We start from the raw sequence: 57,671 nt of genomic DNA, 5'->3' as shown, positions 1-57,671 counted from the left end.
AAATGACAATACTAGAAGTTAAGATTAAGCCAAACATATAATGAGCACCAAACGCTGATTCAAATAAGCGTCCGCCTGATACCATACCTGATGAGGTGTAAAGCGTAAAGAAAATCATAATGATGACAGCTGAGACAGCTTTCAATAAAGTAGATGAGTCTTTAAACCGTTTGTCAAAAAAGTCTGGAATGGTAATCGCATCATCAGCAACTTCTGTATACGATCTCAATCGTGGTGCTAGGAATAGATAGTTTAAGTAAGCCCCACTAATTAAACCAACAGCAAGCCATCCAGATGAAAGACCAGTTGTGTACATAGCGCCTGGAAGCCCCATCAGCATCCACCCACTCATATCAGCTGCACCAGCAGATAGAGCCGTTACATAAGGACCTAACCCGCGTCCGCCTAACATATAATCATTCAAGTCGTTTGTTTTTCTGAATGCATACCAGCCAATGGCAAGCATTCCAATAAAATAAATAGATAGAGAAATTACAATCTCAATACTCATGTTTCCATATCACCTTTTTCGTATTAATTTGACATCACCTCAATCAAAATATACAAAGAACAGCCTATTGAACTGTCTGCTCACTGCTATGGTTACTTAACCTATCAGAGTATTCCCAAGTGATCAACCTTCTTAAACATCCTCATCAGACAAAAAAATACGTGTATGCGTGATAAGCGTCTATATGTAAGCGCTTACTCAATTAAATAAAAGAAAAAATTTTCTGAAAAATAAAAAGTCACCTTGATGAATATTTTAGACAATGACTGCACCACAATGGCATATTAGTGGACAAAGCCTTTCTGGGCGACCTCGTAAAGTTGCTTTAGAACAGTAAAATTTGATATGATAAAGTGTATATGACTTATGATCATGACCACGAACACGAACACGTATCATTTTTGGAGGTGAACCTGCATGTCAAGAATTTCAATAGAAGAAGTAAAGCATGTTGCGCATTTGGCACGGCTTGCGATTACAGAAGAAGAAGCTGAGATGTTTACAGAACAGCTTGATAGCATCATTTCATTTGCAGAGCAGTTAAACGAGGTAGATACGGAAAACGTTGAACCAACAACACACGTATTAAAAATGAAAAACGTCATGAGAGAAGATGTTCCGAATAAAGGTCTTTCCATTGAGGCAGTCATCAAAAACGCGCCTGATCATAAAGACGGCTATATTCGTGTGCCATCAATTTTGGACTAAAGGAGGCCTGAGGCATGTCACTGTTTGACCACAAAATTTCTGAATTAAAAGAGCTTTTACATAAAAAGGAATTGTCTGTTTCTGATTTAGTGGACGAGTCTTATAAACGAATCCATGAAGTAGACGGGAAAGTACAAGCATTCCTAGCGCTGGACGAAGAGAAAGCACGTGCGTACGCAAAGGAATTGGACGAGGCCGTTGGTGAAAAGGACGAGCTTGGTCTATTGTTCGGTATGCCGATCGGTGTCAAAGATAACATCGTGACGAAAGATTTACGTACAACGGCATCAAGTAAAATCTTGCAAAACTTCGATCCTATTTACGATGCAACCGTTGTGAACCGCTTAAGAGAAGCGGAAGCTGTCACAATCGGTAAATTAAACATGGACGAATTTGCGATGGGATCTTCTACGGAGAACTCAGGCTTCAAAGCAACGAAGAACCCGTGGAATTTAAATACAGTTCCAGGTGGGTCAAGTGGTGGCTCAGCAGCATCTGTTGCAGCTGGAGAAGTACCATTCTCTCTTGGATCAGATACAGGCGGCTCCATTCGCCAGCCGGCATCATTCTGTGGTGTTGTTGGTCTTAAACCAACGTATGGCCGTGTATCTAGATACGGTTTAATCGCATTTGCTTCATCATTAGATCAAATTGGGCCGATTACGCGTAATGTTGAGGACAACGCATATGTTCTTCAAGCGATTTCTGGTGTTGATCAAATGGACGCAACGAGTGCAAATGTCGATGTCCCAGATTTTCTTTCTTCATTAACTGGCGACATCAAAGGCTTGAAAATCGCTGTGCCAAAAGAATATCTTGGCGAAGGTGTTGGCGAAGAAGCAAAAGAGTCTGTTCTTCAAGCGTTGAAAGTATTAGAAGGACTTGGTGCCACATGGGAAGAAGTATCTCTTCCGCATTCTAAATATGCGCTTGCGACTTACTACTTGCTTTCATCTTCAGAAGCATCTGCAAACCTTGCTCGTTTTGACGGTATTCGCTATGGCTACCGTACAGACAATGCAGACAACCTGATTGATTTATATAAAAATACCCGTTCTGAAGGCTTTGGAGACGAAGTCAAACGCCGCATCATGCTTGGCACATTCGCTCTAAGCTCAGGATATTACGATGCATACTATAAAAAAGCGCAAAAAGTCCGTACACTGATCAAAAAAGACTTTGAAGATGTTTTTGAAAAGTATGATGTCATTGTAGGACCAACAACACCAACTCCGGCATTTAACATTGGTGAAAAGACAAGCGATCCACTGACGATGTATGCAAACGACATTTTAACGATCCCTGTTAACCTTGCAGGCGTCCCAGGAATCAGTGTGCCTTGTGGATTTGCAAATGGTCTTCCGTTAGGACTGCAAATCATCGGTAAACACTTTGATGAAGGAACCGTTTACCGCGTGGCTCACGCTTTCGAACAAGCAACAGATCATCATAAAGCAAAACCTGAACTGTAAGGGGTGAATCAGAATGAACTTTGAAACGGTAATTGGACTTGAAGTCCACGTAGAGCTCAAAACACAATCAAAAATTTTCTCAAGCTCACCGACGCCTTTTGGTGCGGCTGCCAATACGCAAACAAGTGTCATCGATCTTGGTTATCCTGGCGTACTGCCTGTGCTGAACAAAGAAGCGGTGAACTTTGCGATGAAAGCAGCAATGGCACTGAACTGTGAGATTGCAACTGATACAAAATTTGACCGTAAAAACTATTTCTATCCTGATAACCCAAAGGCGTATCAAATTTCTCAATTTGATAAACCGATCGGTGAAAACGGCTGGATTGAAATTGAAGTAGACGGCAAAACAAAACGAATTGGTATTACACGTCTTCATTTGGAAGAGGATGCAGGAAAACTGACGCACACAGGCGACGGTTATTCACTCGTCGATTTCAACCGTCAAGGCACACCGCTTGTTGAAATCGTATCTGAGCCAGACATTCGTACGCCAGAAGAAGCGTATGCTTACTTAGAAAAATTAAAATCTATTATTCAATATACAGGCGTCTCTGACTGTAAGATGGAAGAAGGCTCACTGCGCTGTGATGCCAACATTTCTCTTCGTCCGATCGGCCGTGAAGAGTTTGGAACGAAAACAGAGCTGAAGAACTTAAACTCATTTGCTTTCGTCCAAAAAGGTCTTGAGTTCGAAGAAAAACGCCAAGAGCAAGTATTGCTTTCTGGCGGCTTGATCGAACAAGAAACTCGCCGCTATGACGAAGCGTCTAAAAAGACGATCCTCATGCGTGTCAAAGAAGGTTCTGATGATTACCGTTACTTCCCAGAACCAGATTTAGTGGAGCTGTATATTGATGACGAGTGGAAAGAACGCGTAAGAGCATCGATTCCAGAGCTTCCAGACGAGCGCCGCAAACGCTACATTGATGAACTTGGACTTCCTGCATATGACGCAATGGTACTGACGCTGACAAAAGAAATGTCTGATTTCTTTGAAGCGACCATTTCAGAAGGTGCTGAAGCGAAGCAAGCATCAAACTGGCTCATGGGTGAAGTATCTGCCTACTTGAACTCGGCTCAAAAAGAGCTGGAAGATACGAAGCTAACGCCTCAAGGACTGGCTGGCATGATCAAGCTTATCGAAAAAGGAACGATTTCTTCTAAGATTGCCAAAAAGGTATTCAAAGAACTTATCGAAAATGGGGGCGACGCAGAAACAATCGTCAAAGAAAAAGGACTTGTCCAAATTTCTGACGAAGGTGCACTGCTCAAACTTGTCACAGAAGCTCTTGATAACAATCCGCAATCCATTGAAGACTTCAAAAATGGAAAAGACCGCGCAATTGGTTTCTTAGTCGGACAAATCATGAAAGCATCGAAGGGACAAGCAAACCCACCGATGGTCAACAAGATTCTTCTCGAAGAAATCAAAAAACGATAAATCGCAAAAACCGCCTCATGGAAGAGGCGGTTTTTTTGTTGATGGATAATGACAGGGTCTTATCACAGATTCAGACCACCGCCGTATATCAATTCATTGGTTCTTTTTTTATAATGAAGCATAAGCTTTAGCACATATTCGAAGGGGATAAAGGTGAACTAAAGTGAACATCGCCACGTATTGTCATTGGAGGAATAGCTTCAATTGTTCCACAGCTCTTTGGACAGCGGAGTCCTCACACGTTTCTAAATTTGTCAGCATCCCTTGAATGACCGGCTTGCGCGGCTCATCTTTGGCCAATTCTTCTTCAATAACTTCAATGGATACAAGGGTATCATCCGAAAGCAGATGCTCAGATTTTAACAATCGAAGCTCTTCTTGAAGAGTAGCGGCATTTGGCGCTTCATCATCCCAAATGTTTTGCTTTAGAATCGGCTTCGCATGAGAACGGAGAAGCCCATGCACCAAATCATCAAATCGGTCGAGAATAAAGGATGAGAGCTCATCACATGATAATTGCATCTGATCTTGCAAAAGCAGTACTTGCACATAAGATTGGATGATTCCTTGAATCATGACTGACAGGTCAGTTATATATGGTTCGATCTCCTGTCCATACGTGGTCAAAATAGAAATTTGGATTTCATCATTCATCTGCTTTTTAACCGTTTTGGAATACTTTTTAATTTGCTGATTTTCCGGAATAATGTTCTCGCTGAGGATCAAAATGATAAAATCCTTGTTCTCAGCAAAGTGCTGGAACTGTTCAGCGATTTGTTTCTGAAAGATATCTCTAGGCGCAAGATGTTGATTTTCTTTTCGAATCTTTTCAATACTTTGCATAGACGTGTCGATATAATATTCAAACGCTCTGTTGAAAAGCTGTTCTTTTGATTTGAAATGCAAATAAAATGCACCTTTAGAAATTCCGCATTCATCTGCAATTTCCTGAATGGTCGTAGAAGAAAAACCTTTTTTCGCAAACAACTGAATGCTTGCTTTAATGATTTTTTCTTTTTTTTCGTTCATGAAATAAGGCCCCTTCAGCTTTAGAATGTTACGTCAAACGCAAGTGAAATGGTTGACGGCATTGTATATCACCGTTTATTATGATATAGAATGACCAGTCAGTCAATACATAAAGGAAAATGGAGGACATAATGAATTCGATCATCAATTTTGTATTAAAGAACAAGTTCGCTGTATGGCTCATGACGATTATCGTAACAGTTGCTGGTCTATATGCCGGATTGAATATGAAACAAGAATCAATCCCGAATATCAACACTCCAGTCATTACGGTTTCTACAACGTATCCTGGCGCAACGCCGGACGAAGTATCAGATAAGGTGACAGATCCAATTGAGAAGTCGATACAAAATCTCAATGGGGTGAATGTGGTCACTTCTAATTCTTTTGAAAATGCCTCATCGATTCAAATCGAGTACGATTACAATAAAGACATGGATGAAGCAAAGAAGGAAATTGAAGATGCCATTAGCAATATCAATTTTCCAGAAAATGCAGAAAAACCAAAAATCGCACGTTTTAGCATCAATGCGATTCCAATTTTAGCTCTTAGTGTCTCCGGTGATAAAGAGTCATTACAAGACCTGACACAAAAAGTGGAAAATGACCTTATTCCTTCTCTTCAAGGCTTAGATGGTGTCTCTTCTGTCGAAGCTTCTGGACAACAAATCAAAGAAGTAGAATTTTCTTTTAAACAAAAGAAATTGAAGGAATATGGTTTAGATGAAGAAACTGTCCAAAACATGATCAAAGGCTCTGATGTCAATGTACCTTTAGGGTTATACACATTTGGCAACAAGCAAAAATCAGTCGTAGTGGATGGCAATATTTTAAGTGTTAAAGATTTGAAAAACATGCGAATTCCTGTCACACCAAGTGCAAGCGGCGGTGCGGGAAGCGCAGGAGCTGGAGCGCCTTCTAGCGGCTCAGGAAATGCAGGAGCTCAAGGTGCTGATCAACAGGCTGGAAGTGCAAGTCAGCAGCAAGCAGCAGCAGCTCAGCAACAACCTGGTGCAGCAAGCGGTCAATCTGTAGAGCTGCCGACGATCAAACTTTCTGAGATTGCAGATATTAAAGTCGTGAAAGATGCAGAATCGATTTCTAGAACGAACGGAAAAGACAGTATCGGTTTGCAAATTGTTAAAGGCTCTGATGCCAACACAGTGAGTGTAGCAGAAGCAGTCACAAAAGAACTTGATACATTCAAAAAAGACAATAAAGGAATCAAAGTCAGCACGACATATGATCAAGCAGAGCCGATTAAAGAATCTGTCAGCACAATGCTGAACAAGGCGATCATCGGAGCAATCTTTGCGATCATTATCATTATGTTGTTCCTTCGAGATATCAAATCAACATTAATCTCGGTGATTTCCATACCGTTATCCCTGTTGATTGCTGTTTTATTATTAAATCAGCTCGATATCACATTAAATATCATGACACTTGGTGCCATGACAGTCGCCATTGGACGTGTTGTCGATGACTCGATTGTCGTCATAGAAAACATCTATCGACGAATGGCGTTAAAAGATGAACCGTTAAAAGGAAAAGCACTCGTTAGAGAAGCCACAAAAGAAATGTTTATTCCGATTATGTCTTCGACGATTGTCACAATTGCGGTATTCTTGCCATTAGCTCTAGTGGGTGGAATGATTGGTGAACTATTCATCCCATTTGCATTAACCATTGTGTTTGCTCTAATGGCTTCACTACTTGTCGCCATTACAATCGTTCCAATGATGGCTCACAGCCTATTTAAAAAGAACCTGTACGGCAAAGCGAAAAAGGTAAAAGAACACAAACCAAGCAAACTTGCTGGTGGTTATAGACGTGTACTCAATTGGACATTGAACCATAAATGGATCACGTCAGGAATTGCGATTTTGATGCTGATCGGTAGCTTATTCCTCGCACCACTTGTCGGTGTCAGCTTCTTACCGCAGGAAGCAGAAAAAACGGCAATGGTGACATACACGCCAGAGCCTGGACAAACGAGAGAACAAGCCATTGCTGAAACGAAAAAGGCAGAAGATTACTTAATGAAACGTGATCATGTCAATACGGTTCAATATTCATTAGGCTCTTCAAATGCACTGACAGCAAGTGTTGGTGGAAACTCTAACGGTGCATTATTCTTCGTACAATACGACGAGGACACACCGAACTTTGATAAAGAAAAAGATCGTGTGGTTAAAGCCCTTCAAGACAAAACGTCTAAAGGGGAATGGAAATCACAAGACTTCTCATCTGCTGGCGCAAGCAATACAGTGACGTACTATGTGTACGGTGACAAAGCAAGTGATATTGAAGGCACAGTCAAAGATGTCGAGAACATTTTAAAAGATGAGAAGAACTTGAAAAACGTCAGCACAAGCTTATCTGAGAAGTATGACGAATATACGTTTAATGCAGATCAAGAAAAACTGGCGAAACTAGGCTTGACCGCTTCACAAATCGCACAGGCGATCGCTCCTCAAAGTAATGAAACAACGTTGACGAAAGTAACAGAGGACGGCAAAGAACTAGATGTGAAGCTTCAAACAGAAAAAGATGAATACAAGAGTAAAAAAGATCTAGAGAATAAAAAGATCACAACACCAACAGGACAACAAGTCCGAATTGGCGATGTGGTGAAAGTGAAAGATGGCACAACAGCAAACACTGTAACAAAGCGTGATGGGAAGATTTACGCTGAAGTATCTGGTGACATGACAACAGACGACGTATCAAGTGTGACACAAGATGTTCAGAAGAAAGTTGACAAGCTTGATTTAAAATCTGGCGTTACGATTGATACAGGCGGTGTAAGTGCGGATATTGAGGAATCCTTTACACAGCTAGGACTCGCAATGCTTGCAGCGATTGCGATTGTATACCTCGTTCTCGTCATTACATTTGGCGGAGGTCTCGCACCATTTGCGATTCTGTTCTCACTTCCATTTACGGTTATTGGGGCACTCGTTGGATTGTTTGTAGCGAAAGAAACCATCAGCTTAAATGCCATGATTGGATTGCTGATGCTAATCGGAATCGTTGTAACAAATGCCATTGTCTTGATTGACCGAGTGATTCATAAAGAAAAAGAAGGTCTTTCAACAAGAGAAGCTTTACTTGAAGCAGGTACAACAAGATTACGCCCAATCTTAATGACGGCACTTGCGACAATTGGTGCATTGCTGCCACTCGCATTAGGTTTTGAAGGCGGAAGTCAGATCGTATCAAAAGGACTTGGCGTCACCGTTATTGGCGGTTTAACAAGTTCTACACTTCTCACATTGGTCATCGTGCCAATCGTGTATGAAATCTTAAGCAAGTTTAGACGTAAGAAAAAGTACGCTGAAGAAGAGTAAGAGGAAGCCCCGCTAATGAGCGGGGCTTCAGCGTGTAGACAAACCCTCGCATTCTTTGTCAATCCTGCGTGCTGGTGCTCACGAATGTCAAATTCGCTCCGCGCCGGTACTCGTTCTTCCTAGAATGCAAAGGTTTTCTATCACGCTGAAAAGAAGACACAGGGCTAAAAAAGTACATTTTAGTCCTTTGTCAACAATCTGAGCCCCGCTAATAAGCGGGGCTTTTTTATGATGAAATCTGACAAACCGCTTTTCTCATCAGCTCTTCAAAGGCCTCGAAAAAGGCATCCCGATCGACGTGGTCAATGACTTGAATCAATTTTCCATCTGGATGTTCTTCGGTACGTCCTTGTCTTGGTGTTTCGGTATAAACAATTGCATTCATTTCTTTTGAACGGGTAAATGAGGTGGATGCAAGAGTGATCGTTGTCAGCACATCCCATAAGTAGTAAGTCGAGTTCGTTTCGTGATGAATGAGAGGCGGACAAAAGGCATAACATTGTCCAATAAAGTCAATCCCAATGTGAGAGCGAAGGGAAGCCCAGCGTTGACGGACATCGAGTGTGAGCGGGACTTGATTCGTGCTTTCCAGTGCGACCATTTCAATTGGAAAACGCTCTTGAAATACGGTGCTCACAGCATAAGGGTCCCAAAAAGCATTCCATTCTGCTGTTCCATCATGCTCGGGTTCTTCGACATTGCCTTTTTCAAGGAATGTGCCGCCCATCCACACCAGTTTCTCAATTTTATTTGAGATGGAAGGATCTTCTTCTAAGGCGCGTGCAAGGTCTGTGAGCGGTCCTGTAAAGAGCAGCGTAACAGGTTCTGTTGACTTTTTCACCGTTTCAATCAGGTGAAGATGTGCAGGAAGCTTAGATACTTTTGTATCAACAGCGCCTTTTTCATTTAAAATCGGCAGGGCATCTACATAAAAAGCATGCATGCGCCATTCCTTTGGAAAAGGATTCACATCTCTAGAATTGGAAGCGGCGACTTCAATCTCATATGGGCTAAAACGATCAATAATTTTCTGAGAAGCGCTCAGCGCAGGCTCTAAATAACAATCAGCAGGAATCACAGACATTCCGATCACTTTCAGGTGTTCCATTTGAAGAAGTAGAAATAAGGACACAAGATCATCAACACCGCCGTCATGGTTGAAATAGACAGGCTTTTTCATGGCATACCATCCTTTTCATCGTTTTCTTTTATCTTATCAGAATGTTGATCTGCTGAGGGAAACGTACCGTGAGATTTCAAATATTAGGGGGTTGTTCTGTTGCCATTTTCAAATCTCATAGTATAATTAAAGGTTGTTAGTGGTGAAAATAGATTGCATAATGATAATAGGATGATGATGAATGAAACGTGCTCGAATTATATACAATCCGACATCTGGACGTGAACTCTTTAAGAAGAATTTACCGCAGGTTTTGCAAAAATTTGAACAGGCTGGCTATGAAACATCTTGTCATGCGACGACATGTGCAGGAGATGCAACACAAGCAGCCGAAAAAGCCGCACAGAGAGATTTTGATTTAATTGTAGCAGCTGGTGGAGACGGCACGATTAATGAAGTCGTCAATGGATTAGCACCGCTTGAAAAAAGACCAAAATTAGGAATCATTCCAGTTGGAACGACCAATGACTTCGCAAGAGCACTTGGCATTCCAAGAGAAGATATTTTAAAAGCGACAGATGCCATCATTGATGGTGTAGCAAAGCCGCTTGATATTGGTAAAGTGAATGGACAGTATTTCATTAATATTGCGGGAGGCGGCCGATTAACAGAGCTGACCTATGAAGTGCCTAGTAAGCTGAAAACCATGCTAGGACAACTTGCGTATTATTTGAAAGGCATGGAGATGCTTCCTTCCATTCGCCCGACAGAAGTCGAAATTGAATATGACGGCAAATTGTTTCATGGCGAAATCATGCTGTTTCTTGTTTCACTAACAAACTCAGTAGGCGGCTTTGAAAAGCTCGCACCAGATTCCATTCTAGATGATGGGATGTTTGACCTGATCATTCTAAAGAAGGTCAATCTAGCAGAAGCCATTCGAGTGGTCAGCCTTGCACTTCGAGGCGAGCATATTCATGATAACAATGTCATCTACGCAAAAGCGAATCGCGTGAAGGTAGATGTAAAAGATAAAATGCAATTGAATTTAGATGGTGAATACGGCGGCATGCTGCCAGGTGAATTTGAAAATCTGTATCGCCATATTGAATTTATTGTGCCAAAAGCAACAGCTGAAAAAATAGGGTGAAGACTAAACTTGGTTCCTTATGGCGACCAAGTTTTTCTTTGCAAATGAGGTGATAAAATTGGTGAAAATGAAACCGCCTGTTGAAAAAAATGAATACTACAATGTAACCTTCGAAGATTTAACGCACGAAGGTGCAGGTGTAGCGAAAATTGAGGGTTTCCCTGTGTTTGTACCGAATGCCCTTCCTGAGGAACAAGGGAAAATCAAAGTCACACGTGTCAAAAAAGGATTTGCTTTTGGACGACTCATGGAGCTGACAAAGGAAAGTCAGCACAGGCAAGATGCGCCATGTCCTATCTATAAGCAGTGCGGAGGCTGTCAAATTCAGCACATGAGCTATGAAGGCCAGCTGCTTTTTAAACAGAAACAAGTAAAGGACGTATTGGAGCGGATCGGCAAGCTTGATATGAGCCGTGTAAAAGTTCATCCTGTACTCGGCATGGAAGACCCTTGGAATTACCGAAACAAAGCACAAGTACCAGTTGGCGAACGGGAAGGCGGACTTGTTGCTGGATTTTATCAGCAGCGTACCCATGAAATCATTGATATGGAAAAATGCTTGATCCAGCAATCAGAAAATGACGAAGTGGTACAGGCAGTAAAAGACATCTGCAATGCGTTTGGCATCAAAGCATATAACGAAGAGCGGCATAAAGGCTGGTTGCGTCATGTCATGGTTCGCTATGGCATGGCAACAGGTGAAATGATGGTTGTGTTTGTCACAAGAACGGCTGATTTTCCGCAAAAGCAGCAAGTGATTGAACAGATTATAGCACGCTTCCCACACGTTCGGTCAATTGTACAAAACGTGAATTCAAAGAAAACAAATGTCATTTTCGGAGACGAAACGACCGTTTTATGGGGAGAAGAATACATTTATGACACGATTGGCGACATCAAATTTGCTATTTCAGCCCGCTCGTTTTATCAAGTGAATCCAGCTCAAACAAAGGTGCTTTACGACAAAGCCCTTGAATATGCCGAGCTGCAAGGAGAAGAAACCGTTATTGATGCATACTGCGGAATCGGTACGATTTCCTTATTTCTCGCACAAAAAGCAGGTAGAGTATACGGTGTAGAAATTGTGCCAGAAGCGATTGAAGATGCAAAACGCAATGCTGCATTGAACGGAATCAACAACGTCGAATTCGCAGTTGGCGAAGCAGAAACTGTTATCCCAAACTGGTACAAAGAAGGCATCAAAGCAGATACGTTAGTTGTTGATCCGCCAAGAAAAGGCTGTGATGAAGCACTGCTTGATACGATTTTAAAGATGAAACCGAACCGTGTTGTGTATGTGTCCTGTAACCCAGGAACGCTAGCTCGTGATTTGCGTATTCTTGAAGATGGTGGGTATGTGACGGAGGAAGTGCAGCCTGTGGATATGTTTCCGCATACGAGTCACGTTGAGTGCGTTGCTAGTCTTGTGATTCAACAGTCATAATGTATTGAAGCATCCCGATTTCGTGATATAACACCGATATCGGGATATTTTTATTTTGGCTTCCCTTCACTTGAATATAAAACGGTAATTATAGGTCGAAAATTAATATTTACTCCGTATTTGGTTTTGAAATGTCCTTTTTTGCAATTTTGCCTAGTTCATATTAAAGTATATAATGATAAAAATTGCTGAAAGAATTTACAGAAGGACATGCCCTTAGGCGCTATGTCATGAGAGGAATTGGATGAAAGATGAGTGAAAATTTCTGGCGTGATTTACCACGACCATTTTTTATATTAGCACCAATGGAAGAAGTGACAGATGTTGTGTTTCGTCATGTTGTGAGTGAGGCGGCGAGACCGGATGTGTTTTTTACAGAGTTTACAAACAGTGAGAGCTACTGCCACCCTGATGGCATTCAAAGTGTGAAAGGCCGTTTAACATTTACAGAGGATGAGCAGCCGATTGTTGCTCATATTTGGGGAGACAAGCCTGAGAACTTTAGACAGATGAGTATTGGAATGGCGGAATTAGGGTTTCAGGGGCTTGATATTAATATGGGCTGCCCTGTCCCAAATGTCACACAAAACGGGAAGGGCAGTGGGTTGATTCTTCGCCCAGACGTTGCGGCAGAGCTGATTCAAGCGGCAAAAGCAGGGGGATTACCTGTTAGTGTGAAAACAAGACTAGGGTTTACAGAGGTCGATGAATGGCGTGGTTGGCTCAGACACATTTTGGAGCAAGACATTGTGAATTTATCGATTCATCTTCGTACTAGAAAGGAAATGAGCCAGGTAGATGCACATTGGGAGCTCATTCCTGAAATTAAAAAACTTCGTGATGAAGTAGCACCTGATACGCTTTTGACGATCAATGGTGATATTCCTGACCGTCAAACTGGCTTAAAGCTTGCTGAACAGTATGGAGTGGACGGAGTGATGATTGGACGCGGGATTTTCCATAACCCATTTGCTTTTGAAAAAGAGCCGAAGGAGCATACGAGTGATGAGCTGCTAGGTCTTTTAAGATTACATCTTGATCTTCATGATCAATATTCCTCATTAGGCTTGCGTCCATTCAAGGCGTTGCATCGTTTCTTTAAGATTTATGTAAAAGGATTCAGAGGAGCGAGCTTCCTAAGAAACCAATTAATGAACACATCATCAACAGATGAAGTGCGTGCAATGCTAGATGAATTTGAGGCGAGAAATCAGGAACAATCATAATGAAAAAGAGGAGGGGAAGCAAGCCCTTCTCTTTTTTCTGTATTAATATAATTTAAATAGTGATGAAAATCCTTAATTTGTATTTAAAACCATTAATGTCCAAAGCGAGCCTCCGATATAATTATTGGAGGTGTTAGTATGTTCAAGTTTAAAAGAGGTGTTAAGCTTCCATGGAGAAGAGTAAAACAAATGTTAATTCCGTCTAAAAATTTATCTATTTTCCATGGACAACTGTGTATCTATTTGTTCTTGATAACTATAGTTGGGCTTATGATTAATCAGTCTCTATATGAATACAGTCTGTTTTTCTTTAGTAGTATTTTATCTATATCTTTTGCACATTGGAGTTTTTCTTATTTAAGTTTTCTAAAATTCAAAAAAGATCCTTTGTACTTTAAAGTGGTTAAACAAAAGGACTATCCCCACCAATATTCTGAGATTAATGATGTGTTGGATAGAATTGATGAAATTGAAGTTTCTGTTTTGAAATGGGCTAAAGAAAATGATGATCAGAACACTTTAGCAAAATTAAAAACACTCAATCTATATCACAGAGTGAGTTCGGGAAGAAAGGACTTAGATTTTTTATATCATTCACTAATAGTAGTTATTTTAGGAGTAATAACGTCAGTAATTTTTAATTCTAATATTATGACTAATTATAAAGAACACATAATTGAGCGATACTCCTTAGTCAACGAGTATGTGATTTACTATACGAATGCTGGGATTATATTTTATTTTGTAGTAACTGTAGCCCTCTTTTTCTTGAAAGAAAAACATCTGATGAACAGGAAGACTGAATTATATGAAAATATATTAGATAAAGTAATTAGTAAACTTGAGGATAAACAAAGTAAATGAAATTCTGTGAAATCTCATATTGATGTTTATATTAATGTGAATTTAACCCCCCTGTTGTTAGCAGGGGGGCAAACTATTACTCCGCACTCTCCTCAACATCACGGCTATCTTCTGTTTCACCAATATAAATAGGACCGTTTGCATGGTCGATTCGGATGGGCCATTCGTATGGGACTTGCAGGCGTCGTGCGATGGCTCGCCAAAACTTTGCAGAATCAAATTCTAGTTCTTGAAAGTCTTTAAGCAATTCTTTATAAGAAGATCCATCAAATTGAATGTACGAGTCTTGCAGACGCATAAAGGCGTAATGTCTCACTTCTAATGCTGCCGCAGCTTCCATTTCTTCTTCTGTTGCTTCGCCAATGATTGTTCCTGCGGGTGGAAGCATGTCATATACGTTAAATTCCTCTTCTTCTTCGTGTGCTGCATTGTGCTGTTGATCTGACATTTTGTTCACTCCTTCTAGTCTTCATCAAGCTTTTATTCGTGCTTACTTCTATTATCGGAAGGAAATGCGAAATGTGGAATGAAAAAAGAAGCAGATCCACAATACTTGCTTTTTCTTCTTGAATCTTTTATGATCAATTACAGATATAAAAGGTCTACAATAGATAGAAAGGAATGTTTCTATGAAATATTCTAAAGCGACCAACTATGCGCTGCATACGATGGTCTTTTTAACCCTTGCACCAAAGGGGAAAGCAATAGGCGTTGAGCCTCTCGCCAAGATGCAAGATCTTTCACCTACCTATTTATCTAAAATTTTAACAAAGCTTGTGAAGGCGGGATTGATTGAATCAACACCTGGCGCAAAAGGTGGTTACACCATTCTGAAAAAGAAGGAGGACATTTCGTTTCTAGACGTCATTCAGGCGGTAGAAGGACAAACCAATTTATTTCGTTGTTCCTTAGCACATGATTCTTTCATGCCTCACGATGGCTGTTTGATTGAACAAGTCATGCAAGATGTTGAAACGAAAATGCAGGAGACGTTAAGTCAAAAGCGGTTAGTTGATATTGCAAGCCAAATAGAGCAGACAGAAAAAAATCCATTTTTCAATATGTGATTTTTTTGAGCAAATTATAGATATTAAGAGTCTTTAAAGTCTTTGATAAAAAGGGGAGATTTATATGTTATTAGATTGTGCCATTATTGGAGGCGGGCCATCCGGATTAAATGCAGCTCTTGTTGTGGGGCGGGGCAGAAAACAGGTAATAGTATTCGATGACGAGATGCCAAGAAATCGGGTGACTCAGGAATCACATGGATTTATTACAAACGATGGAATGACACCGTTTGAGATCAGACAAGCGGGAGAAGCGGATCTTCAAAACTACCCCAATATCCAAATCAAACGAAGCAGAATGGTGGAGATACAAAATCATGAGGATAACTTCGCGTTACTGACACAAGAAGGAGAAAGATTCGAAGCGAAAAAAATCATTTTGGCCACAGGACTTCAGGACATATTACCAAAGATCAACGGGATTCATGATGTGTATGGAAAGACGTTGTTTAGCTGTCCTTTCTGCGATGGCTGGGAGCTGAAAGACAAGCCACTTGCCCTGATTGCAGAGAACCAGCGCGCTTTGCATATGGCGAAACTTCTTTCCAATTGGACAAAGGATTTGATTGTGTTTACAAATGGACAGCAAGTGTTAGCTGAAGAGGAGAAAGCACTGTTATCAACACATTCTATTCAAGTTATTGATGTGCCAATTGTAGCGATCCATCATGACAATGGACAGCTGCATTCAATTCACCTTGCGAATGGGGAAACAGTGAAACGAGAAGGCGGATTTGTAGCAAGTGATTTCAAGCAGTCAGCTCCATTTGCTGAAAAACTAGGCTGTCAAATGACGAAAAATGGGGGCATTGAAACAGATATTCTTGGGCGTACAACCGTCAGCGGTATTTTTGCATGTGGTGATAATTTAGGCGGGCCTGCTCAGCTTGTTCTTGCAGCAGCAGCCGGAAGTCAGGCAGGAATGGGCGTGATTCATGAACTTGTGCAGGAAGAGTTTCAACAAAAAACATCTCTGTAAAAAGAGATGTTCAGCGATGAGCGATTTTCCGTTTTGCTAAGACGTGAGCAGTCCATTCAAAAAGTGCGTAGATGACAAAGAAGATTAGGATCCAGCTGCTGACATCGACCCATACATTGTTGATTTGAATGATGTTCGCCTGATCAAGTCCAGCCTGTATCCACATCGTGATCAATGCGGTGAGGAACACCTGTAAAAACCATTTTTTCAATTGGTCACACCTCCCTCTCTTTCTATCATATAAAAAATGACAGTTTATTTCCAATTGAATTTCCATCAGTTTCAACGGTAAAATAAGAAATAAAACCAATGGAAGGATATGAGATGAGCGATCAAACCAATCGTTTTTTAAAAAGTCATTTTCCTGAACTTGTCCTCGCGCCGCCTCTTTTTTATAAGTGGCCTTTTGGTCTTCGCTTTGAAGTGGCAGATTGGTCATTAGGAGAAGAATCGGTTGTATTAGAAAAAGCAGGCGATCGGGCTTTAAAAATTGTCAGATATGCTTTTGATCCAGAAGACGATATTCTACTTGTCACGGATGTCTACACGCAGCATGAACATGAACTAACGAAGCAAAAGCTCCTTGTTTATCAGAAATATGCCGACCGACAAGTGCTTCACCGATTGCGTCACGAGCGTTTGACCTATATACAACCAAAACAAGAAGAAACAATGAAAATAGAGAGATTTACACTCAAGTGTCAGTTGCAAGATATTCGATTGCGCCCGCTATTACAAGCCATATGCCAAGAGGATTTCTACAAGCCGAATCAAATCTTGAAAGGAAAGCTTGGTTATGACATTTATCTCATCAATCTCTCAAAACAGATGATTTTCCACTTATATGATGATCGAGGCTGTGATCTCATTGCGGCAGATCCAGAACATCTGCGTCCAGTTTATGAAGGTTTACAGCACTGGCTCTTAGACTATGACCGTGCTCAGATGGATCAGTTGTTTGCCGGGAAATAAGAAAAACCGCACTTTTGACAAGTGCGGCTTCTTTTTATGCTTCGACTTTATTGAAAAACTGTGGTAGATATTCTTTATGTGCTTCTAGCATTTCATCTAGGATGCTTTTTGCAATGGCATCTGATGGGACGAGCGGATTGATGGTCATGGCGACAAGTGCTGTGTTGTAGTCGCCTGTCACGGCTGCTTCAGCCGCTACACGTTCAAAGGATTTAATTTGAGAAATAAGTCCTTTGACAGCGACCGGCATTTCCCCAAAAGCGATTGGTTTTGGGCCGTCTTTTGTGATGACACAGTTCAGTTCAACGGCAGAATCATTTGGAATGTCACTGATGGCGCCATTGTTGATTGTGTTTACAGGCTGAATGTCATGCTTGTCGTTATAAATGGATGCGATCAAGTTACATGCTGCATCACTGTAGTAAGCACCGCCTCGTTTTTCAAGCTGTGGCGGCTTAATATCAAGATCAGGATCTTTGTAAAGCTCGAACAGGTCATTTTCTAGTGCACGGACGACTTCTGCACGAGTTCCTTCATTCTCTGCTGCTTTCTTTTCTTCAGCCAACATATCACTTGTTTTGTAATAGTAGCGGTGGTACGGACAAGGAATCACACCAAGCCCTTTTAAGAAATCTGCATCCCACGGAATCGCTTGAATGTTGTTCATCGACATGGTCGAGTTTGGATCTGCCATGTCTTCGATCACTTGATCCATGATGCTTTTGCCATCTAAGAACACGTTCAGTCCAAAGACCATATGGTTTAATCCAGCAAAGCTGACTTCGACTCTGCTTGCGTCGACATCAAGTCCTTTGGCGATGCCCATGCGAATGCCGATTGGTACGTTACATAAGCCAACGACTTTGCGGTGGTTTGAATAGCGAAGTACGGCTTCTGTGACCATACCAGCTGGATTTGTGAAATTCACAAGCCAAGCATCCGGGCATAATTCTTCAATATCTTTCACAATCTCAAGAATGACAGGGATGGTGCGCAGGCCCTTGAATAGACCGCCTGGACCGTTTGTTTCTTGACCAATGACATCATATTTTAAAGGAATACGTTCATCCTTCATACGTGCTTCCAGTAATCCGACGCGGAATTGTGTTGTGACGAAATCAGCGTCTACCAGTGCTTTCCGGCGATCTAAAGTTAAATGAACCTCGATTGGAAGTCCCGCTTTTTTCACCATGCGTTTTGCAAGATTTCCGACGATCTCAAGCTTTTCTTTACCTGCTTCGATATCGACGAGCCAAAGTTCACTAATTGGAAATTCCTCGTACCGTTTAATGAATCCTTCGACAAGTTCTGGTGTATAGCTTGATCCTCCGCCGATTGTGACAACCTTTAATCCTTTTGCCATGTTCTGCACCTCCGAATAATGTAACGCACAATGTTATAATAGAGTGAATCAATCTTTTATCATTTGTTTGTACATCTATAGCTTATCGTGAGAGTACCTTGTGCGTAAACGGTTTCAGCGTCTTTAGGCAAGGGTGCCCTATTTAGAGATTTGTTACATAAAAGAAACGTGTTGTGTCATGTTGTTGGAGAAAGGGGAAGTCAGATGTTTTCAAGTGAGGTCATTTCCAGCTTTAATGAACTAGAAAGCGCTTTATACCGATACATTATGGAAAACAGTGAAAAAGTCGTCTATATGAGAATCCGTGACTTGGCAGATGCCGCACATATATCGACCTCATCTGTCCTTCGCTTTTGTCGAAAAGTGAATTGTGAAGGCTTTTCAGAGTTTAAGGTGAAGCTCAAAATGTATTTAGAAGCAGAACAAACACCTTCTTTGAAAAGCACGCAGCATTTCCTGTATGAATTTATCGAACGGACACTTAAAGGAGATTTTGAGGAGAAAATTAAAGAGGCAGCGAAGCTCATTGCGGATGCAAAGAATGTGCTGTTTATTGGGACGGGCAGTTCTGGTATTTTGGCGCAGTATGGGGCAAGGTACTTTTCAAGTCTGGAGAAATTTTCGTTTTACATCAACGATCCGTTTTTCCCGATGAATATGCAGTATTTAGACAATAGTGTCACCATTGTGCTGTCGGTATCAGGAGAGAACAGTATTACGATTGATCATATTTCGAAACTAAAAAGAGAAGGCAGCACGATCATTAGTATTACAAACAATCAGCACTGTACAATTTCTCGTATTTCTGACTTGAATATTGCTTATTACGTCACAGACGAACGAGTCCATAGAGCCAACATTACTACACAGACACCCGTTGTCTATATCCTAGAAGCAATGGCGCGTGACATGTTTGTGATGTTAAAAGAAAAGTAAAAGAGCCGCTGCCTTAAACAGCCGCTCTTTTTTTCTGCATCATGAAAGTGGTGATGGCAATGCTTGAGCAGATGAGTACAAACAGTCCGCCTAACAAATACACAAATCTCGCTCCGAATGTATCCGCAATTAATCCAACAAAGAAAATAGATAAACTGACAGACATAGAAGAGAGAACGTATTGAGCCGAATACACCTTTGATAACTCATGGACTGGCGTTTCCGTTTGGAGGATGGTTTGCTGCGAAACATCCCGAATTTGATAGGCAGGCCCCATTAAAATACAGAGCAGCAATGCAAGCCATGGCAGGCTGTTTAGCGAAAATAGGATCGTCAGCACTGCATAAATAAAAGAGCCCGCTGCCATAAAGAGGAGAAGTTGTTTTTGAATAAACTGACTTAGCCATGCGGCCATGAGTCCGCCTATAATGGCACCTATATAATATGCGGCATTGATATATCCCCACCATTCCGCACCTTCATTTAAAACAAGTGTGACAAAGGCAAGCGTAACCGGTCCGACCCACAAAGCACCTGCAATATTTTCACTAACATCCATGAAAGTCAGGATGCGAACCGTTTTGTTTGTCCAAATGATCTTCCAGCCATCCTTGAACCCGTTCATCTTATTTTCTTTTTGAACCGTGTCTTCTTGCTTGAGTAGAGAAAAAACAGGGAGGATCAATAGATAAGACAACACAATCATGAAACAGGAAGCCCACATTAAATAAGATGGACCAATCAACAGGACGAGCATTCCAGTAAACGAATAGCCGGCGATTTGAACAGATTGATAAAAAACGGAGGCTGTACTGTTCGCTTTCACAAGCTGATTTGCTGGCACAAGCATCGGCATGATGGCCTGTAATAAAGGGCTGATGAACCCGCCTGTGATGGAAATCAAAACGAACGCACTAAACAGCCAGATCAGGTGCTGCTGAAAGAAATCAAATTGGGTCGTGAATACGACGAGCATTCCAATACGTAAAAGAGGGACCCATTTCAATAGACGCTTGGCTTGAAAGAGTTCTGTCAAAACAGGAGAGAGGAGCCCAGCCAATAGCTGACATAGTGTTCTTATGAGCGGAAATACAGCCGCATAGGCGACAGATTGTGTATCTTGATAAATAACCAATGTGACTGTCATCAAAAATAGAATATCACTTAGCATGAGAAGGCTTTTACTGCCTGTATAAAACCAAAACTTATTTCCCATATCCAACCGACTCCTTTTCAAAAACAAGTTCAGTATAGCATGTTGGCGAAGTGTGCAGAGGTTTTCCATTGAAAAATACATCTTAAGGATGAGAGGATTGTGATAAGCTAAATGAAAGAACATCGTAAGGAAAGGGGTTCAATCCATTGAAAAAATTACCAGCGCATGACTTTTTGGACAAGCATGGCATCCCGTATGACATCAAAACATTTTCTGCCGAAACAGAGAAGGGCGCAGCGAATGTAGCGGCTGCTCTTGGTTTTAGAGAAAGACAAATGATCAAAACATTGATCTTTGAAACAGGGGAAGGGGAGCAGCTGCTTGTAATGGTGGGTGCTGACCAGCACATCAAATCAGGGAAACTAAAGAAAGCCGCAGGCTCTCGCAATATCAAAATGGCTTCACCAGACACGGTGCTTGAAGTGACAGGCTATCGCATTGGCTCCATCCCGCCATTTTGCTGGCAGCCTGAAGGGTTCCGCACGATTATCGAAGCATCGCTATTAGAAGAAGAGATATTAGGCGTTGGAGCGGGAGAATGGGGAAATGAAATACTCATCACACCAGAACAATTAGTGAAAGCCTCAAAAGCGGTACCATTTGATCTTGTTCAACCATCCGAATAGAAAAAGTGCCTGTTGCTGAAGCAGGCACTTTTTTAATTGGAGTCAGGTGCTATAAAGGGTCCGATGTCTTTCATTTGCAGAAAAGCATTCACCGTCCTATTTTCCTCAAGGTCATTCGCCCGTTTGCAGACCACAACAGGTCTGATAATGTCTATTCCTTCGATATACACGCGCCCAATCTCTCCACGTTCTAAGCTTCGCTGAACAGCGTCACGAGGAACAAGGGTGATGCCATAGCCAGCTTTGATCATTTGAATGGCTTCGTGGACACCACTGAATTGTAAATCAACGGTCGGTTTTTTAATTCCTTTAGCGGTAAAAAGGGAAAAAAGCTTGTCTCTCGTCGAACTGCCTTCTTCTCGCATTAAAAAGGGTTCATGGCTTAGGCGTTCTAGGGGGACGGTTTGTCCATTTAACGGGTGATCCACAGGCACGATAAAGTCATAACTTAAATCAGTCAAGTGAGAGGTATGAAGATCTTCGTGGTGCAGATCCTCTATTACGGCGATCGCCACATCTGATTGATATTGAAGCAGGCTTTCGATCACTTGAGCGGAGTTTCCGCTTTTTAATTCAATATCTGTCTGTGGCGATGCTGTTTTAAAAGAGGCAAGCCAATCAGGCAGTAAAAAGTTAAGTGGTACGTAGGTAGAAGCAATTCTGAGTCTTCCTTTTTTTCCGTTTTGCAGAAGAGTGATCTGATATTCTACTTCTTTTTCCGCCTCGAATACTTGCCGGGCATATGGATACAGGATCTTTCCCATCTCCGTCAGTGTAATCCCCCGGCCGTTTCGTTTGAAAAGACGAAAGCCGATCTCTCGTTCAATGCTTCGTAATTGTGCCGTCACAGCCGGCTGCGTCAAAGACAGCACGTCTGCCGTTTGTGTGACACTTTTTGTTTCGGCTACCTTTGCAAAAATACGGAGGGCATGTAAATTCATCTTTGCACCGCCTATCAATTATTTTGATGATTCAATCAAAAACATTCATTAGATTTATTATAAGGTATCCCTTATCGTAAAGGTAGCGAAGGGGGAAGAAAAAATGGATCGTCGTCAAAAGCAAGTTGTGTCAATTGCGCTCATCACAGCATTTGCCCTTATTGGGGATTCAATGCTCTATATTGTTCTCCCGGTCTATTGGAAAGAGATTGGTTTATCATCCATTTGGGAGGTGGGGTTACTACTGTCTATTAACCGATTCATTCGTATCCCACTAGCACCTGTCGTATGGTGGCTTTATCGATATATTCCAATGAAGACCGGTGTACTGATCGCAATTTTGATCGCGTCAGTGACCACGATATTATATGGTATGAGTGGATTTTGGCTGCTCTTGATTTGCCGCTGTGCATGGGGTCTCGCTTGGACGTTACTCCGTATGAGTGGGATGAGGTTCTTGGCTGAAATGGACGAAGGCTCACAAGGACATTTGACGGGTCTTTATAATGGGCTTTACCGGCTTGGCAGTTTATTTGGCATGTTATTTGGTGGAATCCTTGCCAGCTTGATCGGTTTTCAGTCCATGACGCTTGTCTTTGGCTTACTCACATTAATGGGCTGCATTTTTTATGTATCGTTGAATGAAATTGAAAAAAGAGAAGGCACGCAGGTGTATCATGGCATCAAACAGAAGTGGTTTACACGAGATGTGGTAAAAGTACTGATAACAGGCATGCTGATCGCACTGATCATTCAAGGTTTATTCGCATCCACGCTGAGTCATGTCATTGAAGCAAAGATTGACCAAGATGAATTGACTCTGTTTGGCTTTGTCATCGGAGCTTCGGCTTTAAGCGGTGTTATTCAAACACTCAGGTGGGGATGGGAACCATTTCTAGCACCGAGAACGGGCAAATGGTTTGATCGTCTTGTGATGAAGGAACGAATGTTATGCTGGATGTTTCTTTCATTTGGAGGGCTCAGTTTTTTTGTGATCATGCTGAAGGTAAGCGGCTGGTTCCTATTGATGCTGCTTTTGATTCAACTGATGGCAACAATTGTCACAACGTTCACCGATACACTTGCCTTTCAAAAAGCTTCTGCTCAAACAGATAAGAACCGCTTTCTCGCCAGCTATTCTTTTGTTCAAGATATGGGGGCTGCTTTAGGACCTTTGTGTGGATATACGTTGATCCAGTTTTTCGGAACAAACAGCGTCTTTTGGCTGATGCTTATCATAAGTTTAATGCTCGTCAGCATGTGGATAAGAAGCGGGCAGCATGTTTCTTCTAGTGCAGTGTAAGAAATAAAGCGTTATATAAAAAACTGCCTCATGCAGCTGATCGCAGGAGGCAGTCATATTCTCTTATTCTAAGTCTGAATCATAGGCTTTTTGCGTGAGTTGGCTGACGACCTCTTTCAAGCCATTGGGTTTATGGAATTCAACAGGTGTGCTTCCTTTTTCAAATACAATTTGATCTGCTTCAACGAGCACGACATATCGATTGTTGACCTTTGCGATATGAATCGAGTGGCCGAAGTCGGCTAAAAGTCCTTTAATTTCTGTTTCGCCTAGACGCATCTTCATCGTGATATCAGGGGTTTGTTCAACAATATGTGAAGCCGCTAGTGTGACCTGTTCTGTATCGAGTGTTTCCCGAATCTCCCGTTTTTCACTTGCTTCCCATATTTCAAGGTCCTCCTCAAATTGTTTTAATTCTTCACTTTCATCCTGAAATGTTTCAAATACATGTTCCTGCACCATATTCATGACCTGTGATTTCATGATTTCAGGCATCGATTCCCCGTATTCGACGAATTTTAGAAAGTCTTCAAAATAACGAGCGTGTGAGGATTGGTGAATTTTCACTTCGGCTTCCTCTGTCATACCTTCTTCTGGCATAAACGGGTATTGAATCGATTTCATGTTTTTTGTTGTAATCGCCATTTCTACTTTTTTGATCAAGGTAGCTGTATCAGCAATAGAAGCGACTTTCTGTTCAAAATCGCATTTCATGATAAAGACAAAAGAGTCATCGAAATATTTTTTAGGAACCGCAGATGCAACCAAAAACACGCCGCCTCTGACAGCACTTGTATCTAAATAGGTGCGAACAAATTGTTCACTGCATTCGTTAAATACTTCTTTTGTATCTGCAAATCTCGTCTGATGAAATAAATTGTAGTTTGGATTTGAATCGAGTTCATGCCCGGGTTCTACAATAAATCGGCCAATTTTAGTCGGTACTTGCTCAGACTTAGGGTGTCTGTCTACTTTTCGTTTGACGATTTTTTTAAGCTCACCGTCTAGAAAGTCTTTCAGCTCACTTTGTTCAAATTCCTCTTGGTCTAATGTTTGGTAATGTTTAAACCGTTTATTTGCTTGTTCCTCTTTGCCTTCTATTTCAACGACATAGAATGATAGAAAACGTATCGTAAAATCCACTGATTGGTCACCACTTTTTCTTCTTTGGATATGTTGAGTATAGAAAAAGGAGTGAAAATCGTCAACGAATGGAGAAATATCGTGTCATTATTTCCCGAGAAATGTTTCGTGAAAAACGCTTGATAATAATTATCATTCTTGATAGAATGATAAAAGAAAAGAAGGAACCTGCCAGTTCCTTCATCTCAGAAAATCATATATTATTTTGTTTCAAATGTTTCGCAATCCGTTTCAGCATTGCGAGTCACGTCAGTCATTGTGCTTTTACCAATTTTAATGGTAGAGGCTGTACAGCTGTTGTCAGCCCAAAAACGGCAAGAGTTCACTTCACAAAGTACATTTTGTGCCATGGGGATTCACCTCCGTGATTCATATTAAGAATGAAGCAAGCTGCCACTTGAGTTCATTCAATCTAGTAGTCTCTTTATCGAAAGAGGCTGTTTGTGCTGTTTATGCACATGTTTATCATACCATCTACCCTGAAAATATACAATTTAAACTTTGAAAGAGCGAGAATGCAAATCTCGCTCTTTTTTGTTTGTAAAAATAGTTAAATGCTAGGTGGCACCCTCTCTTATTCCGACATATGAATAGAGTAGATTCAAAACCTGATGTCGGACAAAGTATAAGGGTACATGTACTGATTTTCCGCATGAAGATAGGGTTTTCAATCAAAAATTTTCATAGAGAGATGAGGGGAGAAGATGAAAGCAGTCATTCTCTGCGGAGGAAAGGGAACGAGAATGAGTGAGGTCACACAAGCGCTTCCTAAACCACTTGCTATGATCGGAGACCGGCCTATTCTATGGCATATTATGAAAATCTATCAGTATTACGGTGTAGACGAGTTTATCTTATTGCTTGGATATAAAGGAGAGAAAATCAAAGAGTATTTTCTCAACTACGACTGGCGGCATCACAGCATGCAGCTGGATATGTCGACAGGGGAAATGAAGCTTTTAGGGGAGTCGGAGAATTGGAAAATCACCTTTTTAGATACGGGTGAGGATACGATGACAGGCGGGCGGTTAAAGCAGGTACAGGATTATATTGGTGATGAGACTTTTATGATGACGTACGGGGACGGACTTGCCAATATCAATATGTTTCATTTGCTCAAGCGCCATCAAGAGCTTGGAGCAGCTGCCACTGTCACAGGAATTGAAAAGAAATCACAGTACGGCACGCTGAAGGTGTATAACGGGATGGCACAATCCTTCTCTGAGAAGACAGACAGTATCGGGATGATCAATGGAGGATTTTTTGTGTTGTCTCCAAAGGTTTTTGATTATTTAACAGATGATGATCAATGTGTGTTCGAAGCAGAGCCTCTTCAAAATCTGGCGAATGATGGAGAGCTTGCAGTCTATGAGCACCACGGATTTTGGACAGCAATTGATACGTTTAAAAACTTGAAAGAAATCAACGGCATGTGGACTGAAGGAAAACAACCATGGAAGGTTTGGTGACAGCATGAGCGGATTTTGGAATGGGAAAAACGTATTTGTGACTGGGTGTACGGGATTGTTAGGGAGTTACCTCGTCAAGGAATTGATAGATCAAGGAGCAAACGTAACAGGGCTTGTACGTGATCAGGTGCCAAGATCGAACTTATATCAAGGCAGTCAATTTGAAAAGATGAATGTCGTCCAAGGCGCACTTGAGGACATGCAAACGATAGAACGTGCGTTAGGAGAATATGAGATTGATACGGTCTTTCATTTGGCTGCCCAAGCGATTGTTGGGGTCGCAAATCGTCACCCGGTCTCTACATTTGAAGCCAATATTTTAGGAACATGGAATGTGCTGGAGGCATGCAGAAGGCAGCCGCTTATCAAACGAGTGATTGTGGCATCGAGTGATAAAGCATACGGGGATCAAGAACAGCTTCCTTATGATGAAGACATGTCGCTTAACGGTAAGCACCCATATGATGTGTCAAAAAGCTGTGCAGATTTAATTTCTCACACGTACTACAACACATATGGTCTTCCGGTTTGTATTACGCGCTGCGGTAATTTATATGGAGGCGGGGATTTGAATTTTAACCGAATCATTCCGCAAACCATCCAGCTTGTGTTAGAGGGAAAGGCGCCAGAAATTAGAAGTGACGGAACCTTTATCCGTGATTATTTCTATATTGAAGATGCGGTCAAGGCTTATTTACTGCTAGCTGAAAAAATGGAGGAAAAAGGGCTTGCAGGAGAAGCATTTAACTTTAGTAATGAAATTCAGCTGACCGTGCTTGAGCTCGTTGATAAAATCTTAAAGGCGATGGGCAGTGAACTAAAACCTCGTATTTTGAATCAAGGAACGCATGAGATTAAGCATCAATATTTATCAGCAGAAAAGGCGAGAAAGCTGCTTGATTGGAAGCCTGATTACTCCATTGATGAAGGGTTAGAAAAGACAATTGAATGGTACCGCGAATTCTTTCAAAAATAGAGGTGTATACAGATGAACAGCATATATTGTACGGTTCTATCAAGTGGAAGACTTTATCAAGCCATTGCGTTTTTCTTATCGTTGAAGCAAGTAGAAGATGATGCTGTCATCAAAACGTTATGTATGGATGATGCTGCATTTGATTTGCTTCATCAAATGAATTTCCCGCATGTCGATCTTGTTCATGTGCGTGAGCTTGAAACGCCGGAGCTTCTAGAGATCAAAAAGGAACGAAATGATTCGGAATATTGCTGGACATTAAAACCGATTTGGATTGAGTGGCTATTTAAGCAGGACCAGGCGGAGGAAGTGACGTATCTAGATGCGGATTTGTTCTTTTATGAGAGTCCACAAGTGATTTTTCAAAACCAGCCTGATGCCTCTGTGCTTCTATCAAGAGGGGATATTGTCATTCCAAGCTTTGATCCAGAGGAAGTGAAGATGCTTCAGAAACTTTTAGGGCGCTATAATTCAGGATTCCTGCATTTTAAAGGAGATGAAGCCGGCCGGAAGTGCCTGAGCTGGTGGAAAGAAGAATGTCTAAAAGAATGCAAAAATGCGCCTGGAGAAGGGAAATTTGGGGATCAAGGGTATTTGGACCATATGCCGGTGCTGTTTGAAAAAGTAGAAGATATTCAAACAAAGGGTGTGAATATTGGTCACTGGAATTATGGCCAGCATTCTTATCAGGAAGAGAATGGACGTATTTTGCTTGAGGATGGAAGCCCACTCATTTGCTATCATTTCAGTGGTTTTCGGATCTTAAGCAAAGATGATATGCAGCAAATCCATGAAAAAGGAAGAGATGATTTGCCATTTTTCCAAGAAGCCTATCGGGAAGTGCTGCGTCATGTGATTGAATCGGTAGAACAAGTCAATCCGATGTTTAACGGCTATGCCAAACTGGAGGAGGATGGCGCATGAATGAAAAGCCGAAGGTCAGCGTCATTATTCCGAGTTATAATGCGAAAGAGCGTTTAGAAGGGAGCCTTTTTTCCTTAACGCTTCAGGAAACCGATATTCCATTTGAGGTCATTGTCGCTGATAATGGGTCAACGGACGGCACGATGGAAATGCTCGAACACATTGAGGTGAACTTTCCATTCAAAAAGGTGCGTATTCCTGTCAATCAAGGAATTGCCAAGGGGCGCAATCATGCCATTCGTGAGGCAGAGGGAGACCTCTTAATATTCCATGACAGCGATATGTTGGCAGAGCCCCAATTTATTCAAAAGCACGCAGAGGCACATGCTGATCATGAGGACCGTGTCATTTGCGGTGTATGCTGGAAGCGAATCTACCGTTACTTTTACACCGGTTTTGATAAAGATCATGTGAAACGATTAAAAAAACAAGGGCTGTATCAGCGGAAAATGAAAGACAAAACGTCTCTTGTGTCGATGGAGGAAGTGAAAAGCGGCGCATTTCTAGAGAGAAGCTTCGACTTGCAGTCCGAATTTATTGATATCCTGAAAGACATTTTAAACACGTACGACTATGATTTAAGTTCTTATCAATTGCCGTGGCGATTTTTTATCACAAATAACTCTTCCGTCAAGCGAAAGCATGTCATGGAACTAGGGATGTTTGATGAAAAAATCGTTCGATACGGGTTTGAGGATTATGATTTAGGCATTCGTCTGCATCAGCTTGGCCTCTCATTTGAGCTGCGTGAGGATATTTTAAGTGTGCATCAGGAACATCCAAGTAATTTAACATCATTCGATGACATCAAATATAACATTTTGTATATGTGCGAGAAGTACAACAATATTGATTCGATTGATGTTCATCTGGCTTTCTCTGGACCATTTTCTCATACCGTGACAAATGATATCGTGAAAGACATTCGCCAGCTGCGTAAGAATGCAGCATATGATGATCTGCTCGCTTATTTTTTGGAGCTGCTTCATATGATCACAGAGCGGAATGTGGGCATTAAACGTGATCAAAAGGACGTGCTGACGGCAAAGCATTTCCCTTTGAAAAAGCTGTCAGAGGCGGCCCAGCTTGCCAAGCAGGAACATGGATGCACGGTGCTGGCAGAGGCCATTCAAGGGCTCACAAAAGAGCTGCTGCATGTTGACTTGTTCCAAGTGGATGTGTTGTAGATGGCATCCTATCATTTCACAACCATTGTGTCGAATACCCATGTATTTAAGCTACTGGCGCTGATTCATTCACTTGAGCAGACGGCTCAATCATACAAACTTTCTGTCTTATGTGCTGATCCTTTGGCTTACAAGGTGTTAAGTCAGTTTCCTCACCCACATGTCCAATATGAACAGCTTGAAGATGTGGAAGATGATTCGCTGCGAAAAGCAAAGGCGGATCGTACGTTCCACGAGTATTGCTGGACGCTTAAGCCTGCGTTTCTACTCAAAATTCTTGAGTCCTCTGATGCAGATTATCTCGCTCATTTGGATACAGATTTGTTTTTTTATCATGATCCAGAGGCGATATTTGCAGAAAATCCACTCGCTCATGTATTTTTGACAGATCATATGAATTCCAAGCGATTCTATCACTTTTATGAATTATCCGGCCGTTTTAATACTGGGTTTGTAGGCTGTCGAAACACAGATGTGGCCAAACGGGCTGTGACGCAGTGGAAAGAGAACTGCATTGCGCACTGTACAGTAGAAATGGATACGGAAAAAAAGACATATGGTGATCAGCGGTATGTTGAAAGATGGGTCGATGATTTTGAGGGTGTCCATGTGGTGGCATCTAAAGGTGCCAATGCAGCGATTTGGAATATTGAAAACTATAAGCTCTCCGTTGTGAAAGGAGATATGTATCTCGACGAATGTCCACTGCTGTTCTATCATTTCTCTGCCTTTACGATCATTGATGAAAATACCTTTAATCTGAATTGGTATTACTATATGACAGAACACACTCTTGTGGATCATTTGTATATTCCGTATGCGGATTTGATTCATCTGAAAATTAAACAGGTGCAAAAGGTCTTTCCAGACTTTCAGCAGGGGTTTATTGCAAAGAAGCATGTTCCTGACACACATTTTTATGAGAGATGAAAAAACCGCTCATTTATTGAGCGGTTTTTACCTTTTATGATTCATTCCATTTCGCTATGGTCTGATCGCTTGGCAGTAAGAAGGCTAGGATGCCTAATATCGGTAAAAAGGCGACACCGATCATGGTAGGCGTTAAACCGACTGCATCAATTAATGAGCCGAGGGCAACGGATCCAATCGCTCCCATACCAAACGCAAGCCCAACAGTTAAACCAGACATTGTGCCAATTTTCCCGGGAAATAGTTCTTGGGCATAGACCACGGTGACAGAGAAGCTTGAGGTCAGAATGATCCCAATGAGTCCAAGTAAAACATAAGCAACAACCGGTCCGGCAAATGGGAGAAGCAGGGCAAGCGGAAAGGATGCTAATAAGGAAATTAAAATGACGGTTTTCTTGCCGAAGTGGTCTGCAAGCGGCCCGCCTAAAAATGTCCCAATCGCACCCAATATAAGAAATAAGAAAATATAAGTTTGTGATTCTTTAATCGTCAAACCATATTGCTCAATCGCATAAAACGCATAGAAATTCGAGATCGCATTTCCATACCAAGAACGTGCGAAAATAAGAAAGACGATAATGCCAAGAGCTGTGAGCGCTGATTTGCGGTGAAGTTCAGATCTTGCTGCTTTTGCAGGCGCTTTTTTCGCTTGTGCTCGAATGGTTTGAAGCTTTCTTGCGTACCATCTCGAAATATAGAGAAGGAAACCGACAGCAATCATTCCAACAATCGTAAACCAAGCCACACCTGGCTGACCGAGAGGGACGAGCATTAATGCGGCGATTAGCGGAGCAAAGGCTTGACCTGTATTTCCACCGACTTGATAGATAGATTGAGCAAGACCACGTCTAGGACCAGCTGCCATGTTGGCAACCCGTGAGCCCTCTGGATGGAAAATCGCAGAGCCAAGTCCAATAAAGACGACGCACAGTAGGATGGTCGCAAATGATGGCGCAAACGCAAGGCCGAAAATGCCGACAGCACTTGAAAATAATGCGATAGGCAGTGCATAGGGCATCGGCCGTTTATCTGTGTACCACCCGATCGCAGGCTGCATGACAGAGGAGACCATATTTAATGTAAAGGCGATTAGCCCTAATTGAGTAAAGGTCAGCCCCATTGAGCGTTCTAAAATAGGGAACATGGCAGGAATCACGGCTTGCAATGTGTCGTTGAGCATATGGCAAATACCAATAATCAATAAAATAGGATAAACCGTTGAACCGGTGACCGCTTTTTGAGGTTTATCCTTTGTTTGAGCAGCAATAGCCAATGAGACTTCCTCCTTTCATTCAACTTGTTTCTTTTTTTCATTCTCCTCATTTTATTCATAAGGTGAACTATAAAACAATAGCAAATTGTCATGATTTAGAAAAAAAGAGACACATGCGCTTGATGGAGCGTGTGTCTCTAAAGGGTTATTTATAGAAAGAAGCGATGACAGGCTTCATTTTTTGAATGACAAGTCCACTGCCTCCACGGTTTTTTACACCTTCAATCATGCCGACGAGGACGTAATCTTCTTTTTTAGGATTAAACGCAAGTAAAAATCCATTTTCAGTACCGTCTGTCGCACCTTGTTTGCTCTTTAGTTCCGCTGTTCCCGTTTTAGCGGCTATATCAGCCCCTTTTATTTGCAACGAGTGAGCGGTTCCGTTTGAATTGGTGACGACTTGAGTTAGTGCGTCTTTCACCGTATTTGCTGTATCTTCTTTGATGATCTGTTTTGGTGATGCTGTTTTTTCATCCTGAATGACTCGAGGGTACACAAGCTTTCCTCCTGTTGCAAATGGAGAATAGGCATGTACTTGTTCAATTGGAGACATGAGTAATTCTCCTTGGCCATATGCTGAGTCGGCGAGTAAGATGTCTGATTGGATCCCGTCGTTAGACACTTGTGCCGGCTTCATTGTGAACGGCATGTTTAAATCATCACCAAACCCAAATGTTTTCACTTTTTTCTCGTAAGTATCTTTGCCGATTTCAAGGGCTTCCTGTCCAAAATAAATATTATCTGAGTACACGAGGGCATCGACCATATTGACTTGTTCTTTGTCATGAACCCGTGTAATGCGATAATTTCCCCATGATTGATCCTTTTGCCATTTCAGTCCATGAATGGTGCGCACTTTATTAGGTTTTGTGACACCTGTTTCCAGTCCAATCGCTGCTGTAATGGTTTTGAATGTAGATCCTGGTGCATATCTGCTCGCATATCGAGCTTGGAATGGGAGATCAGGATTTTCACTGTATGCTTGATATTGTTTAGGCGTGATCCCGTTGGTCATTAAATTGACATCGTAAGAAGGGGTGCTAACAAGCGCTAATAAATCACCTGATGATGGATTCATAATGGTGACAGCCCCTTTTTCACCTTTCAGCTGTTGATAGGCTTTTTTCTGTAAAGATGCATCAATGGTCAGTTTGACTGCTTTTCCGTCTTTTCGGTCTGTTTTTTGTAATGTTTCTTCAATACCTGTTTCATCATGGATAATGAGGATGCTTCCGCCATCTTGTCCTCTTAAGTTCTTGTCAAATGTGAATTCAAGGCCGGTCTTGCCGATGATTTGATCCGCCTTTAAAGCTGGATTTCTTTTGATATCATCCGCATTTGCTTTTCCCACATAGCCTGTCAGATGAGCAGCGGCTTCGTTATAAGGATAGTAGCGCATTTCCTTCGTTTGATAGGTGACGCCATTTATGTCTTTTGGAATCGGCTTTTGCTCTAACATAGACTTTAGCGGGACAAATGTATCATCTGTGACCCATGCTTGTTTCAGCTGATTTTGAATCAGCTCTTCATCTATATCAAAAGCGCTGCTGATTTTTTTGATGTTGCTTTCTTTTTCCGTGCCTGTCCCGAGCTTTCCAGGGATGATGCCAAGTGCGTGTCCACCAGTTGTTTCTGCTAACGTGCGCCCTTTTCGATCTACAATATTTCCGCGTACCGCAGGATCCGTTGTCACTTTGATGGTGTCACCCTTTTCCATTTGCGGGAAAATGAGATTTGGTTTCCAGTCTACTTTCCACTCGTTATCCTCTTCGGAGAGAACGCCTTTGTAAGAGAGTTTGTTCAGTTTTCCAAGTGACGTTTTCATCGTGACTTCATAGGTGAATTGATACCCATTTCCTTTGTCCTGTTTTTCTACGTTAACGTTTGAGACGTTTAGATCATTCGCACCGATGCCGCTAAAGATATGATCGTATTTTTCGGCAAGTTGTTTTTTAGAAAAGTCATTGGCTTTAAGAGAGCCGCTTGTGACCTCATCTGCCAATTTTGTGAATTCTTTTTTCTCCAGATGTTTCGTAAAGGATTCAGCGGCTTTCAGCGCCTCTTTTTCTTTTGAGAAAAGCGTATCTTTTAAGAAAAAGAGAGCAGCAGCAATCGCGATGATGCTAAGAAGGGGAATGATGACTTTTTTCTGTTTCCAAAATGATTTTCGTTGATCTGTATACAATGAAAACACCTCAATTTTTGATTAGATCCTCTATAGTTTACAGTTACTGTGTAGGATTTGTATAGTTTCTCCTATGAAAATAGACCAAGTTATGAAGTGGAAATATGAAGCAAGACACAGTTGCTGCTTAAGGATCTCTTCATTTTTTCTTATGATTTAAAGGATTTTTTATGTGATCATCGAATGTGAAAAATTAGAAAAAATAAAAGCGTTTTCATGAAGGAGGAATTGTGATCGTTTATAAAAAAGTGAATCTGACTGGACTTGTTCTTGGACCGATCTTCTTTTTTCTTATTTTTTTGCTCATTCCAGAAAGTGAATTGACCTATGCACCAAGAGTGGTACTGGGCGTTACGGCTTGGACTGCGACATGGTGGGTCACAGAAGCTTTGCCTATACCGGCTACCTCTTTATTGCCCATCATCCTTTTGCCAACACTTGGCGGGCTATCGATGGAGCAAACATCAAGAGCTTATGGAGACCCGATTGTTTTTATGTACATGGGCGGATTTATGATTGCCATTGCTATTGAAAAATGGAATTTACATAGAAGAATGGCCTTACATATTTTAAACATCATTGGCACAAGAAGTGACCGCATTGTATTAGGGATTATGATGGCAACGGCCTTTTTATCTATGTGGATTTCAAATGCAGCCACAGCACTGATGATGCTGCCTGTGGCACTGGCTGTGATTAAAGAGGTGAAGGCGAACGATATTTTGTCTGGTGCATCTCTTGACCGATTCAGTAAAAGCATTCTATTATCAGTCGCTTATTCAGCCTCTATTGGCGGACTGGCGACACTCGTTGGGTCTGTGCCAAATGCTGTTTTTGCAGCGATGTCAAAAAAGCTGTTAGATCGAGAAATTATGTTTTTTGAATGGTTTTTGTTTGGTTTTCCGGTGGCGGCTGTTCTGCTTATTCTCTTATTTCTGTATTTGACCAAGATACAGTTCAAGGTAGAGCACACAGGTGAAATGGGAGCGGCGTTTATACGGAAGGGTTTAGAGGATTTAGGCAAAATGAAACAAGAAGAAAAATGGGTTTTTGCTATTTTTCTTATGACGGCTTTTTTATGGATCTTTAAAATCTTTTTGTTTGGCGGGCTTCCTGTCTCGGATACGTCGATCGCAATCTTTGGGGCGATGCTGTTATTTCTCATTCCAGCGACAAATGGAGAGAGAATACTAGAATGGCAGGATATGAAGCAGTTGCCGTGGGGGCTTTTGCTTTTGTTTGGAGGCGGGCTTTCGCTCGCTACAGGATTTGCGGAAACGAATCTAACAGGATGGATCGGGGAAAATTTACAGCATTTAAATGGGCTGTCGTATCTCATGCTGCTGATTATTTTAACGGCTTCTATTTTATTTATGACCGAAATTATGTCCAATACAGCAGTTGCGAACATGATCATTCCGATTACAGTAGGGCTTGGACTTGCAATTGGCATGGAGCCGTACGGCTTAATGGCTGCGGCTGCGTTAGCTTCCTCATGTGCGTTTATGTTGCCAATTTCCACACCGCCAAATGCGGCTGTCTTTAGTGCGGACGTGCTGAAAATATCTGATATGGTCAAGGCTGGCTTTTGGCTAAATGTGATCAGTATTGTAGCGATTGTGCTTGCGGTTTATTTCTGGCTTCCGGTCGTGCTGAGATGAAGACTTTGATCGAATGGAGACTTTTGGTGTTTTTGTTTCTTTTGGCTTCGGTACTGAAGCTGCCTTTTTGAGGTGCGGGTCCTTTGGCGTGTAATAGGTGGCTCCAATGTTGAGTCTGCCTTGAAGCTGGTCAATGGAAAGCTCACCAAACTCTAAATGGTAGTCAATTTTGTCCACATGCAGTGATTCAATGTGAATGTGCGTATCCTCCGAGACAGGCGGAGCAGGTGCAGACATTTTCTGCTCAAGAGCGGTGAGTCTTTTTTCCAGCTCGACGACAGATGGGGATGGACTGGCTTCGGTTTTTTTTAAGAGTGATTGAATGAAATGTTTCAAGTGGACCACAACCTTTTCTTTCGCCTTGCTCTAGTCTATGGAAAAGCTGCCCGGTATATACTTATAGAGATACATGAAAGGGGAGAAGTGCATGCTGCCTACACGCATTCAGATTACCCATATGAAGACGAATACGATTGGTACAGGGTCCTCGATGACATTCGGTTCGACGATCGTACGAAATCACTGCTCGACGATCAAAAGAAACAATGGTTTTGGTGAACAAAATGCCGATGGCGTGATCACGATCTTGCCGATTGAAACGATTGATGATCGTGATCTAATAGACGCAGTCAGTATCAATATTCGTCATCTATGATGATCGCAGTTGCTTTTCCTTCATCCTTTTGCAGGCGAATGTATAGCACGCCGTCTTTAAAGGCCGCATTCATTTGACCAAGAATCATATCTGGGAGCCGAATTTTTCTTTCAAACGGACCATACTCTCCTTGTTTTTGGCGAAAATCTTGTTCGTTAAAAAAGGAAAAACGCTGTCCTTTTACAACTAAATATTCACCATATGACAGCACCTGAACATCTTCCTTCCGGTAGCCAGGCAGATAAATTAAGTACTGAAATTCAGTAGGGGTTTCCACAATGTCGACTGGTGGAAACGATGCATCTGTTCCTCGCTGATCTTGCTGCGAGAATGTAAATGGAGACGGACCATTTGCCATAAAGGGAGATCTTTGCTCATCATCGAATATCATTTTCCAAAAATCATCTCCATGCATTTGCTGGGCAATGTCCATCCACTGCTTCATTTTTTCGAAGTCCATGTGAAGACCTCCTGTTAACATACTTGATGGGTGCTCGCATATACCTATAAAAAGGAGGTTTATCTGTGGTTCAACCAACTCCGTATATCAATATTAATATTTTCATGTTAAAAATTAATTCCTTTGAAAATGCGTCGGCGGTGAATGTCGGACAAAATTTGTTAGCAGAGTGGCAAAACTCAGATAAAAAAAATCAGGGGTACGGACAGAATTTTGGAGATGCTAGCGGTTTTGTCGGAACAAAGAGCCATGTAGATGATCGAGATCAAGTGGACTCACCTGCCTCTTTTTCGCCAGCAGCTAAACCTATTCCAAGGAAGTGATGTGTGATGTTATTCTCACCCTCAGTCGTCAATGTCGGTGCTTTTAAAATCAATGCAATGGATCGGGGGGCATCACTGACGCTAGGACCTTATCAGCAGATCGATTATTTTCTCTCGATGAAATTGAACCAGGGTTTTGGTGAGGACAATGGAGATTGTTCACCGCTTGTCATTCCGATTTCAAGCGTATTAGATCCAGATATGGTGGACTCGAATTCAGTGAAAAACAGTGTGATTTAAACAAAAAAGAGACCGGGATACCCCGTGTCTCTTTTCTATTGTGTTTGATTCAGATGGCTTTTGCGTCTTGCATAGGTAAAATACACAACGACACCAATGGCTACCCAGATGAGGAAGGCTCGCCATGTCTCCCATTTCAGTGTGGCAGCCAATATCATACAAATGACCGCACTAATGATGGGAAGGACAGGGACAAAGGGTACTTTAAACGCTGTCTTCATATTCGGATGTTTTTTCCGGAGTATGATCACAGCGATCGAGATCACCGTAAAGGCCGCAAGTGTACCGATGCTGACTAAATTAGCAAGTGTTGATAAGTTGACGAAACCAACGATACATGCCGCAACAGCGCCTGTCAGCCAAGTGTTGGCAACCGGTGTCTTCGATTTTGGATGAACGTTTGAAAAGATTTTTGGCATGAGTCCATCTCGGCTCATAGCAAAGGTTAAACGCACCTGAGCGTAGACAAGTGCAATTAACACGGTCGTAATCCCGATAATAGCGCCTGCCGATATAATACCAGCGACACTATTCAGGCCAACCACTTGAAGCGCAAAAGCGACAGGGTCACTGACATTCAGCTTCGTGTAGTGAACCATGCCTGTTAAGACAAATGAAACCCCGATGTATAAAATCGTACAAACGCCGAGCGCACCGATGATTCCAATTGGCATCGCTTTTTGCGGATTTTTGACTTCTTCTGATGCATTAGCGATTGCATCAAATCCAAGGTAAGCAAAAAAGACAGTTGCCGCTCCAGCAATCACGCCATGGAAGCCCATTGGCATAAAAGGTGTCCAATTTTCAGGTTTAACGTAAGCAAAGCCTGAAATGATAAAGAGGAGGACAATGGCAATTTTGATGAGCACAATGATGTTATTCAGCTTTGTGCTCTCTTTTACGCCTCTTGAGACAATAAAGGTAATGAGTAAAATAATGAGTGCGCCTGGCAGGTTAAAGATGGCCCCATCAGCGGCTCCGGGTGCAGCCGATAAAGCCTTCGGTATGTGCAGACCAAATCCACTGAGCAGTGATTGAAAATAGGATGACCATCCGCTTGCCACAGCAGAGAGCGCAACAACATATTCAAGCATTAAATCCCAGCCCATTAAAAAGGCGAGGAATTCTCCAAGTGTTGCGTAAGAATACGTATAGACACTTCCTGACACTGGAATGGACGAGGAAAATTCAGCGTAGCAAAAAGCAGCAAGGGCGCATGCGATCGCAGCCAAAATAAAAGATATAATAATCGCAGGTCCCGCATCTTTCGCAGCCGCAACCCCCGTTATCACAAAAATTCCAGTCCCGACCACACAGCCAATGCCAAGCAAGATTAAATCAAATGTATTCAAAGAACGGCTCAGCCGCTTCGTTTGACTTTCAAGCATGAGCTGGTCGAGAGACTTTTTTCTAAATAAAGAACTCATGTTGACCTCCTAATGGATAAATCTTTTCGTAAGACGAATGTTAGTATATGCGTAAATGGCAATTTAGTCAATTGGTTGAAAAACGCTTTAAATCGCTAAAGTGTTAAATGTCACAAAAGGCTAATGTGTATCAAAAGACATCCGCCGGCATGTGACAGGCGGATGTGATAACAGGAGATTTACGTTTGTTCTGCAAATATTTTTTCATTGTACAGCACACTCGGATGGGTTGGGTAATGGGCTGAGGATGCAAGATGATGGGTTTTGGCTTGAGCCAAATCACCGAGCTGATAATAACAATAGCAAAGCTGAAGGTGAGGATACCATGTTTTATATTGTGTCAGTGTAAAGGCTGTTTCGATTTCAGGTGCCTTCAGTGCCTGCTCATACCAATAGATGGACGCTTTGTATTTATTTTGTGCTTTGAAATGATCCCCAATCCGGCAGCAAAATTCTGGACGGGGCTGATCATATAAGAAGGATCGCAATAAGGAGGATAAGGCGGCTTCCTCAAAACCGACTGCATAGTAGCAGTCAGCTAAATTTTGGCATGTGCGAATTTCATCTTCAATCCAGCATTGTTTTGTGGCTAAAAATTTGTGATAAAAGCGAATCGCCTTCACATGCTGCTTGTGATCTCGTAATTCATTGGCGAAGTAAAAGAGATCACGAGGTGTCATCTCTTCGCCTTTTGCAAGCATGTTTTCATAAATGCGCAGATTGCGTCCAGGCTCTCCAGCGGTTGTTTTCTTACGCTTTTGATGGGTGACGGCGATATCAGCCGGTAAGATGTTGCCATACACCTGAAGAAACTCATGAACGGCCCCGTACCACTGAAAGTTCAAGGCACGCTTGACGAGCCGATTTCTTCTATATTTAAAATTCACCTGACCGTCCTCACTAAATCCAACGTGGTAAAACATCGAGACGGCATCTACTGCGGGATCAAGCGTCTGTTTGAGCTGAAGCAGTTTTTGCTGGTCCTCTTCAAGTAGGACATCGTCGGCATCCAGCCATAAGATATACTCTTTTGTCGCATGGGAAAAAGCGAAATTGCGTGCTTTTGCAAAATGCTGGACCCATTCAAAGTCGAGTACCTTTGCTGAAAAGGAGTGAGCAATGTCCTTTGTTTGATCCGTTGATCCTGTATCAACAATGATCATCTCATCTACAATGTCTTGAACAGAAGACAGGCAGTCAGCCAAAACCTCCTCTTCATTTTTCACAATCATACATAAACTAATGGTTATCATCTTTAGATCACCTCTTCATAGTGTATCGAGCATCAAAAGGAAACATTCTTTTCAGCAGCGGGTTTTTTTAAAACTAGTTTTCTGCTACTGGCTGATTTAAAATAAAGGAAGAATCTATGTAAGGGCTGATAAAATGAGTTTATTGAATGTAGAAGGATTATATAAAACCTATGGCGAAAAAACGCTGTTTGACCATATCTCTTTTCATATAGAACCAAAGGAACGCATCGGGTTAATTGGACCGAATGGAACAGGGAAGTCAACGCTTTTAAAAGTCATTGCAGGACTTGAATCATTTGAGGAAGGCGACATCACAAAGGCAGGGACACTTGATATCGAATTTCTCGAGCAAGATCCTGAAATGAGCGGGGATGAAACGATTCTCGACTATATTTTTTCAGGAACAGCACCGATGATTCAAACGATGAAAGCCTATGAAAAGGCGCTGGCTGATTTAGAGCATGATCCACAAAACGAGGCAAAACAAGAAGCGCTTATGCGTATGCAAAATAAAATGGATCAGGATGATGCATGGGATGCGAATCTTTCGGCGAAAACGATTTTGACAAAGCTTGGCGTTAAAGATGTGAGCCGATCTGTTCATGCGTTATCAGGCGGACAGAAAAAGCGTGTGGCGATCGCCAAAAATTTAATCCAGCCTGCGGGTTTGCTGATTTTAGATGAGCCGACAAACCATCTAGACAACGCAACCATTGAATGGCTTGAAGGATATTTGAGTCAATACAGCGGGGCTGTCATTCTTGTCACCCATGATCGTTATTTCTTAAACCGCGTCGCCAATCGGATTTATGAATTAAATCAGGGGCAGCTTTACACATATAAAGGAAATTATGAAGTCTTTTTAGAAAAAAGAGCGGAACGAGAAGCAGAAGCTCAAGTAAAAGAAACGAAACGTCAAAACCTGCTTAGACGTGAGCTTGCATGGCTCAGAAGAGGGGCAAAGGCTCGAACGACAAAGCAAAAAGCACGTATCGGCAGAGTGGAAGAGCTGAAGGATCAAAAGGGACCTGATGCAAAGGGAGAGCTTGATTTTGCGATCGGTTCTCACCGGCTTGGAAAACAAGTGATTGAGGCAGAAGAGATCAGCATCACATTTGCTGGTCAAACCCTTGTGGACCAGTTCAGCGATTTAGTCGTGCCAGGTGATCGTATCGGATTTATCGGACCAAATGGAGTGGGCAAAACAACTTTACTCAATTGCCTGGCGGGTAAAATAGAACCGACGAACGGACAATTGACCATTGGACAAACAGTCCGCATTGGCTATTACACGCAGGACCATAACGAAATGAATGAAGAGCTGAATATCATTGATTACATCAAAGAAACAGCTGAAATTGTCAAAACGGCAGATGGCGTCATTGTGACAGCAGAGCAGATGTTGGAGAGATTTTTATTCCCTAGATCCATGCAGCGCACGTTTATCCGCAAGCTGTCAGGGGGAGAGCGCCGCAGATTGTATTTATTGAAGGTATTGATGGAAGAGCCGAATGTTCTCTTTTTAGATGAGCCGACGAATGATCTTGATACAGAGACGCTTAGCATTTTAGAGGATTATTTGGAGCAGTTCCCAGGCGTAGTCATCACCGTGTCGCATGATCGTTATTTCTTAGACCGAGTCGTCCATCGTCTGCTTGTGTTTGAAGGGAAGGGACGTATTTCACACTTCCAAGGTGCTTACAGCGATTACATGGAGCAAGAAAAAGAACAGAAGCGGACAGAGACAAAACCAGCTGAAAAACAAGGAGAAGCTGCACCGAAAAAGAGGAAAAAACTATCCTATAAGGACCAGCTTGAATGGGATGGGATTGAAGATCGGATACAAGCACTAGAGGACAAACACCAGCAGCTCGAAGCCAGCATTGCTGAGGCTGGCAGTGATTTTGGGAAAATTCAAGAGCTGATGGACAAGCAAAAAGCCGTCGCTGAAGAACTAGAACAAGCAATGGACCGCTGGACAGAACTGTCGCTGATAATTGAGGAATTAGAAAGTAATGAAAAATAAAGGCTGGTAAAAAAACTGTAGAGACATTCTACAGTTTTTTTTGATAAGAACATTTGGCATAAGCATCGTGCTGATGAATGGATTCTTCATTTCGACACTCAATTTGAAAGCCTTTAATCCAGTTTTGTTCATATAGCTCTGCTGCAATTAACCTCGCAACATCCTCTACAAAACGTGGATTTTCATAGGCCTCTTCTGTCACGTGTTTTTCATCTGGTCTTTTGAGTACAGGGTAAAGGGGCGCACTCGCATTAGACTCGATGATCTGCAGTAGATCTGCTTTCATGTCATCAGGGAGTTGACCTTGTTCAAACAGCTCTACCTGAATAGATACAGTGCCGCGCTGATTATGTGCGCCGTATTCACTGATTTCTTTTGAACAAGGACATAACGTTGTCACTTGAGCAGTGCAGCCAATATGACAAATCCATCCGTTTTCTTCATGAAAGTGGATGTCATATTGCACGTCTGCATGCATCAAACCGGACTTTCCGCTGATGGGACTCTTTTTTTTCATGTACCACGGAAAGGAAACGTGAATCGAGGCAGAAGGCTGATTCATTTGCGTGGCAAGCTGTGCGGTCAATTCTTTTAAGGAATCCACATCAACCGGTTTTCCGCTCTCATAAAATGAGTGAAGCTGCTCGGTGAGACGGCTCATATGAATACCTTTTTGATGAGCTGGCAAATATGTACTCAGCGTAAAATCAGCGGAAGAGGTTTGGTGCTGTGGAGCCGTTTTAGACAAAATATGTACAGGGTACGACACACGGCAAATTCCGACCTGTTCCAGATCAAAATAAAAGTCCTGTTCGGTTTGTTGGATGTCTATCATGTCCTCTTTTTGACAAGGTTTTGTTCTAGCGCTTGGCGGGACAGAACCGAATTGTGCGTGTCGTTCTTTTTTGGATGGAAATGAACGCATAGGTACCTCCTTTAAAACGTAATGATTCCTATTTATTCTGCATCAAACCACAATAGAAATCAAGTGATCAAACGTTAACGTTTACGTTAAGGTCATAAAGGTGTATAATAAATCATGAATTGATGAGCAGGAGGCACTGGCAATGGAATGGATGAAAATTGATCAAGTGGCGAAAAGAAGCGGACTGACGAAACGGACGATTCGTTTCTATGAAGAGATTGGTTTATTATCAGCACCAAAGCGGACAGAGGGCGGTGTCAGGCTGTACTCAGAGGACGACATGGAAGAACTAGAAAAAGTCATGCAGGCAAAAGAGGTACTTGGTTTTTCTTTACAAGAGCTTCAATCGTTTATGGAAATAGGGAAGCAGTTAGAGCTGAATAAAGAAGGCTACTTGCTGTCACTTGACCCGAAGGAACGATTAGAGAAACTGTTAGATATTGATGCGCAGCTGACTGTGCAGCATCAATTGATTACAAAAAAGCTTGAAACGATTCAATCCTTTAAAAAGGATCTTGAAATGATGAAAGAAAGAGCGGCTCATGCCATTGAGCAATTACAAAAATAAACACCTCAGCGTGTTTATTTTATTTTGTGAACATATGAAGGAAAGGTTCTGATCGAATGAAGGAAGAAGAAGTATTAAAACAGCGTACAAGTCTGCTTAGGCAGCCGAAGGCCGTCTGGGCTGTTGCCTTTGCATGTGTGATTTCATTTATGGGGATAGGACTTGTGGACCCGATTTTGCCAGCCATTGCATCACAATTAAATGCATCTCCAAGTCAGGTGTCTCTTTTATTTACGAGCTATTTGCTTGTCACGGGCTTTGTGATGTTTTTTACCGGTTTTATTTCTAGTCGTATTGGTGCCAAATGGACGTTATTATTAGGACTCATCTTTATTATTGTCTTTTCTGCTTTAGGGGGTACCTCTTCAACGATTAATGAATTAATCGGCTTTAGAGGGGGATGGGGCATTGGGAATGCCTTATTCATTTCAACGGCATTATCAGTGATTGTCGGTGTGTCTGTTGGAGGAAGTGCGAAAGCCATCATTTTATATGAGGCTGCACTAGGTCTTGGGATTTCTGTCGGGCCGCTCCTTGGCGGTGAGCTTGGAACGATCTCTTGGCGTGGGCCATTCTTTGGTGTGGCAGTGTTAATGTTCGTTGCTCTTTTAGCTATTATTTTTATGCTTCCACCTATACAAAAGCCGCAGAAAAAGGTGAAGTTATTTGAAGCTGTTGGAGCCTTGAAATATAAGGGGCTTTTAACGATGGCATCTGCTGCTTTCTTATATAATTTTGGATTCTTTGTTCTTTTAGCTTATTCGCCATTTGTGCTTCATCTTGATGAGCATGGTCTTGGCTATGTCTTTTTTGGATGGGGATTATTTTTGGCTGTGACATCTGTCTTCTCAGCGCCGGTCATTCATCGCAAGCTTGGAACATTGACTTCTCTTGTGGTTCTGTTTGCTTCGTTTGCTGTGATTTTATTCGGTATTGGAATCTGGACTTCACATGTTGTAGTCGTCATCTGCGGAATTGTCATTGCTGGGGGTATTCTTGGTATGATCAATACTGTGCTCACGACCGCAGTGATGGGATCAGCACCGGTTGAGCGTTCCATTGCTTCATCCTCTTACAGTGCCGTGCGGTTTATTGGGGGCGCGATTGCTCCTTGGATTGCCGGCGTACTTGCTGAATCTTTTACTGCAAGCACCCCTTACTATGTTGGGGCGGCTGTCGTTCTGTTAGGCATGATCATCCTGCTAATTGGCCGGAAACATCTCATCAATATTCAAGCAGGTCATTAAATAGAAAAAGCCTTATATCTGCATGAGATATAAGGCTTTTTTGTGATTATAATACTTTGGTTGTCCAGGATTCACAATTCCAAGTTTCAGTGGCCACATCTTGATAAAATTCAGGTTCGTGGGAAATCAATAGGACGCTGCCTTTATATTCTTTTAATGCGCGCTTTAATTCTTCTTTGGCATCGACATCCAAGTGGTTTGTCGGCTCATCGAGAACAAGTAGGTTGGTTTCTTCATTGATCAGCTTACAAAGGCGGACCTTCGCTTTTTCACCACCACTTAAAACAGACACACGGCTTTCAATATGTTTTGTCGTTAAACCGCATTTGGCAAGGGCAGCTCTGACTTCATATTGTGTGTACGATGGGAAGGTGCTCCACACCTCTTCGATACAAGTGTTGCTGTTTTGTTCTTTTACTTCTTGTTCAAAGTAGCCTATATGCAGGAATTCTCCGCGTTCCACCTCACCAGAAATGGGGGAGATTTCTCCAAGAAGACTTCGGAGCAGTGTCGTTTTTCCGATACCGTTGGCACCGTATAATGCAATTTTCTGCCCGCGTTCCATTTTTAAATTCAATGGACGAGAGAGCGGTTCGTCATACCCAATGACTAAATCCTTCGTTTCAAAAATCAATTTCCCTGATGTACGTGCAGGTTTAAAGTGGAATTCTGGTTTTGGTTTTTCTGCCGCTAATTCAATCATGTCCATTTTATCGAGTTTCTTTTGACGAGACATCGCCATATTTCGAGTGCTGACACGTGCTTTGTTTCTCGCGACAAAATCCTTTAATTCAGCCACTTCTTGCTGCTGCCTTTTATACGCTGCTTCTAGCTGCTGCTTTTTCACTTCGTACACTTGTTTAAATTGATCATAATCACCAACGTATCGCGTGAGTTCTTGATTTTCGACATGATAAATCAAGTTAATGACACTGTTTAGGAACGGGATATCATGTGAAATGAGGATAAACGCATTTTCATATTCCTGCAAATAGCGCTTCAGCCACTCAATATGCTGTTCATCTAAATAGTTGGTCGGCTCGTCAAGAAGAAGAATTTCAGGCTTCTCTAACAGCAATTTCGCAAGCAGTACTTTTGTACGCTGTCCGCCGCTCAGCTCTGTCACATCACGATCGAGCCCGAGATCTGTTAACCCAAGACCTCTTGCAATTTCCTCTACCTTGGAATCAATGATATAAAAATCATTGTTCGTCAGGGCATCCTGAATGACGCCTACTTCTTCTAAAAGCTTTTCCAGTTCATCAGGATCTGCTTCACCCATTTTTTCGTAAATGTCATTCATTGCGGCTTCCATTGAGAATAAATAATGGAATGCATCTTGAAGGACTTCACGAATGGTTCTTCCTTTTTCAAGCACGGTATGCTGATCGAGGTAGCCGACACGGACATTTTTTGCCCATTCGACCTTTCCTGCATCTGGCTCAAGCTTGCCAGTAATAATATTCATAAACGTTGACTTTCCTTCACCGTTGGCGCCGATCAAGCCGACATGCTCGCCTTTTAATAACCGGAAGGAGACTTCGTGGAAAATGGCTCTGTCGCCAAAGCCATGACTTAAATCTTTAACAGATAATATCATTTTTTACACCTCAAATAGATTCAAAACGGCTAGTGCCTCTCATGATTATATCGAACTGTCCGGCTCGATAAAAGCATCAAAAGAAAAATTGCGTTTCAAAGCTGATTTTGAGATACTTAAGGATAGATTGAATGAGGATAAAGGAGATCAACATGACGGAAAATTGGGCATTTTTGAAAGAAGCAAAGCCATTTATTCAAAAGAACTTTGAAGCGGCTGGCTTTGAGAAGCCAACAGCGATACAAGAACAAACAGCAGAGTGGATTACGGAAAAACGCGATGTGATCGCAGAATCACCTACTGGAACAGGGAAGACCCTAGCGTATGTTCTGCCGCTTTTAAATAAAATTGATGTGAGTATCAAACACCCGCAAGTCTTAATCTTGGCACCTTCAAGAGAGCTTGTGATGCAAATTTTTGATGTCGTGCAAGAGTTCAAACAAGGTTCAGACATCAAAGCTATTTCCTTAATAGGCGGGGCAAACATCAAGAAGCAGCAGGAAAAGCTAAAAAAACACCCGAATATCGTGGTGGCGACACCGGGCCGAGTACAAGAGTTAATCAAAATCAAGAAACTGAAAATGCATGAAGTGAAAACGATCGTGTTAGACGAGGCAGATCAACTTCTTGTCCCAGAGCATATGAAAACGATTCAAGCGATCATTAAGTCCACATTAAAAGAAAGACAAATCCTTTGTTTTTCTGCAACATTGAAAGAAGAAACCGTTCAGCTGATTAAAGAAATGACATCTGAACCAGAAGTATTGAAAATTGCTAGAAGTGAGGAAGAAGCGCAGAAAGTGGGTCACTATTATCTGTTATGTGATCAGCGTGACAAAGTGAAACTGCTGCAAAAGCTATCACGGCTTGAGGACATGCAGGCGCTTGTCTTTGTGCGAGATATTACGAATTTGAGCATTTATGCAGAAAAATTAGCGTATCACCATGTCGACCTTGGTGTGCTTCACAGTGAAGCGAAAAAAGCAGAGCGTGCTGTCATCTTAAAGGCGTTTGAGCAGCGTGAATTCCCGCTCCTCCTTGCAACAGATATTGCAGCAAGAGGAATCGATATTGATGATCTGCCATATGTGATTCATGCAGATATGCCAAATGAAGAGGGCTACATCCACCGTTCAGGTAGAACCGGACGCGCAGGAAAAGAAGGCGCAGTCATCAGTCTTGTCACACCTCAAGAGCAATCAATGCTGAAAAAAATGGCGAAAAAGCTGAATCTTTCGCTTGAAGAGATCGTGTATAAGCAAGGCCAGCTGCACCTTGCACCCAAGCAGGCATAAGAAAAGGACCCTCCATAATTGGCAGGGTCCTTTTTTGTTATGAAATTTTGACAAGTTGTTTTCCGACATTTTCCCCTTTGAATAGTCCAAGGAATGCATCTGGAATGTTGTCAAAGCCTTCAATGATTGTTTCTTTATATGTGAGTTTATCTTCTTTTACCCATTGTGCGAGATCTTTTGCTGCCTCTTCAAAACGATCAGAGTAGTTGGCAACAATGAAGCCCTGCATCAATGCACTTGTTTTAATGAGTTTTGTTTGCACACGAGGCCCAATGTCTTCGCTTGCACTAATGTTATAAGAAGAAATGGCGCCGCAGACTGGAATACGTGCAAAACGGTTCAAATGATTCATCACAGCATCAGAGATGTCGCCGCCCACATTGTCAAAATACACATCGACACCGTTTGGACAGGCTTTTGCAATGGCGTCATCTAAATCATTGGTTGTTTTATAATTAATGGTTTCATCAAAGCCGAGTTCTTTTAAATAAGCCAGTTTATCATCAGATCCGGCAATTCCAACGACGTGGGCACCTTTGATTTTAGCGATCTGTCCGACAACAGAACCAACGGCACCTGCGGCTCCAGAAATGACAACCGTTTCGCCTTCTTTTGGCTGACCAATCGCAAGAAGTCCAAAATAGGCGGTTTGTCCTGGCATGCCCAAAATCCCTAAGTAATAAGATAACGGCGCAATGGATGGATCAATTTTTGTCAGAGACTCTGCTTTGGCAGTAGAATATTCCTGCCAGCCAAGGAATCCAAGTACAAAATCACCTTTCTCAAATTGAGGAGATTTGGACTCGACGACTTCTCCGACCACACCACCCTGGATCACTTTATTGAGTTTAAACGGAGGTGTATAGGATTTTGTATCTTGCATTCTTCCTCTCATGTAAGGATCTACAGACACATATTTCGTTTGAATCAAGACTTCGCCATCTTGCGGCGTTGGTATATCAACTGTTTCAAAATGAAAAACATCTTTAGTAGGTAACCCTTTTGGACGTTTTGCTAATTGAATTTGTTTTTGTTGACTCATGTCAAATCCTCCCTTTCACTTGCAACCTAGATTTACATTAACATGATGCTTCTTTTCGTTCAAAACATACGGTCTTTTCCAAGCACATACAAAAAAGCAGCCACCATCTAAAAGAAGGGGACTACTTTTTTTGAAGAGAGACAGAAAGGAGCGGCGGGAGACAACCAAACAGTTGATACTCATCCGCATCACGTTCTTTTAACAAATATTCATTTGCATTTTGCATGGAGGCTTTCATCATATCGTGCGTCACAAAAGGAAAAAGGATATTTAAATATGAGGACAACAGGTCTTGTGGATCTTGTTCGATTGACTCGATATCTCCAATGTTAATAATAATAGAAAAGAGATAATCGATGCAGATGTGAAAGTGCTGTTCAGCAAACAAAGTAAGCGGCTTTGCTTTTGATTCTTCAGGATTCCATTTTTGAAAAAGCTGTTTCACCAAATCACTGACAACCCATGCATTAAACTGCTGCTCAGCTGAAAAATAATACATCAGCTCCACCCCATTTCTAGCCTCCAGTATAAGAATTGTACAACAAATGACAAGGAATGAATACGATTTTTCAGAAAATTTAGTCATTTTTACAGTCTTTTTGTCAAAAATAAGTCCATAGACGCATGAAGTTCACAGAGTAAAAATGGATGTGCTGGAGGAAGGTTTAATGACAAAAGTGACGGGTAAAAGATTCGTAAGACGTTAAAGGAGGAATAATAAATGAAACCTGTTGTAAGAGAGTATTCAAATGATGAAACACTTCAAAGAGATGTGGAGCAATTAAAACAACTCGGTGTTGCAAGAGAGGACATTTATGTTCTGTCCCATGACGATGATCGAACTGAGCGTATTGCAAGCAACGCAGATGCCAATACGATAGGTCCAAAAGAAGTTGGACTCAAGCATGCGGTTGGAAACATCTTTAGCAAAAAGGGAGATGAACTCCGCAATAAGATTCACGAAATTGGTTTCTCAAAAGAAGAAGCTGAGACATTTGAAGAACATTTAGACGAAGGGAAAGTTCTTCTCTTTGTGACTGACCATGAAAAAGTGAAAAATTGGGCATAAACGCCATCGTAAAAAAGCCTCTTACTTTTGTAAGGGGCTTTTTTTCATGCTGCGATAATTAAAAACTACCATCTGTCTTTTTCACTATAATAAGGAAGGTTAAAAAATTGGGATAAACAGTAAAATGTCTAATTGAAAATATAGAAATATCAAAGGATACCATCAAAAAAATGAAAAAAGTAGTGAAAATATCACAAAAAACCATTCGGGAAATAATTATGATATCTTTATTTTTATCTCAAAACGAAATAAAAATCTTGTGTAATTTAGTAGATAAATTTCTTAGTTCTATTGGTTTAAGTTATATTTTTGTGTAGAAATAAGTGTTTTAAGGTCAAAAAACCACGAAATATACCTGTATTTTCAATTAGAAAATCATTCTAATGTTTAGGAAATAATTTGTTGACAAAATAATCTAAAAACAATATATTTGGCTTAATCAAGTCATTATGGAAGTAGTTGTTAAATTTTTGATAGGTGGATTTCAGGATCTATTCTGTAAATGATGATGCATTAAGACCTAAGGGAGAGCGCTTCTGAGGCAGAGCGATACTGAAGAAATATCTATTAGACAAAAAGAAATGAATGATAGATAGCTTAGAATGGTAGATTCGTTTTTCTACTATGCCTATTTCTCAATGATATGATTCAGGGTATTCAGAGGATCATCATAAAGAAAACGCTTTCTAAACGCTGTTAAGGAGGTGAACCCATATGAAGAAAATGTATAACAAACTAAGGCGCTGTAACAGTTGAATGGCTGGGGTTGTATGTGAAGATGAGTGCTGAAAAAGAAGAGTGACATGTGGGATGCTTCTCTCCTTTTTCAGAAAACAGATTTCCTAAAAAATCCATCTTTCATTTTATCATAAGGCTTTTTGCTTGAAAACCACCTTTGTTAGGAAAGGTGATTGTGAATTGAAGGAGGTCACGTGATGAAAAAGGCTTTGTATCATGAAGACAGCGGGTTGTATTTAGAGAAAATGCGCATGGCTTTTCAAGAACACTATGAGCAAAGAACAGATATGTGGTCCACTGATCCATCATTAACAGACGCTGCTGTGATGTCTCTCAAGGCATGGCGTTCCAGGGAAAAGGATGCACTTGCTTCTGTGCTGGATATCGGCTGCGGGAACGGCCGGGCTCTTGAACATTTACAAGGACTGTCGGCATATACCGGCATTGACCTTTATGAGCATGAGGAATGGCAAGGATTGAAGAAGAGAAAAGAGGTTCCTGTCCATTTTTATCATCAAGATTTTATGTCCTGGTCAATTGATCAAGGGCGCGAGCTGACGTTTGATTTGATTTTAGATCATGGCTGCTTTCACCATCAGCACCCTGATGACCATGAACGATACTTAAAGCAGATTTCCTCGCTGCTTCATGAAGGTGGTGTCTTTTCCCTTGTTGTATGGGGAGAAGAGTGGAAAACAGGCTTAATCGGAGAAGATGGACGCTTCCATTTTTCATTCTCAGATACTCAGCTTGGAGAAAAGATTTGTACATCAGGACTTGAGCTCGTTTCGATTACACCATTACAAGCGAAGGCTGGGATAAGCCAGCATCATGTCATTGCTGTCAAAATCTAGTGCAAAGGAGGATAAACGCGATGTTTGATGTGATGGTTCTTGGTGCATACCTAGGCGGGTGTCATGCTTCAATCAATGTAGCTGAATTGAAGTACGGACTATTCATCCAATCAAAGGGCACTACCGGATGACGTGCATTTGAAGGACCAGAGCTTCTAGTAAAGGAGAAAGCAGCTCGAAGCTAGCAGAGATATTCTTTTAGAGAAAGAGCATGTCAGTTTCCATTCAAGAATCATCAAATGGTGTTGCTCTCTTACAGAGAATACAGCGTATGAAGCTCGATTTCTGCTCCTTTGTACTGGACAAGTGACAGTCTAAAAAGTGACCAGCTCTGCTGAAGAGTCTTTTATGAAAAGTACTGATGGATGATTGGCATCGCACATCTATTCAGCCAGTATGACAGGAAATTTCTCCTGAGCCATGATTCTAGCTGGAGCCGGTGCTCAGGATGCAAAGGGAGTGCATACACATATTCATCACGCCATCACTGCGCTGAGAGAGTTCAATGGGGTGCAGTGATGAATAGGGGGAGACAAATGAACAAGTTTGTAGCTGAACTACAATCAATGATTCATCATTTTACATTTCAAGAAAAACACTATTTGCTCGTGGGGCCAGTGAACCTGCCGATCTCTATTGAACATGAAGAAGTGCAGTTTACATGGTATGCCTTTGCGTCTGTAGAAGCTGATACAACGCCAACGGTTGAGTCTATTGTACAAATGAGTACCGAGCAGCAAACATTTTCCTCTTGTCTCCTTTTTGGCGACTTTGAAAATGAAGTGCCGCCGCTTGTGCGAATTCATAGTGTCTGCCAAACAGGGGATGTGTTTGGGTCACTGAAATGTGATTGCGGTCCACAGCTTGCATCATCGCTAAAAAAAATCACCGATTACGGAAAAGGCATGCTTGTGTATATGGCCAATCAAGAAGGGCGCTCTATTGGGCTGATGGCCAAAGCCTTCACGTATAAATTACAGGAAATGAAACTGGATACATTTGAGGCGAACAGGTTGATCGGCTGCGGAGATGATGATCGGCATTACGAGGAAGCAGCGGCTGTCTTGCACTATTTAAACAAAGGGAAACCATTGCATCTCTTAACCAATAATCCAGATAAAGTCGATTCCATTGCTGCTTACGGTCTTCCGGTTTTACGGTTTGATCATACGGTAGAAGCCTCTCTCTATAATGAGGCGTATTTAAAGGCAAAAGCAGCATCAGGGCATATGGTCGATGAGAAGAAATTAATTAATCAGTAGATGAGTTTATTTAAAGAAGGCGGGAGAAAAGCGTGAAACCTGATATCAATTGGATTCAAATCCCAAGCGGCTATGCGACGATTGGAAGTAATGAAGAAGATATGAAAAAGGCATCAGAATTTTGGAAGGACAAACTTCTGAATCCAGCCTATGGCCGTGAGAAAAAATTTCAAAAATGGCTGTACAAAGAATTTCCATCTTATCAGCCGTATATGAGCGAATTTTTCATTTCAGATACGGTCGTCACCAATGAATGGTATCAAAGCTATTGCGACGAGACAGGAAAGCCTTATCCAGAGAGCTTGACGAACCTAGAACTTGGCGGGGGAAAAGACCATCCAGCTTGGGGCATGGACATCGAGGAAGCTTTCTCATTTTGTCAGTGGCTGAGCGGGAAGCTTGGATATGAGGTATCGATCCCTACTGAGGAAGAATGGGAATATGCTGCCAGGGGCAATACGAGACATCAATATCCTTGGGGAGATGAGTTTAACCCCTCTTACTGTAATACACACGAATCAAATATTGAAAAAACGACACCTGTCCGTCATTACGAAAAAGGAAGATCTCTATTTGGACTATATGATATGGGTGGCAATGTCGAAGAATGGGTCAACACCAAGTATCACATATATGAAGGCGGCATTGAGGTTGTAGATGATTTAACCGAGACACTCGGCAGTGATTACTACATTTTAAAAGGTGGCTCCTTCGCAAGAGGCGGAGATTTATGCAGAGTCGCAAGAAGACACGGGAAACACCCAGACCCTGTTTTTCGATTTACTGGTTTTCGTGTAGTTACTCGTCAAAAACAACATATAAAGGTGGGAATGTAAAACCATGCATAGAGGACCGATTACATCCGTTTTATCAACTCAGCATGACCAAATTGTCTACACAGGCGGCTATGACCGCTGTATTTATAAATGGGACCGTGCCACGGGAGAAGGAACATTCATTGGTAGTCACGAGCATATCATCAACTCTTTATCCCTTTCGGAAAATGGAACGTATTTAGCGAGTGCATCGTCAGACTATACCATTCAATTATATGATACTAGCACACATACAAGAATTCGTACGTTATATGGTCATGCGGATGATGTGGAAGCTGTCGCATTTGCAAAGCAGGATACGCTTCTTGTATCGGTGTCCAGAGACAGAAGATGCTTAGTTTGGGATATTGAAACGGGAGCCATTTTAAGAGAATTTCATGGACATAGCAAGGATGTATTAGCTGTATGGATTCATGAGGATAAAGCTTATACAACTGGTGACGATGGCTATGTCCTTGTATGGCTCTATGAAACAGGAGAAATTGTAGGTGAAATTGGCCCGTTTGATTATGAGCTGGATACCATCAGCGGCAGCAATCAAAAAGAAGTATTCGCCCTTGGTAGAGACGATGGCACGGTCATCATTTATGATGCCGCTACATTACAGGAGAAAAAAATCATTAAAGCTCATTTACAAGGTGTGAAACGTGTGAATTTTTCGCCGAGCGGTAACTACTTGCTTACAGCGGGTTATGACCATTTAATTAAGCTGTGGAATTATGAAACCGGTGATTTAATTGATACGCTGCTGCCTCATAAATATCAATGGGAGCGTTCGCTTGTTTGGACAGAAGATGAGCAGGCCATTTTAGGAGCCAGCTTTGGGAAAACGTATTGTGAATGGTCAATTCAAGAAGGAAAAGTGATCTCTGATGAGCAGGAATTGGCGACACCTTCTATTAATGATATTGCGTTGACTGAAGCGGGTGATATTATCACTGCATCAGATGACGGAAAATTCAGAAAGAATGGAATCGAAATCGCAAAATCAACAGGTGTTCTCACAAATGGAGTGGCTGTTGCACGGGATGGAAGCTATTATGCATGGGGCGATCATGCGAGTCAGGTGCATATTGTACACGAGTCATTGCAGCAAATGGTCTCTTTTGATCTCAACACAGGTCCTGTCAATAGTGTGTATTTCCATGAGGAGGATCGTCAATTTTATATCGGCACTTATGGCGGCTATGTGCATGTCATTTCGACAGAACACTTAAAGGAAATCGGCCGTTCTAAAGCACATGATTGCGCAGTCAAAGCATTAAAGGTAGAAGGAGATCATATCATCACAGCGGCAGTTGAAGGAACCATCTGTCTTCTCGATAAAAAGAGTTTGTCCTTAACAGCAGAATATATCGGGGCGACAGAGCTGTTAAATGATGTATTTATTGATAGCAAAAGAGATCGTATTGCCATTGTCAGCCGTGATAAAAACGTCCGATTGTTTGATTTGCATACAGGCAGAATTTTAAATCAGCACAACGAGCATCAATATTCCATTAAATCCATCACTGTGACAGACTCTGGCTATATTGTGAGCGGAGACTATTGGGGGTATATTGTGGTCTGGAATCCAGAGCTAGATGTCAATACAGGTCCGATTCGAATTGCTAAGAATGGCATTAGTGCCATTAGACAACTAGGAAATGATGTGTATGCAAGCTCATATGACGGTGGTATTTATCATATTCGAGAAGATGGCACACATACGGAAGTACTGCGCTTATTTGAACAATTTCCGAAAGAAGTAATCTCTCATTAAGAAAAAGAATGTAAGCGGGGGATTCTCATGATAAGTGTTTGCAAGGAACATATGAAAAAAGGTCTGACTGTACTCAATTGTCCGCATGTGCTCCTCATTAATAAATATGAATGTCGCAAATGCTGTTTTTGTAAACAACGAGCATCATATAAACTGTTTTATTCCTTGCCTTACTATGATCGATCTGAAAAGAAACGGCTTGAGAAAGTATAGCACATGAGAATAGAACTCCTTCATTTTCTGAAGGAGTTCTTTCCCTTGAGAGAAGAAAGGAGCCCGAGATGAAAGACGATGTTTTTTATATGAAGCTGGCGATTGCCAACGCGAAGGCGATGAAAGGACAAACCTCACCCAATCCGCTTGTTGGTGCAGTGATTGTTCAGAGCGGTGAGATTGTTGGGATTGGTGCGCACATGAAGGCTGGCGAGCCTCATGCTGAAATTCATGCGCTGCAAATGGCAGGAGAAAAGGCGAAGGGAGCTGACATGTATGTGACACTCGAACCTTGTACACATCACGGAAAAACAGGCCCTTGCACCGAAGCGATCATTAGCAGTGGTGTGAAGAAAGTGTTGATTGCCACTCAAGATCCGAATCCGGTTGTTGCAGGAAAAGGAATTGCCTTTTTGAAAAAGGCTGGAATTGAAGTGGAGCAAGGTATATGTAAACACGAAGCAGATCGTTTAAATGCTCCTTTTTTTCATTTGATGCAAACAAACCTTCCTTATGTCATCTTAAAATCAGCTATTTCGATAGATGGGAAAATTGCCACGGCTGATCAAGAAAGCAAATGGATCACTGGAATAGAAGCGAGAACAGAAGTGCAGCGCTTACGTCAAGAAGTAGATGCGGTGCTGACAGGAGTGGAAACGATTATTCAAGATGATGCCGGCTTAATTGTAAAGGATTCATTCAACCATCAGCCCATTCGTGTCATTTTAGATTCAACATTAAGGATACCGCTTCATGCCAAATGCTTAACAGATCATAGGGCAGAAACCATAATTTGTACATCACAAGATTATGATCATCAAAAGTATCAACAGTTGATACAAAAAGGTCATCAAGTATTTGTCACAAGCGGAGAACACCGGACAGATCTTCAGGATGTGTTACACCTGTTGAAGAAGCGCTCTGTGATGTCAGTGCTTGTAGAGGCAGGGGGCAGTGTGAGTGCGTCATTTTTAGAAGCATCACTTGTGAACGAAGCTGTTATCTATATGGCACCTTTATTAATCGGAGGGAAAGATGCACCTACTTTTTTTGAAGGAGAAGGTGTGAAAAAACTAAAAAAGGCGATCCGTCCAGCGGATATTGAATATAGTATGGTAGGAAAAGATTTAAAAATGACGATGACATTTTAACGATGGAGAGAGGTCCTTGCACGCAGAGTGCAAGACCTTTCAAATTTTTTGATAAAAATAAAATTGTACATACACCTTTATCGATCATGATGAATACGATGGATGGGGGTGATTCTATGAGAAAATGTAGACAATGCGGAAAGATATACCCAACTCATTCGACAGACCACTACCAAAAAGGAAGCTGGTATGATGCGTATAAGGATGATGGCTGGGAATGTGATAGTTGTAAGAAAGGTAAATCAGACAAACCAAGGAAACCAGTAAAAAATCCATGCTGTGGAAAAGATCCTTGTGTGTGTGTCATTCAAGGACCGCCAGGGGGAAGAGGAAGGAGAGGCCCAGCAGGTCCGGCGGGTCCAGTGGGTCCAGTAGGCCCAGCGGGTCCAGCCGGCCCGGCAGGTCCACAAGGCCCAACAGGCGTTGGGTTAACAGGGATTGTAGCATTTGATCCAGCGGTAGCCCCGGCGTATCCAGTAGGTCAAGTGGTGACATATGATGGCAGTACGTATGTGGTAAATTCAGCACCACCAACAGGTACGCCTGATACATCGCCGGATTATACGCTTTTAGCAGCTGCGGGCGCAACAGGTACAGGACCAACAGGTGTCACCGGAGATCCAGGTCCGACGGGTGCAACAGGAGCCACTGGTGTAGGTCTAACTGGAGTCGTTCCTTTTGATGCGGCAGCGGCACCAGGATATCCATTGGGTCAAGTAGTGACATATGAAGGTGGAACGTATCTTGCAAACACAGCATCACCAACGGGTACACCGGATACATCACCAGATTATACGCTTCTAGCCGCTGCGGGTGCGACAGGAGATACGGGTGCAACCGGAGCAACAGGAACAGGAGCAACAGGAGATACAGGCGCAACTGGAGCGACCGGAGCCACAGGAGATACGGGTGCCACAGGAGCAACAGGAACAGGAGCGACTGGCGCTACTGGAGATACAGGCGCAACCGGAGCGACCGGAGCCACAGGAGATACGGGTGCCACAGGGGCAACAGGAACAGGAGCGACCGGCGCTACTGGAGATACAGGTGCTACTGGAGCGACCGGAGCCACAGGAGATACGGGTGCCACGGGAGCAACAGGAACAGGAGCGACCGGTGCTACTGGAGATACAGGCGCAACCGGAGCGACCGGAGCCACGGGTGCAACGGGAGATACAGGAGCAACAGGAACAGGAGCGACTGGCGCTACTGGAGATACAGGCGCAACCGGAGCGACCGGAGCCACAGGAGAT

General features: G+C 42.0%; 53 protein-coding genes and 1 pseudogene (1 of these 54 running past the window's edge). 34 read left to right on the top strand and 20 right to left on the bottom strand.

The features are described 5' to 3' along the window. A protein-coding gene (gene putP, locus ACTJJQ_RS14045) for a sodium/proline symporter PutP (protein ID WP_039168534.1) crosses the window boundary here: on the bottom strand, positions 1–511 show its start. The gene continues 971 nt to the left of window position 1, outside the view; 511 of the gene's 1,482 nt are visible here — the first part of the coding sequence; its start codon is at positions 509–511; its stop codon lies beyond the left edge, outside the window. A 417-nt stretch (positions 512–928) separates the two neighbouring features. Here putP and gatC point away from each other — a divergent pair, with 417 nt between their 5' ends. From gatC to gatB, 3 genes are read left to right on the top strand one after another with little or no spacing between them, the layout of a single operon-like run. Further along, the gene (gene gatC / locus ACTJJQ_RS14040; protein WP_003213898.1) at positions 929–1,219 is read left to right on the top strand and encodes an Asp-tRNA(Asn)/Glu-tRNA(Gln) amidotransferase subunit GatC; all 291 of its coding nucleotides are present in this window, start codon (positions 929–931) and stop codon (positions 1,217–1,219) included. A 14-nt stretch (positions 1,220–1,233) separates the two neighbouring features. Beyond that, on the top strand, positions 1,234–2,691 hold the full coding sequence (gene gatA / locus ACTJJQ_RS14035; protein WP_007496857.1) for an Asp-tRNA(Asn)/Glu-tRNA(Gln) amidotransferase subunit GatA: 1,458 nt from the start codon (positions 1,234–1,236) through the stop codon (positions 2,689–2,691). Between the two features lie 13 nt (positions 2,692–2,704). Then, positions 2,705–4,135, top strand: a complete 1,431-nt coding sequence (gatB, locus tag ACTJJQ_RS14030) for an Asp-tRNA(Asn)/Glu-tRNA(Gln) amidotransferase subunit GatB (RefSeq protein WP_007496855.1) — start codon at positions 2,705–2,707, stop codon at positions 4,133–4,135. 183 nt (positions 4,136–4,318) lie between these two features. Here the strand turns inward: gatB and ACTJJQ_RS14025 are convergent, their stop codons facing one another. Further along, a complete protein-coding gene (locus ACTJJQ_RS14025) occupies positions 4,319–5,164 on the bottom strand; it encodes a TetR/AcrR family transcriptional regulator (protein ID WP_017359798.1) in 846 nt (281 codons plus the stop codon). A gap of 131 nt (positions 5,165–5,295) precedes the next feature. Between ACTJJQ_RS14025 and ACTJJQ_RS14020 the strand changes: the two genes are divergently transcribed. After that, complete coding sequence (locus tag ACTJJQ_RS14020; RefSeq protein WP_099496370.1) at positions 5,296–8,517, top strand: efflux RND transporter permease subunit; 3,222 nt, start codon at positions 5,296–5,298, stop codon at positions 8,515–8,517. Positions 8,518–8,743: 226 nt separating this feature from the next. Here ACTJJQ_RS14020 and ACTJJQ_RS14015 read toward each other — a convergent pair whose 3' ends face one another. Further along, positions 8,744–9,697, bottom strand: a complete 954-nt coding sequence (locus ACTJJQ_RS14015) for a nucleoside hydrolase (protein WP_440600302.1) — start codon at positions 9,695–9,697, stop codon at positions 8,744–8,746. A gap of 181 nt (positions 9,698–9,878) precedes the next feature. On the opposite strand from ACTJJQ_RS14015, the gene ACTJJQ_RS14010 reads away from it, so the two are divergent. The 4 genes from ACTJJQ_RS14010 (at position 9,879) to ACTJJQ_RS13995 (ending at position 14,321) form a co-directional block, all read left to right on the top strand. After that, on the top strand, positions 9,879–10,787 hold the full coding sequence (locus tag ACTJJQ_RS14010) for a diacylglycerol kinase (protein ID WP_007496845.1): 909 nt from the start codon (positions 9,879–9,881) through the stop codon (positions 10,785–10,787). A gap of 61 nt (positions 10,788–10,848) precedes the next feature. Further along, positions 10,849–12,231 (top strand): 23S rRNA (uracil(1939)-C(5))-methyltransferase RlmD, encoded by a 1,383-nt coding sequence (gene rlmD, locus ACTJJQ_RS14005; protein ID WP_440600301.1) that lies wholly within the window; start codon positions 10,849–10,851, stop codon positions 12,229–12,231. A 251-nt stretch (positions 12,232–12,482) separates the two neighbouring features. Continuing rightward, positions 12,483–13,457 carry a tRNA dihydrouridine synthase gene (locus ACTJJQ_RS14000; protein ID WP_427273507.1) on the top strand — a complete coding sequence of 325 codons (975 nt, stop codon included), beginning with the start codon at positions 12,483–12,485 and terminating at the stop codon, positions 13,455–13,457. A 138-nt stretch (positions 13,458–13,595) separates the two neighbouring features. Beyond that, complete coding sequence (locus ACTJJQ_RS13995) at positions 13,596–14,321, top strand: hypothetical protein (protein WP_217013938.1); 726 nt, start codon at positions 13,596–13,598, stop codon at positions 14,319–14,321. A 76-nt stretch (positions 14,322–14,397) separates the two neighbouring features. Here ACTJJQ_RS13995 and ACTJJQ_RS13990 read toward each other — a convergent pair whose 3' ends face one another. Further along, a complete protein-coding gene (locus ACTJJQ_RS13990) occupies positions 14,398–14,769 on the bottom strand; it encodes a hypothetical protein (RefSeq protein ID WP_007496834.1) in 372 nt (123 codons plus the stop codon). Positions 14,770–14,950: 181 nt separating this feature from the next. Between ACTJJQ_RS13990 and ACTJJQ_RS13985 the strand changes: the two genes are divergently transcribed. Together ACTJJQ_RS13985 and ACTJJQ_RS13980 are read left to right on the top strand one after the other, a co-directional pair. Then, entirely contained in the window at positions 14,951–15,388 is a 438-nt protein-coding gene (locus tag ACTJJQ_RS13985) for an Rrf2 family transcriptional regulator (protein ID WP_061418284.1), read from the top strand. A 64-nt stretch (positions 15,389–15,452) separates the two neighbouring features. Next, positions 15,453–16,367, top strand: a complete 915-nt coding sequence (locus tag ACTJJQ_RS13980) for an NAD(P)/FAD-dependent oxidoreductase (protein WP_440600300.1) — start codon at positions 15,453–15,455, stop codon at positions 16,365–16,367. Positions 16,368–16,377: 10 nt separating this feature from the next. Here the strand turns inward: ACTJJQ_RS13980 and ACTJJQ_RS13975 are convergent, their stop codons facing one another. Next, the gene (locus ACTJJQ_RS13975) at positions 16,378–16,578 is read right to left on the bottom strand and encodes a hypothetical protein (protein WP_039168553.1); all 201 of its coding nucleotides are present in this window, start codon (positions 16,576–16,578) and stop codon (positions 16,378–16,380) included. Between the two features lie 113 nt (positions 16,579–16,691). Between ACTJJQ_RS13975 and ACTJJQ_RS13970 the strand changes: the two genes are divergently transcribed. Then, the gene (locus ACTJJQ_RS13970) at positions 16,692–17,339 is read left to right on the top strand and encodes a DUF3885 domain-containing protein (RefSeq protein WP_440600299.1); all 648 of its coding nucleotides are present in this window, start codon (positions 16,692–16,694) and stop codon (positions 17,337–17,339) included. Positions 17,340–17,373: 34 nt separating this feature from the next. Here ACTJJQ_RS13970 and ACTJJQ_RS13965 read toward each other — a convergent pair whose 3' ends face one another. Continuing rightward, entirely contained in the window at positions 17,374–18,702 is a 1,329-nt protein-coding gene (locus ACTJJQ_RS13965) for a 6-phospho-beta-glucosidase (RefSeq protein WP_440600298.1), read from the bottom strand. A gap of 204 nt (positions 18,703–18,906) precedes the next feature. Here ACTJJQ_RS13965 and ACTJJQ_RS13960 point away from each other — a divergent pair, with 204 nt between their 5' ends. Further along, positions 18,907–19,638, top strand: a complete 732-nt coding sequence (locus tag ACTJJQ_RS13960) for a MurR/RpiR family transcriptional regulator (RefSeq protein ID WP_178896580.1) — start codon at positions 18,907–18,909, stop codon at positions 19,636–19,638. A 13-nt stretch (positions 19,639–19,651) separates the two neighbouring features. Here the strand turns inward: ACTJJQ_RS13960 and ACTJJQ_RS13955 are convergent, their stop codons facing one another. After that, complete coding sequence (locus ACTJJQ_RS13955; protein WP_255836105.1) at positions 19,652–20,854, bottom strand: MFS transporter; 1,203 nt, start codon at positions 20,852–20,854, stop codon at positions 19,652–19,654. A gap of 146 nt (positions 20,855–21,000) precedes the next feature. Here ACTJJQ_RS13955 and ACTJJQ_RS13950 point away from each other — a divergent pair, with 146 nt between their 5' ends. Continuing rightward, positions 21,001–21,480, top strand: coding sequence for an aminoacyl-tRNA deacylase (locus ACTJJQ_RS13950; protein WP_041093150.1), 480 nt, complete (start codon positions 21,001–21,003; stop codon positions 21,478–21,480). Positions 21,481–21,512: 32 nt separating this feature from the next. Here ACTJJQ_RS13950 and ACTJJQ_RS13945 read toward each other — a convergent pair whose 3' ends face one another. Beyond that, on the bottom strand, positions 21,513–22,421 hold the full coding sequence (locus tag ACTJJQ_RS13945) for a LysR family transcriptional regulator (RefSeq protein WP_057078352.1): 909 nt from the start codon (positions 22,419–22,421) through the stop codon (positions 21,513–21,515). 103 nt (positions 22,422–22,524) lie between these two features. Here ACTJJQ_RS13945 and ACTJJQ_RS13940 point away from each other — a divergent pair, with 103 nt between their 5' ends. Beyond that, positions 22,525–23,724, top strand: a complete 1,200-nt coding sequence (locus ACTJJQ_RS13940; protein WP_440600297.1) for an MFS transporter — start codon at positions 22,525–22,527, stop codon at positions 23,722–23,724. A gap of 63 nt (positions 23,725–23,787) precedes the next feature. Here the strand turns inward: ACTJJQ_RS13940 and ACTJJQ_RS13935 are convergent, their stop codons facing one another. Together ACTJJQ_RS13935 and ACTJJQ_RS13930 are read right to left on the bottom strand one after the other, a co-directional pair. Next, positions 23,788–24,867 carry a DUF3900 domain-containing protein gene (locus tag ACTJJQ_RS13935; RefSeq protein WP_440600296.1) on the bottom strand — a complete coding sequence of 360 codons (1,080 nt, stop codon included), beginning with the start codon at positions 24,865–24,867 and terminating at the stop codon, positions 23,788–23,790. Positions 24,868–25,067: 200 nt separating this feature from the next. Then, a complete protein-coding gene (locus ACTJJQ_RS13930) occupies positions 25,068–25,217 on the bottom strand; it encodes a DUF1540 domain-containing protein (protein ID WP_008344201.1) in 150 nt (49 codons plus the stop codon). 354 nt (positions 25,218–25,571) lie between these two features. On the opposite strand from ACTJJQ_RS13930, the gene rfbF reads away from it, so the two are divergent. The 5 genes from rfbF to ACTJJQ_RS13905 are packed head-to-tail and all read left to right on the top strand — an operon-like array spanning position 25,572 to position 30,353. Next, on the top strand, positions 25,572–26,336 hold the full coding sequence (gene rfbF, locus ACTJJQ_RS13925; RefSeq protein WP_440600295.1) for a glucose-1-phosphate cytidylyltransferase: 765 nt from the start codon (positions 25,572–25,574) through the stop codon (positions 26,334–26,336). A 4-nt stretch (positions 26,337–26,340) separates the two neighbouring features. Continuing rightward, the gene (locus ACTJJQ_RS13920) at positions 26,341–27,312 is read left to right on the top strand and encodes a GDP-mannose 4,6-dehydratase (protein ID WP_039962651.1); all 972 of its coding nucleotides are present in this window, start codon (positions 26,341–26,343) and stop codon (positions 27,310–27,312) included. A gap of 12 nt (positions 27,313–27,324) precedes the next feature. Next, positions 27,325–28,236, top strand: coding sequence for a putative nucleotide-diphospho-sugar transferase (locus tag ACTJJQ_RS13915; protein WP_045034449.1), 912 nt, complete (start codon positions 27,325–27,327; stop codon positions 28,234–28,236). Then, complete coding sequence (locus ACTJJQ_RS13910) at positions 28,233–29,423, top strand: glycosyltransferase family 2 protein (RefSeq protein WP_052320786.1); 1,191 nt, start codon at positions 28,233–28,235, stop codon at positions 29,421–29,423. Before ACTJJQ_RS13915 ends, ACTJJQ_RS13910 begins: the two co-directional genes overlap by 4 nt. Beyond that, positions 29,424–30,353, top strand: coding sequence for a putative nucleotide-diphospho-sugar transferase (locus ACTJJQ_RS13905; RefSeq protein WP_243824992.1), 930 nt, complete (start codon positions 29,424–29,426; stop codon positions 30,351–30,353). Positions 30,354–30,387: 34 nt separating this feature from the next. On the opposite strand, the gene ACTJJQ_RS13900 is transcribed toward ACTJJQ_RS13905, so the two are convergent. Together ACTJJQ_RS13900 and pbp4 are read right to left on the bottom strand one after the other, a co-directional pair. Next, positions 30,388–31,626: an MFS transporter gene (locus tag ACTJJQ_RS13900; RefSeq protein WP_440600294.1), complete on the bottom strand. Its 1,239-nt coding sequence runs from the start codon at positions 31,624–31,626 to the stop codon at positions 30,388–30,390. 145 nt (positions 31,627–31,771) lie between these two features. Then, positions 31,772–33,811 carry a penicillin-binding protein PBP4(5) gene (gene pbp4 / locus ACTJJQ_RS13895; protein ID WP_317328829.1) on the bottom strand — a complete coding sequence of 680 codons (2,040 nt, stop codon included), beginning with the start codon at positions 33,809–33,811 and terminating at the stop codon, positions 31,772–31,774. 230 nt (positions 33,812–34,041) lie between these two features. Between pbp4 and ACTJJQ_RS13890 the strand changes: the two genes are divergently transcribed. Next, positions 34,042–35,472, top strand: coding sequence for an SLC13 family permease (locus ACTJJQ_RS13890; protein ID WP_317328832.1), 1,431 nt, complete (start codon positions 34,042–34,044; stop codon positions 35,470–35,472). Here ACTJJQ_RS13890 and ACTJJQ_RS13885 read toward each other — a convergent pair. After that, positions 35,404–35,817: a hypothetical protein gene (locus ACTJJQ_RS13885; protein ID WP_432243819.1), complete on the bottom strand. Its 414-nt coding sequence runs from the start codon at positions 35,815–35,817 to the stop codon at positions 35,404–35,406. The genes ACTJJQ_RS13890 and ACTJJQ_RS13885 overlap by 69 nt on opposite strands. An 82-nt stretch (positions 35,818–35,899) precedes the next feature. On the opposite strand from ACTJJQ_RS13885, the gene ACTJJQ_RS13880 reads away from it, so the two are divergent. After that, on the top strand, positions 35,900–36,127 hold the full coding sequence (locus ACTJJQ_RS13880) for a hypothetical protein (RefSeq protein ID WP_017360415.1): 228 nt from the start codon (positions 35,900–35,902) through the stop codon (positions 36,125–36,127). Here the strand turns inward: ACTJJQ_RS13880 and ACTJJQ_RS13875 are convergent. Then, positions 36,108–36,587, bottom strand: a complete 480-nt coding sequence (locus tag ACTJJQ_RS13875; RefSeq protein WP_317328836.1) for an Hsp20/alpha crystallin family protein — start codon at positions 36,585–36,587, stop codon at positions 36,108–36,110. The genes ACTJJQ_RS13880 and ACTJJQ_RS13875 overlap by 20 nt on opposite strands. Before the next feature lie 65 nt (positions 36,588–36,652). Here ACTJJQ_RS13875 and ACTJJQ_RS13870 point away from each other — a divergent pair, with 65 nt between their 5' ends. Continuing rightward, complete coding sequence (locus ACTJJQ_RS13870) at positions 36,653–36,910, top strand: hypothetical protein (protein ID WP_008344180.1); 258 nt, start codon at positions 36,653–36,655, stop codon at positions 36,908–36,910. A 6-nt stretch (positions 36,911–36,916) separates the two neighbouring features. Next, positions 36,917–37,150 carry a hypothetical protein gene (locus tag ACTJJQ_RS13865; RefSeq protein ID WP_008344178.1) on the top strand — a complete coding sequence of 78 codons (234 nt, stop codon included), beginning with the start codon at positions 36,917–36,919 and terminating at the stop codon, positions 37,148–37,150. A gap of 35 nt (positions 37,151–37,185) precedes the next feature. Here ACTJJQ_RS13865 and ACTJJQ_RS13860 read toward each other — a convergent pair whose 3' ends face one another. Together ACTJJQ_RS13860 and ACTJJQ_RS13855 are read right to left on the bottom strand one after the other, a co-directional pair. Then, on the bottom strand, positions 37,186–38,577 hold the full coding sequence (locus ACTJJQ_RS13860) for an amino acid permease (RefSeq protein WP_008344176.1): 1,392 nt from the start codon (positions 38,575–38,577) through the stop codon (positions 37,186–37,188). A gap of 179 nt (positions 38,578–38,756) precedes the next feature. Continuing rightward, positions 38,757–39,830: a tetratricopeptide repeat-containing glycosyltransferase family 2 protein gene (locus ACTJJQ_RS13855; RefSeq protein WP_138278215.1), complete on the bottom strand. Its 1,074-nt coding sequence runs from the start codon at positions 39,828–39,830 to the stop codon at positions 38,757–38,759. A 133-nt stretch (positions 39,831–39,963) separates the two neighbouring features. On the opposite strand from ACTJJQ_RS13855, the gene ACTJJQ_RS13850 reads away from it, so the two are divergent. Continuing rightward, positions 39,964–41,856: an ABC-F family ATP-binding cassette domain-containing protein gene (locus tag ACTJJQ_RS13850; protein WP_440600293.1), complete on the top strand. Its 1,893-nt coding sequence runs from the start codon at positions 39,964–39,966 to the stop codon at positions 41,854–41,856. A gap of 28 nt (positions 41,857–41,884) precedes the next feature. On the opposite strand, the gene folE2 is transcribed toward ACTJJQ_RS13850, so the two are convergent. Then, on the bottom strand, positions 41,885–42,781 hold the full coding sequence (folE2, locus tag ACTJJQ_RS13845; protein ID WP_440600292.1) for a GTP cyclohydrolase FolE2: 897 nt from the start codon (positions 42,779–42,781) through the stop codon (positions 41,885–41,887). A gap of 142 nt (positions 42,782–42,923) precedes the next feature. Here folE2 and ACTJJQ_RS13840 point away from each other — a divergent pair, with 142 nt between their 5' ends. Together ACTJJQ_RS13840 and ACTJJQ_RS13835 are read left to right on the top strand one after the other, a co-directional pair. Continuing rightward, entirely contained in the window at positions 42,924–43,349 is a 426-nt protein-coding gene (locus ACTJJQ_RS13840) for a MerR family transcriptional regulator (protein ID WP_017366797.1), read from the top strand. A gap of 56 nt (positions 43,350–43,405) precedes the next feature. Beyond that, a complete protein-coding gene (locus ACTJJQ_RS13835; protein WP_440600291.1) occupies positions 43,406–44,596 on the top strand; it encodes an MFS transporter in 1,191 nt (396 codons plus the stop codon). A gap of 46 nt (positions 44,597–44,642) precedes the next feature. Here ACTJJQ_RS13835 and ACTJJQ_RS13830 read toward each other — a convergent pair whose 3' ends face one another. After that, a complete protein-coding gene (locus tag ACTJJQ_RS13830) occupies positions 44,643–46,196 on the bottom strand; it encodes an ABC-F family ATP-binding cassette domain-containing protein (protein WP_008343192.1) in 1,554 nt (517 codons plus the stop codon). 152 nt (positions 46,197–46,348) lie between these two features. On the opposite strand from ACTJJQ_RS13830, the gene ACTJJQ_RS13825 reads away from it, so the two are divergent. Further along, positions 46,349–47,491, top strand: a complete 1,143-nt coding sequence (locus ACTJJQ_RS13825; RefSeq protein ID WP_057078342.1) for a DEAD/DEAH box helicase — start codon at positions 46,349–46,351, stop codon at positions 47,489–47,491. Between the two features lie 37 nt (positions 47,492–47,528). Here ACTJJQ_RS13825 and ACTJJQ_RS13820 read toward each other — a convergent pair whose 3' ends face one another. Both ACTJJQ_RS13820 and ACTJJQ_RS13815 read right to left on the bottom strand, forming a co-directional pair. Further along, a complete protein-coding gene (locus tag ACTJJQ_RS13820; protein WP_440600290.1) occupies positions 47,529–48,533 on the bottom strand; it encodes an NADP-dependent oxidoreductase in 1,005 nt (334 codons plus the stop codon). A gap of 121 nt (positions 48,534–48,654) precedes the next feature. Continuing rightward, the gene (locus tag ACTJJQ_RS13815) at positions 48,655–49,032 is read right to left on the bottom strand and encodes a YfmB family protein (protein ID WP_017366799.1); all 378 of its coding nucleotides are present in this window, start codon (positions 49,030–49,032) and stop codon (positions 48,655–48,657) included. Positions 49,033–49,254: 222 nt separating this feature from the next. Here ACTJJQ_RS13815 and ACTJJQ_RS13810 point away from each other — a divergent pair, with 222 nt between their 5' ends. The 7 genes and pseudogenes from ACTJJQ_RS13810 to ACTJJQ_RS13780 form a co-directional block, all read left to right on the top strand. Next, positions 49,255–49,602 carry a general stress protein gene (locus ACTJJQ_RS13810; RefSeq protein WP_007496775.1) on the top strand — a complete coding sequence of 116 codons (348 nt, stop codon included), beginning with the start codon at positions 49,255–49,257 and terminating at the stop codon, positions 49,600–49,602. 935 nt (positions 49,603–50,537) lie between these two features. Beyond that, positions 50,538–51,194 (top strand): class I SAM-dependent methyltransferase, encoded by a 657-nt coding sequence (locus tag ACTJJQ_RS13805; RefSeq protein ID WP_019743853.1) that lies wholly within the window; start codon positions 50,538–50,540, stop codon positions 51,192–51,194. A gap of 536 nt (positions 51,195–51,730) precedes the next feature. After that, a complete protein-coding gene (locus ACTJJQ_RS13800) occupies positions 51,731–52,456 on the top strand; it encodes a GTP cyclohydrolase II (protein ID WP_017360404.1) in 726 nt (241 codons plus the stop codon). 32 nt (positions 52,457–52,488) lie between these two features. Then, complete coding sequence (locus tag ACTJJQ_RS13795) at positions 52,489–53,292, top strand: formylglycine-generating enzyme family protein (RefSeq protein WP_056408112.1); 804 nt, start codon at positions 52,489–52,491, stop codon at positions 53,290–53,292. A gap of 4 nt (positions 53,293–53,296) precedes the next feature. Then, positions 53,297–55,054, top strand: coding sequence for a WD40 repeat domain-containing protein (locus ACTJJQ_RS13790; protein ID WP_035391378.1), 1,758 nt, complete (start codon positions 53,297–53,299; stop codon positions 55,052–55,054). A 281-nt stretch (positions 55,055–55,335) separates the two neighbouring features. After that, positions 55,336–56,418, top strand: coding sequence for a bifunctional diaminohydroxyphosphoribosylaminopyrimidine deaminase/5-amino-6-(5-phosphoribosylamino)uracil reductase RibD (gene ribD / locus ACTJJQ_RS13785; RefSeq protein ID WP_025206907.1), 1,083 nt, complete (start codon positions 55,336–55,338; stop codon positions 56,416–56,418). A 116-nt stretch (positions 56,419–56,534) separates the two neighbouring features. Next, a pseudogene (locus ACTJJQ_RS13780) lies at positions 56,535–57,671 on the top strand (exosporium glycoprotein BclB-related protein); the annotation flags it as partial.

Source organism: Bacillus sp. 22483 (genome assembly GCF_052044605.1).
Classification (GTDB): domain Bacteria; phylum Bacillota; class Bacilli; order Bacillales; family Bacillaceae; genus Bacillus; species Bacillus altitudinis.
The sequence above is the reverse complement of the archived record's forward strand: the minus strand, read 5'-3'. Positions and strand labels throughout refer to the sequence as shown.

Bases quoted from the DNA above. Each gene is read 5' to 3' on its own strand.
- gatC (WP_003213898.1), top strand. From the start codon at position 929: ATGTCAAGAATTTCAATAGAAGAAGTAAAGCATGTTGCGCATTTGGCA.
- gatA (WP_007496857.1), top strand. From the start codon at position 1,234: ATGTCACTGTTTGACCACAAAATTTCTGAATTAAAAGAGCTTTTACAT.
- gatB (WP_007496855.1), top strand. From the start codon at position 2,705: ATGAACTTTGAAACGGTAATTGGACTTGAAGTCCACGTAGAGCTCAAA.
- ACTJJQ_RS14025 (WP_017359798.1), bottom strand. From the start codon at position 5,164: ATGAACGAAAAAAAAGAAAAAATCATTAAAGCAAGCATTCAGTTGTTT.
- ACTJJQ_RS14020 (WP_099496370.1), top strand. From the start codon at position 5,296: ATGAATTCGATCATCAATTTTGTATTAAAGAACAAGTTCGCTGTATGG.
- ACTJJQ_RS14015 (WP_440600302.1), bottom strand. From the start codon at position 9,697: ATGAAAAAGCCTGTCTATTTCAACCATGACGGCGGTGTTGATGATCTT.
- ACTJJQ_RS14010 (WP_007496845.1), top strand. From the start codon at position 9,879: ATGAAACGTGCTCGAATTATATACAATCCGACATCTGGACGTGAACTC.
- ACTJJQ_RS14000 (WP_427273507.1), top strand. From the start codon at position 12,483: ATGAGTGAAAATTTCTGGCGTGATTTACCACGACCATTTTTTATATTA.
- ACTJJQ_RS13995 (WP_217013938.1), top strand. From the start codon at position 13,596: ATGTTCAAGTTTAAAAGAGGTGTTAAGCTTCCATGGAGAAGAGTAAAA.
- ACTJJQ_RS13990 (WP_007496834.1), bottom strand. From the start codon at position 14,769: ATGTCAGATCAACAGCACAATGCAGCACACGAAGAAGAAGAGGAATTT.
- ACTJJQ_RS13985 (WP_061418284.1), top strand. From the start codon at position 14,951: ATGAAATATTCTAAAGCGACCAACTATGCGCTGCATACGATGGTCTTT.
- ACTJJQ_RS13980 (WP_440600300.1), top strand. From the start codon at position 15,453: ATGTTATTAGATTGTGCCATTATTGGAGGCGGGCCATCCGGATTAAAT.
- ACTJJQ_RS13970 (WP_440600299.1), top strand. From the start codon at position 16,692: ATGAGCGATCAAACCAATCGTTTTTTAAAAAGTCATTTTCCTGAACTT.
- ACTJJQ_RS13965 (WP_440600298.1), bottom strand. From the start codon at position 18,702: ATGGCAAAAGGATTAAAGGTTGTCACAATCGGCGGAGGATCAAGCTAT.
- ACTJJQ_RS13960 (WP_178896580.1), top strand. From the start codon at position 18,907: ATGTTTTCAAGTGAGGTCATTTCCAGCTTTAATGAACTAGAAAGCGCT.
- ACTJJQ_RS13955 (WP_255836105.1), bottom strand. From the start codon at position 20,854: ATGGGAAATAAGTTTTGGTTTTATACAGGCAGTAAAAGCCTTCTCATG.
- ACTJJQ_RS13945 (WP_057078352.1), bottom strand. From the start codon at position 22,421: ATGAATTTACATGCCCTCCGTATTTTTGCAAAGGTAGCCGAAACAAAA.
- ACTJJQ_RS13940 (WP_440600297.1), top strand. From the start codon at position 22,525: ATGGATCGTCGTCAAAAGCAAGTTGTGTCAATTGCGCTCATCACAGCA.
- ACTJJQ_RS13930 (WP_008344201.1), bottom strand. From the start codon at position 25,217: ATGGCACAAAATGTACTTTGTGAAGTGAACTCTTGCCGTTTTTGGGCT.
- rfbF (WP_440600295.1), top strand. From the start codon at position 25,572: ATGAAAGCAGTCATTCTCTGCGGAGGAAAGGGAACGAGAATGAGTGAG.
- ACTJJQ_RS13920 (WP_039962651.1), top strand. From the start codon at position 26,341: ATGAGCGGATTTTGGAATGGGAAAAACGTATTTGTGACTGGGTGTACG.
- ACTJJQ_RS13915 (WP_045034449.1), top strand. From the start codon at position 27,325: ATGAACAGCATATATTGTACGGTTCTATCAAGTGGAAGACTTTATCAA.
- ACTJJQ_RS13910 (WP_052320786.1), top strand. From the start codon at position 28,233: ATGAATGAAAAGCCGAAGGTCAGCGTCATTATTCCGAGTTATAATGCG.
- ACTJJQ_RS13905 (WP_243824992.1), top strand. From the start codon at position 29,424: ATGGCATCCTATCATTTCACAACCATTGTGTCGAATACCCATGTATTT.
- ACTJJQ_RS13880 (WP_017360415.1), top strand. From the start codon at position 35,900: ATGCTGCCTACACGCATTCAGATTACCCATATGAAGACGAATACGATT.
- ACTJJQ_RS13875 (WP_317328836.1), bottom strand. From the start codon at position 36,587: ATGGACTTCGAAAAAATGAAGCAGTGGATGGACATTGCCCAGCAAATG.
- ACTJJQ_RS13865 (WP_008344178.1), top strand. From the start codon at position 36,917: ATGTTATTCTCACCCTCAGTCGTCAATGTCGGTGCTTTTAAAATCAAT.
- ACTJJQ_RS13860 (WP_008344176.1), bottom strand. From the start codon at position 38,577: ATGAGTTCTTTATTTAGAAAAAAGTCTCTCGACCAGCTCATGCTTGAA.
- ACTJJQ_RS13855 (WP_138278215.1), bottom strand. From the start codon at position 39,830: ATGATAACCATTAGTTTATGTATGATTGTGAAAAATGAAGAGGAGGTT.
- ACTJJQ_RS13850 (WP_440600293.1), top strand. From the start codon at position 39,964: ATGAGTTTATTGAATGTAGAAGGATTATATAAAACCTATGGCGAAAAA.
- folE2 (WP_440600292.1), bottom strand. From the start codon at position 42,781: ATGCGTTCATTTCCATCCAAAAAAGAACGACACGCACAATTCGGTTCT.
- ACTJJQ_RS13840 (WP_017366797.1), top strand. From the start codon at position 42,924: ATGGAATGGATGAAAATTGATCAAGTGGCGAAAAGAAGCGGACTGACG.
- ACTJJQ_RS13835 (WP_440600291.1), top strand. From the start codon at position 43,406: ATGAAGGAAGAAGAAGTATTAAAACAGCGTACAAGTCTGCTTAGGCAG.
- ACTJJQ_RS13830 (WP_008343192.1), bottom strand. From the start codon at position 46,196: ATGATATTATCTGTTAAAGATTTAAGTCATGGCTTTGGCGACAGAGCC.
- ACTJJQ_RS13825 (WP_057078342.1), top strand. From the start codon at position 46,349: ATGACGGAAAATTGGGCATTTTTGAAAGAAGCAAAGCCATTTATTCAA.
- ACTJJQ_RS13820 (WP_440600290.1), bottom strand. From the start codon at position 48,533: ATGAGTCAACAAAAACAAATTCAATTAGCAAAACGTCCAAAAGGGTTA.
- ACTJJQ_RS13815 (WP_017366799.1), bottom strand. From the start codon at position 49,032: ATGTATTATTTTTCAGCTGAGCAGCAGTTTAATGCATGGGTTGTCAGT.
- ACTJJQ_RS13810 (WP_007496775.1), top strand. From the start codon at position 49,255: ATGAAACCTGTTGTAAGAGAGTATTCAAATGATGAAACACTTCAAAGA.
- ACTJJQ_RS13805 (WP_019743853.1), top strand. From the start codon at position 50,538: ATGAAAAAGGCTTTGTATCATGAAGACAGCGGGTTGTATTTAGAGAAA.
- ACTJJQ_RS13800 (WP_017360404.1), top strand. From the start codon at position 51,731: ATGAACAAGTTTGTAGCTGAACTACAATCAATGATTCATCATTTTACA.
- ACTJJQ_RS13790 (WP_035391378.1), top strand. From the start codon at position 53,297: ATGCATAGAGGACCGATTACATCCGTTTTATCAACTCAGCATGACCAA.
- ribD (WP_025206907.1), top strand. From the start codon at position 55,336: ATGAAAGACGATGTTTTTTATATGAAGCTGGCGATTGCCAACGCGAAG.